The 43,709-nt window shown below is 69.3% G+C and carries 45 protein-coding genes (1 of these 45 cut by a window edge); 27 read left to right on the forward strand and 18 right to left on the reverse strand.

The features are described 5' to 3' along the window. Positions 1 to 626 carry the 3' portion of a hypothetical protein gene (locus G9C85_RS18080; RefSeq protein ID WP_166042564.1) on the forward strand. Its footprint begins 43 nt before the window's first position, so the window shows 626 of its 669 coding nt (coding positions 44-669); its start codon lies off the left edge, out of view; the stop codon is at positions 624 to 626. 282 nt (positions 627 to 908) lie between these two features. On the opposite strand, the gene G9C85_RS18085 is transcribed toward G9C85_RS18080, so the two are convergent. Further along, complete coding sequence (locus tag G9C85_RS18085) at positions 909 to 1,553, reverse strand: DUF389 domain-containing protein (RefSeq protein WP_166042567.1); 645 nt, start codon at positions 1,551 to 1,553, stop codon at positions 909 to 911. A 251-nt stretch (positions 1,554 to 1,804) separates the two neighbouring features. Here G9C85_RS18085 and G9C85_RS19340 point away from each other — a divergent pair, with 251 nt between their 5' ends. After that, positions 1,805 to 1,939, forward strand: coding sequence for a hypothetical protein (locus G9C85_RS19340; protein WP_275690792.1), 135 nt, complete (start codon positions 1,805 to 1,807; stop codon positions 1,937 to 1,939). Positions 1,940 to 2,017: 78 nt separating this feature from the next. On the opposite strand, the gene ligA is transcribed toward G9C85_RS19340, so the two are convergent. Next, entirely contained in the window at positions 2,018 to 4,114 is a 2,097-nt protein-coding gene (gene ligA, locus G9C85_RS18095) for an NAD-dependent DNA ligase LigA (protein WP_166042677.1), read from the reverse strand. A 122-nt stretch (positions 4,115 to 4,236) separates the two neighbouring features. Beyond that, positions 4,237 to 4,527, reverse strand: coding sequence for a translation initiation factor eIF-1A (gene eif1A / locus G9C85_RS18100; RefSeq protein ID WP_166042568.1), 291 nt, complete (start codon positions 4,525 to 4,527; stop codon positions 4,237 to 4,239). A 112-nt stretch (positions 4,528 to 4,639) separates the two neighbouring features. Between eif1A and G9C85_RS18105 the strand changes: the two genes are divergently transcribed. The 3 genes from G9C85_RS18105 (at position 4,640) to G9C85_RS18115 (ending at position 5,775) form a co-directional block, all read left to right on the forward strand. After that, positions 4,640 to 4,858: a hypothetical protein gene (locus tag G9C85_RS18105; protein ID WP_240148960.1), complete on the forward strand. Its 219-nt coding sequence runs from the start codon at positions 4,640 to 4,642 to the stop codon at positions 4,856 to 4,858. Between the two features lie 165 nt (positions 4,859 to 5,023). Beyond that, complete coding sequence (locus G9C85_RS18110) at positions 5,024 to 5,458, forward strand: cytidine deaminase (protein ID WP_166042570.1); 435 nt, start codon at positions 5,024 to 5,026, stop codon at positions 5,456 to 5,458. 119 nt (positions 5,459 to 5,577) lie between these two features. Further along, positions 5,578 to 5,775: a hypothetical protein gene (locus tag G9C85_RS18115; protein ID WP_166042572.1), complete on the forward strand. Its 198-nt coding sequence runs from the start codon at positions 5,578 to 5,580 to the stop codon at positions 5,773 to 5,775. A 36-nt stretch (positions 5,776 to 5,811) separates the two neighbouring features. Here the strand turns inward: G9C85_RS18115 and G9C85_RS18120 are convergent, their stop codons facing one another. Both G9C85_RS18120 and rnz read right to left on the reverse strand, forming a co-directional pair. Then, positions 5,812 to 7,824 carry a DUF460 domain-containing protein gene (locus G9C85_RS18120; RefSeq protein ID WP_166042574.1) on the reverse strand — a complete coding sequence of 671 codons (2,013 nt, stop codon included), beginning with the start codon at positions 7,822 to 7,824 and terminating at the stop codon, positions 5,812 to 5,814. Between the two features lie 59 nt (positions 7,825 to 7,883). Continuing rightward, positions 7,884 to 8,819 (reverse strand): ribonuclease Z, encoded by a 936-nt coding sequence (gene rnz / locus G9C85_RS18125; RefSeq protein ID WP_166042679.1) that lies wholly within the window; start codon positions 8,817 to 8,819, stop codon positions 7,884 to 7,886. A 199-nt stretch (positions 8,820 to 9,018) separates the two neighbouring features. Between rnz and G9C85_RS18130 the strand changes: the two genes are divergently transcribed. Together G9C85_RS18130 and hisG are read left to right on the forward strand one after the other, a co-directional pair. After that, positions 9,019 to 10,359, forward strand: coding sequence for a DUF4382 domain-containing protein (locus G9C85_RS18130; protein WP_166042576.1), 1,341 nt, complete (start codon positions 9,019 to 9,021; stop codon positions 10,357 to 10,359). A 433-nt stretch (positions 10,360 to 10,792) separates the two neighbouring features. After that, positions 10,793 to 11,641, forward strand: coding sequence for an ATP phosphoribosyltransferase (gene hisG, locus G9C85_RS18135; protein WP_166042578.1), 849 nt, complete (start codon positions 10,793 to 10,795; stop codon positions 11,639 to 11,641). Between the two features lie 96 nt (positions 11,642 to 11,737). Here the strand turns inward: hisG and G9C85_RS18140 are convergent, their stop codons facing one another. From G9C85_RS18140 to G9C85_RS18150, 3 genes are all read right to left on the reverse strand, one after another. Further along, positions 11,738 to 12,082, reverse strand: a complete 345-nt coding sequence (locus G9C85_RS18140) for a hypothetical protein (protein ID WP_166042579.1) — start codon at positions 12,080 to 12,082, stop codon at positions 11,738 to 11,740. A 75-nt stretch (positions 12,083 to 12,157) separates the two neighbouring features. Then, complete coding sequence (locus G9C85_RS18145) at positions 12,158 to 12,532, reverse strand: hypothetical protein (protein WP_166042581.1); 375 nt, start codon at positions 12,530 to 12,532, stop codon at positions 12,158 to 12,160. A gap of 57 nt (positions 12,533 to 12,589) precedes the next feature. Then, a complete protein-coding gene (locus G9C85_RS18150; protein ID WP_166042582.1) occupies positions 12,590 to 13,159 on the reverse strand; it encodes a TATA-box-binding protein in 570 nt (189 codons plus the stop codon). A 388-nt stretch (positions 13,160 to 13,547) separates the two neighbouring features. Between G9C85_RS18150 and G9C85_RS18155 the strand changes: the two genes are divergently transcribed. Beyond that, a complete protein-coding gene (locus tag G9C85_RS18155; RefSeq protein ID WP_166042584.1) occupies positions 13,548 to 14,648 on the forward strand; it encodes a THUMP domain-containing protein in 1,101 nt (366 codons plus the stop codon). 83 nt (positions 14,649 to 14,731) lie between these two features. On the opposite strand, the gene G9C85_RS18160 is transcribed toward G9C85_RS18155, so the two are convergent. Both G9C85_RS18160 and G9C85_RS18165 read right to left on the reverse strand, forming a co-directional pair. Further along, complete coding sequence (locus G9C85_RS18160; RefSeq protein WP_166042586.1) at positions 14,732 to 15,169, reverse strand: acyl-CoA thioesterase; 438 nt, start codon at positions 15,167 to 15,169, stop codon at positions 14,732 to 14,734. A 62-nt stretch (positions 15,170 to 15,231) separates the two neighbouring features. Then, positions 15,232 to 16,254 carry an AAA family ATPase gene (locus G9C85_RS18165; protein ID WP_166042588.1) on the reverse strand — a complete coding sequence of 341 codons (1,023 nt, stop codon included), beginning with the start codon at positions 16,252 to 16,254 and terminating at the stop codon, positions 15,232 to 15,234. A gap of 838 nt (positions 16,255 to 17,092) precedes the next feature. Between G9C85_RS18165 and G9C85_RS18170 the strand changes: the two genes are divergently transcribed. Together G9C85_RS18170 and G9C85_RS18175 are read left to right on the forward strand one after the other, a co-directional pair. Continuing rightward, positions 17,093 to 18,379, forward strand: coding sequence for an amidohydrolase (locus tag G9C85_RS18170; protein ID WP_166042589.1), 1,287 nt, complete (start codon positions 17,093 to 17,095; stop codon positions 18,377 to 18,379). A 211-nt stretch (positions 18,380 to 18,590) separates the two neighbouring features. Continuing rightward, on the forward strand, positions 18,591 to 19,361 hold the full coding sequence (locus G9C85_RS18175) for a hypothetical protein (protein ID WP_166042591.1): 771 nt from the start codon (positions 18,591 to 18,593) through the stop codon (positions 19,359 to 19,361). A gap of 101 nt (positions 19,362 to 19,462) precedes the next feature. On the opposite strand, the gene G9C85_RS18180 is transcribed toward G9C85_RS18175, so the two are convergent. Beyond that, positions 19,463 to 21,934 (reverse strand): PAS domain S-box protein, encoded by a 2,472-nt coding sequence (locus G9C85_RS18180; protein ID WP_166042592.1) that lies wholly within the window; start codon positions 21,932 to 21,934, stop codon positions 19,463 to 19,465. Positions 21,935 to 22,105: 171 nt separating this feature from the next. Between G9C85_RS18180 and G9C85_RS18185 the strand changes: the two genes are divergently transcribed. Next, complete coding sequence (locus tag G9C85_RS18185) at positions 22,106 to 23,389, forward strand: adenosylhomocysteinase (protein ID WP_166042593.1); 1,284 nt, start codon at positions 22,106 to 22,108, stop codon at positions 23,387 to 23,389. Here the strand turns inward: G9C85_RS18185 and G9C85_RS18190 are convergent. After that, positions 23,386 to 23,697: a hypothetical protein gene (locus tag G9C85_RS18190; RefSeq protein WP_166042594.1), complete on the reverse strand. Its 312-nt coding sequence runs from the start codon at positions 23,695 to 23,697 to the stop codon at positions 23,386 to 23,388. The genes G9C85_RS18185 and G9C85_RS18190 overlap by 4 nt on opposite strands. Before the next feature lie 51 nt (positions 23,698 to 23,748). Here G9C85_RS18190 and hjc point away from each other — a divergent pair, with 51 nt between their 5' ends. Together hjc and G9C85_RS18200 are read left to right on the forward strand one after the other, a co-directional pair. Continuing rightward, positions 23,749 to 24,177, forward strand: coding sequence for a Holliday junction resolvase Hjc (gene hjc / locus G9C85_RS18195; RefSeq protein ID WP_166042595.1), 429 nt, complete (start codon positions 23,749 to 23,751; stop codon positions 24,175 to 24,177). A 96-nt stretch (positions 24,178 to 24,273) separates the two neighbouring features. Further along, entirely contained in the window at positions 24,274 to 24,588 is a 315-nt protein-coding gene (locus G9C85_RS18200; RefSeq protein WP_166042596.1) for a thiamine-binding protein, read from the forward strand. Positions 24,589 to 24,747: 159 nt separating this feature from the next. On the opposite strand, the gene G9C85_RS18205 is transcribed toward G9C85_RS18200, so the two are convergent. Genes G9C85_RS18205 through G9C85_RS18215 form a run of 3 tightly spaced genes read right to left on the reverse strand, consistent with a single transcriptional unit; the run spans position 24,748 to position 28,386 of the window. Then, a complete protein-coding gene (locus tag G9C85_RS18205; protein ID WP_166042597.1) occupies positions 24,748 to 25,911 on the reverse strand; it encodes a thiamine ABC transporter substrate binding subunit in 1,164 nt (387 codons plus the stop codon). Between the two features lie 33 nt (positions 25,912 to 25,944). Next, the gene (locus tag G9C85_RS18210) at positions 25,945 to 27,648 is read right to left on the reverse strand and encodes an asparagine synthase-related protein (protein ID WP_166042598.1); all 1,704 of its coding nucleotides are present in this window, start codon (positions 27,646 to 27,648) and stop codon (positions 25,945 to 25,947) included. Between the two features lie 60 nt (positions 27,649 to 27,708). Continuing rightward, positions 27,709 to 28,386, reverse strand: coding sequence for an SWIM zinc finger family protein (locus G9C85_RS18215; RefSeq protein WP_166042599.1), 678 nt, complete (start codon positions 28,384 to 28,386; stop codon positions 27,709 to 27,711). A gap of 188 nt (positions 28,387 to 28,574) precedes the next feature. Between G9C85_RS18215 and G9C85_RS18220 the strand changes: the two genes are divergently transcribed. The 7 genes from G9C85_RS18220 to G9C85_RS18250 all read left to right on the forward strand — a co-directional run bounded on the left by G9C85_RS18220 (position 28,575) and on the right by G9C85_RS18250 (position 35,205). Further along, positions 28,575 to 28,907, forward strand: coding sequence for a hypothetical protein (locus G9C85_RS18220; protein ID WP_166042680.1), 333 nt, complete (start codon positions 28,575 to 28,577; stop codon positions 28,905 to 28,907). Positions 28,908 to 28,969: 62 nt separating this feature from the next. Then, positions 28,970 to 29,485, forward strand: a complete 516-nt coding sequence (locus G9C85_RS18225) for an ArsR family transcriptional regulator (RefSeq protein WP_166042600.1) — start codon at positions 28,970 to 28,972, stop codon at positions 29,483 to 29,485. A gap of 84 nt (positions 29,486 to 29,569) precedes the next feature. Continuing rightward, entirely contained in the window at positions 29,570 to 31,126 is a 1,557-nt protein-coding gene (locus tag G9C85_RS18230) for a TrkH family potassium uptake protein (protein WP_166042601.1), read from the forward strand. Positions 31,127 to 31,221: 95 nt separating this feature from the next. After that, the gene (locus G9C85_RS18235; RefSeq protein ID WP_166042602.1) at positions 31,222 to 32,040 is read left to right on the forward strand and encodes a hypothetical protein; all 819 of its coding nucleotides are present in this window, start codon (positions 31,222 to 31,224) and stop codon (positions 32,038 to 32,040) included. Positions 32,041 to 32,318: 278 nt separating this feature from the next. Then, positions 32,319 to 33,611 carry a Tat pathway signal protein gene (locus tag G9C85_RS18240; RefSeq protein ID WP_166042603.1) on the forward strand — a complete coding sequence of 431 codons (1,293 nt, stop codon included), beginning with the start codon at positions 32,319 to 32,321 and terminating at the stop codon, positions 33,609 to 33,611. Positions 33,612 to 33,797: 186 nt separating this feature from the next. Beyond that, the gene (locus G9C85_RS18245; protein ID WP_166042604.1) at positions 33,798 to 34,868 is read left to right on the forward strand and encodes a twin-arginine translocation signal domain-containing protein; all 1,071 of its coding nucleotides are present in this window, start codon (positions 33,798 to 33,800) and stop codon (positions 34,866 to 34,868) included. Positions 34,869 to 34,965: 97 nt separating this feature from the next. After that, the gene (locus G9C85_RS18250) at positions 34,966 to 35,205 is read left to right on the forward strand and encodes a hypothetical protein (protein WP_166042605.1); all 240 of its coding nucleotides are present in this window, start codon (positions 34,966 to 34,968) and stop codon (positions 35,203 to 35,205) included. A 97-nt stretch (positions 35,206 to 35,302) separates the two neighbouring features. On the opposite strand, the gene G9C85_RS18255 is transcribed toward G9C85_RS18250, so the two are convergent. Next, on the reverse strand, positions 35,303 to 36,346 hold the full coding sequence (locus G9C85_RS18255; RefSeq protein WP_166042606.1) for a DNA primase large subunit PriL: 1,044 nt from the start codon (positions 36,344 to 36,346) through the stop codon (positions 35,303 to 35,305). 301 nt (positions 36,347 to 36,647) lie between these two features. Between G9C85_RS18255 and thpR the strand changes: the two genes are divergently transcribed. Continuing rightward, a complete protein-coding gene (gene thpR, locus G9C85_RS18260; protein ID WP_166042607.1) occupies positions 36,648 to 37,202 on the forward strand; it encodes an RNA 2',3'-cyclic phosphodiesterase in 555 nt (184 codons plus the stop codon). A gap of 28 nt (positions 37,203 to 37,230) precedes the next feature. Here the strand turns inward: thpR and G9C85_RS18265 are convergent, their stop codons facing one another. Beyond that, entirely contained in the window at positions 37,231 to 37,944 is a 714-nt protein-coding gene (locus G9C85_RS18265; RefSeq protein ID WP_166042608.1) for a hypothetical protein, read from the reverse strand. A gap of 166 nt (positions 37,945 to 38,110) precedes the next feature. Here G9C85_RS18265 and G9C85_RS18270 point away from each other — a divergent pair, with 166 nt between their 5' ends. From G9C85_RS18270 to G9C85_RS18280, 3 genes are read left to right on the forward strand one after another with little or no spacing between them, the layout of a single operon-like run. Beyond that, entirely contained in the window at positions 38,111 to 38,263 is a 153-nt protein-coding gene (locus tag G9C85_RS18270; RefSeq protein ID WP_166042609.1) for a 50S ribosomal protein L39e, read from the forward strand. 2 nt (positions 38,264 to 38,265) lie between these two features. Beyond that, positions 38,266 to 38,544, forward strand: a complete 279-nt coding sequence (locus tag G9C85_RS18275; RefSeq protein ID WP_166042610.1) for a 50S ribosomal protein L31e — start codon at positions 38,266 to 38,268, stop codon at positions 38,542 to 38,544. A 2-nt stretch (positions 38,545 to 38,546) separates the two neighbouring features. Further along, complete coding sequence (locus tag G9C85_RS18280; protein ID WP_166042611.1) at positions 38,547 to 39,212, forward strand: translation initiation factor IF-6; 666 nt, start codon at positions 38,547 to 38,549, stop codon at positions 39,210 to 39,212. Between the two features lie 57 nt (positions 39,213 to 39,269). On the opposite strand, the gene G9C85_RS18285 is transcribed toward G9C85_RS18280, so the two are convergent. Beyond that, positions 39,270 to 41,333 (reverse strand): hypothetical protein, encoded by a 2,064-nt coding sequence (locus G9C85_RS18285; protein WP_166042612.1) that lies wholly within the window; start codon positions 41,331 to 41,333, stop codon positions 39,270 to 39,272. A gap of 327 nt (positions 41,334 to 41,660) precedes the next feature. Between G9C85_RS18285 and rpl18a the strand changes: the two genes are divergently transcribed. From rpl18a to ftsY, 3 genes are read left to right on the forward strand one after another with little or no spacing between them, the layout of a single operon-like run. Then, positions 41,661 to 41,837 carry a 50S ribosomal protein L18Ae gene (rpl18a, locus tag G9C85_RS18290; protein ID WP_166042613.1) on the forward strand — a complete coding sequence of 59 codons (177 nt, stop codon included), beginning with the start codon at positions 41,661 to 41,663 and terminating at the stop codon, positions 41,835 to 41,837. After that, entirely contained in the window at positions 41,834 to 42,298 is a 465-nt protein-coding gene (gene pfdA, locus G9C85_RS18295; RefSeq protein WP_166042614.1) for a prefoldin subunit alpha, read from the forward strand. Before rpl18a ends, pfdA begins: the two co-directional genes overlap by 4 nt. 9 nt (positions 42,299 to 42,307) lie before the next feature. Continuing rightward, entirely contained in the window at positions 42,308 to 43,519 is a 1,212-nt protein-coding gene (gene ftsY, locus G9C85_RS18300) for a signal recognition particle-docking protein FtsY (protein WP_166042615.1), read from the forward strand. The last annotated feature ends 190 nt before the right edge of the window (positions 43,520 to 43,709 follow it).

Genomic DNA, 43,709 nt, shown 5'->3' on the forward strand with positions numbered 1-43,709 from the left:
GCCGAGTCGCGAAGCTCCGCGCTCGCGCGTTCGTCGGCCCCGCTCCGGGCGTCGTCGCGTTCGACGGCGACGGTCGACTCGTCGTACACCTCCCCGACGGCACGGAGGCGAACGCTCGCGCACTCGCCGGGCACGTCCTCGCGCCCGGGGAACGCGCCGCTGCCATCGTCACCGGGGACGACGCGAACGCGCTCGGCTACGTCTACCAGGGTCGGGACGGCGGCGGCGTTCAGCGCCTCGCCGCAGAGCTCGGAGACGGTGGTGACGCCGGCAGCGACGCGCGCGCCGCCATCCAGCGCCAGTTCGGCCTGGACGTGCTCGCGGACGGGACCGGGCTCCGCGAACGCCTCCGCCGCGAGTACGGCGACGACCACGTCCGGTACGACGAACTCCACTTCTACGCGCAGCAACTCGCCGACGCCACCGACCCCGACACCGGCCTTCGACGCGCCGCCGTCCGGAACGACCCCGAAGCGCGCGTCCGCGAGGTCGTCGCCGAGATCGACGACGACGCGCTCACCGCCGCGCTCGACGCCGAGGACTGGGAGTGGCTCGCCGGCCTCGCCGCCGATCACACCACCAGACCACCGGTCGCGTACGAACCCGACCACCACGACGTCGTCTGATTCGTTGCGTTCGAGAAGGCTGTCATAGACGGATTCACAAGATGTTGTTTGCACCCGGAATTCGGAGGAATATCCGTTAGAACGGATGTGCTTATTGACCACGGTCACTCTGTAAGAGCGAAGTGACGTTCGGGATGCCGTGCCGAATACAGAGCACGTATCCCGCAAGATACAGCCCGAAGCGTGCTACTGGATCGTTCAATACAGCAGAAAAATCAGGATAGAAGTACGTTCGATCTGGCATGGACGAGCGAAACAGGCGATAGGTACGTTGCATGCCTATTAGCCCGTGTGTGCTTTACTATCGCCACGAGTGTGGAGCCAGAGTGTTAGCGTCCCAGTTATCACGACCATGCCTGCATTTACGACGAGTAAGAGTAAGCCGCCACTGGCCCTAGCAGGCGCTCGTGACAGTAATGTTATTCCCCCAGCAGCTGCGGCCGGGACGAGTGCGAGGGCAGCGACGACGCCGACTAGCGTGTCTGTCCGTTCTTCGTCGGTCGCTATCCCTGCCGCGATACCCGCTGCGGCAGCGGCAAGGACGCTGTACCAGCCGGCCGTAATGCGCTCCTCAAGTAGTGGTTTCTCGATGAGGTTCTCCGCAGGTGGGAGGACTCCTGTCATGTTCAGTATCACTGTCGTTACCATCGCTCCAGCAGTTGCAGCCGAAAGACCGCCGAACGCGACTACGGCCCCGAATCCAGCTCGCTTCAGCCGGTTGGAAGCAATGCCAGCGGAAACGAGTTCCAATGGCGTCAATGCAGGGGCAATGACCATCGCGCCGATGAGGATTGGAATCGAGTTGGTTAGGAGAGCCACGCCAGCGAGCACACCGGACATCGTCATCAAAACAAGATACGACGTATCAAGCCCGACCTGTTCGTAGAGGTTCTCGCACTTTTCGCTAAGTGAGACTCGGGGACACACATCGAAGAAATACGGGCGTGTCGGTTGAATCAATTGCGACTATGCGAGAGTGCCTAATAATGGAGCACCTCCCGCAAGATTCCGCTCTCGTTCGCCCCATCTATCCTCTGATCTCGTGCGCAGTTTCTGACAAAACCGAAGTGGCTACAATTCGTCGCGTTATGTCCTTCGTCTGTATCTAACGAATCGATCTATACTGTTGGTGGATGTAAGAATAGTTCTATGACACTCTATGTCGATGCCAAATCGATATGTTTCCAGACGTCCTCCTCTTGAGCATGCCGACCGAAGATGACGGTCGAGAGGGCGTCTTCGACGATTTCGATCCCGTCGACGTCGGGGAGACGAACGCCGTGGCGGCCGAACGCGACTTCGGAACCGAGTAGGGCCGAACTTCCGTCGACTGCTCGAAACGGCCCTCGGTTCCGGAATACTGAACTGTCAGTCGACGTCTCAACCGTGCGCTACTCGCCGGGCCACTCGGTGACGCCGCGTTCCTCGAAGACCTCGCGGAGTTCGTCCTCGTCGAGCATCGGCACGCCCTCGGCTTCGGCGTCGCTCCGCTTCGTCGCGCCCGGGTTGTCGCCGACGACGAGGTAGTCGGTGTTCCCGGAGACGCTCCCGGTCGCGCTCCCGCCGTGGGCTTCGACGACGTCCTCGAAGTCGCCACGGGATGCGGAGAGCGATCCCGTGAACACGAACGTGAGGTCGTCGAGTTCCTCGCCGGCGACGCCCTCGGCTTCGCGTGGGTCGACGTGCGCGAGGAGGTCGTCGAGCACCGTGCGGTTCGCGTCGCTCTGGAAGAAGTCGACGAGCTGGGTCGCGACCGCGTCGCCGACGCCGTCGACCGCGGTGAGGGCGTCGCGGTCGTCACGCTCCGCTGCAGTGCGGAGGGCGTCGAACGTCTCGAAGTGCCGCGCGAGCCGGGCGGCGAGCTCCGGACCGACCTCCTGGATGCCGAGCGCCGCGACGAAGTCCGCGAGCTTGGGCTCGCGGGTCGCGTCGAGTTCCGCGACGAGCTTCTCGGCGCTTCGCTCCCCCCAGCCCTCGAGCGCTTCCAGGTCCGCTTCGTCGATCTCGTAGAGGTCCGCGACGCCCTCGCTCACGAGGCCGGCGTCGACGAGCTGGCTGACGGTCTCCTCGCCGAGCCCCTCGACGTCCAGTCCCTTCTCGCTCCCGTAGTACTCGACCGAGCGGCGGAGCTGTGCGGGACAGCCGAGGCCGCCCGTACAGTACGCGATCGGGCCGTCGCGCTCGGCGGGACTCCCGCAGACCGGGCACGTCTCGGGGAGTTCGTAGGGACCGTCGCTGTTGTGCTCGACGACCGACTCGACGTAGGGGATGACGTCGCCTGCGCGCTGGACGCGCACCACGTCGCCGACGCCGACGCCGAGCGCCTCGACCTCGTCGAAGTTGTGGAGGCTCGCCCGAGAGACCGTCACCCCGCCGACGTCCACGGGTTCTAAGAGCGCGACCGGCGTGAGCCGGCCGGTGCGACCGACCTGGACGGTGACGTTCGCGACCGGCGTCTCCTCGTCTCTGGCGGGGAACTTGTACGCCTTCGCCCACCGCGGCGCTCGCGCCGTCGCCCCGAGGTCCTCGCGCGTCGCCGTCTCGTCGACCTTGATCACGACGCCGTCGACCTCGTAGTCCAATTCGTCACGTTCGGCCAGGAGCGCGTCGCGATAGTCGATCGCGGCCTCGGCGTCCGCGCCCGTTTCCACGCGCTCGCAGACCGGCAACCCGAGGTCGCGGAACGCCGCGAGTGCGTCGCTGTGCGTCGCCCACTCGTCGCTCGACGCGAGGACGTCGAAGAAGAAGATCGAGAGCGGGCGCTCGGCGACCACGGTCGGGTCCTGCTGGCGGATGGTGCCCGCGGTCGCGTTCCGCGGGTTCGCGAACGGCTCGTCGCCGCGCTCCACGCGCTCCGTGTTGTACTCGGTGAACGCCTCGCGGGGCATGTACACCTCGCCCCGCACGGCGAGGGACGCGGGCGGGTCCCCCCGCAATCGCTGCGGGAGTGCGGCGATCGTGCGCGCGTTCCGCGTCACGTCGTCCCCTTCCTCGCCGTCGCCCCTGGTCGTGGCGCGCACGAGTTCGCCGTCCTCGTACACCACTTCGAGGCTCACGCCGTCGAACTTCGGCTCCAGCACGTACTCGACGTCGCCGACCTCCCGGCGGACCCGGTCGTCGAACTCGCGCACGCCGTCCGCCGAGTCCGTGTGGTCGATCGAGAGCATCGGCGCGACGTGCGCGACCGTCTCGAAGCGATCGACGGGCTCCCCGCCGACGCGGTTCGACGGCGACCCCTCCACGTCGAGGTCGAACGCGTCCTCGAGGTCCAGCAACCGCTGGAACAACTCGTCGTACGTCCGGTCCGCGATCACGGGGTCGTGGTCGACGTAGTACCGGTAGTCGTGGAACTCGATCGCCGCCCGGAGCAACTCGGCTTGCTCGCGCGCCGCCGCCTCGTCGAGCTCGTCGACCGGCTCGAACTCGAACGCCGTCCCGTCAACGGGCCCGCGAACGAACTGATTGTCCGCCAGCGCGTCCCTGGCCATGCCCACGTCCCCGACACCGTCGTCGCCATCGTCCTCGTTCGCGTCGCTCGAAGTCACTACCCGCCGTTACGGCCGCATCCGCCTAAAACGCTCGCGATTCCCGCGACGCCGCCAGCACGAACTCAGTTGATGTGGCCTTCCTCGCGCAACTGCTCGGCGGCCTGCTTCTCGTACCGGTGCGTGATGTCCGCCTTCTCGTCCTGCCAGTCCCACGGGTCGACGAGCACGACGTCGTCCTCGCGGATCCACACGCGCTTCTGCATCTTCCCCGGAATCCTGGCCGTTCGCTCCACGCCGTCCGCGCACCTGACTTTCACCCGGTTCGCGCCGAGCATATCGGTCACCGTCGCGAACACCTCGTCGTCGTCGGGCATCCGGAGGTCCGTCCGTCCCCCGTCGTCGTTGTCGCTCATACCACCCGATTCTCGCGCGACGTTTTTAAGCAGTTCCCTCGCAGTCGACACCGCCGGAACTCGGTCGTCTCGGACCGGCAGGTTTAGGCCGTCCGGCCCAGCAACCCCGTCCATGAGCCAACGCAGCGGCGGACTCGGACGCATGCGGAAGATGCTCGGCATCTCGGGACTCTTCGGCCTCCTCTGCATCGTCGGCGGGATCGCACTCGTCGCCGATGCCAACCTCCAGGTCGCAGCAGGCATCGCCATCGTCCTCGCCGGCCTCGGCTTCCTCGTCCGCGCCATGATCAAGGGCGTCATGGGCATGATGGGCATGGGCGGCATGATGTGAGTCGAGGAGAGAACGCAGCGCGTCTCGAAGTTCGCTCGCCGAAGCCGATCTCGTCCGGACTCTCTCGAAACGGTCGATAGCGATGCAACGCGAACCGATGGGCGCTCGCCCGTCCGCGGGAGAACGGTTCAGAAAACCTATTACTCGACGGTGGGGCCGACGGACATGGAGACTGCTCCACTGTCGCCCGACGACGAAGCCCTCATCGAGCGAATCACGGAGACGAACGAGCGCACGTTCGACGCGGAGTTCTTCGACGGCGCACACGTCGTCGCCGCCGGGGTTCGGACGACGGACGGCTCGGTGTACGAGGGCGTGAGCTTGCCGGCGAGCGTCGGGCGAGCGTCGATGTGCGGCGAACCCGTCGCGGTCGGCTCCGCGATCGCCGACGGATACGGCCACGACGACGTCGAGACCAGCGTCGCCGTCGCATACCCGATGCCGTCCCACGACGAGGACGACGCCCGAGTCATCCCGCCGTGCGGGAGTTGCCGAGAACTGCTGGCGGACTACAACGAATCGATGCGGGTCGTCGTCCCCGTCGACGGAGAAAACCGGATCGCTCGCGCGATCGATCTGCTCCCTACGCGAACGTGGTAACTGGAGGCCCCCTACCCACCGCTCAGTTCCCCCGAACCCGCATCGGGTACACACCGAGGAACCGCCGTCGTTCCACGGCGGAGGATGGGTTTGATATCACTCCTCGCGTAGGGTGACGTATGGATACCGGCCAGTTGAAGGAACTCGTTCCGCACTACCTCGCGATGATACTCCTCGTCTTCGGCGTGCTCACCGTCGTCCGTACGGCTGTCGGCGACCTCGGCTTCTGGAGCGAACTGGTGGTCGTCGCCGCCATCGCGTTCGCGTACCGCCCCGTCGTGGTCCGACTCGGCGTCGCTCCGAGCGTCTGGGAGTAAGCAGCCGCGGGCTGGCGCTGGCCGGCGGCTGGTTGGTCAGCTCCGTCGTTGCTCTTTCTTCTGTTCGGCGCGGTGCTCGCTGATGAGCTGGTCGAGCTGTTCGGCCTTCTGCTCCTTCCGCCGCGCTGCGGCGCGGTCGTGCCAGTCGTCGACGACCGCGTCGACGTCGCTCTCGCGGGCGACCGCGAGCTCGTCGACCTCCTGCATCGCGACGTCGTCGGCGGGCCCGACCGGGATCTCGTGCTCGAACAGGACCGCGTCCGCCGCGTCCGACAGGCCGCCGTCGCCGACGAGGACCACGCGTGGCTCGAACGCGGCGAGCTTCTCCGCGGTCGACCGCCCCGCCCCCGCGGCGTCGCGGAGGAAGACCACGTCGTCGCTCGCCAGCCCGTACGCGTCGTGCGCGTCGTCGATCGCGGCCCGCGTGAACTCGTCGACGGGCTTCACCGGCACCAGGCCCTGCTTCGTCTCCTCGACGTCCGCGAAGTTCGAGTGATCGAGCTTCCAGAGCTCCTTCAGGCGGTCGAGCTTCCCCTCGAGTTCGTCGATGCGGTCCTCGCGGTCGTCGACCTCGCGCTCGAGCGCGTCGTTCCGTCGCTTCAACCGCGATACCGTCCGGCGCTCGCGGGCGTCCCGGCGTTCCTCGCGACGCGACTCCTCGAGTTCGCCCTCGAGTTCCGCGATGCGGTCGTCCTTCTCCGCGACGGTCTCCTCCAGGTCGTCGACGTGCTCCTGGAGGCGGTCGACCTGCCGTTCGAGGGTCTTGATGCGCTTTTCCTCCGCGGACAGCTCGCGCTCGACGTGCTCGGTGTCGTCGTCGCCGTCGCCGCCGTCCTCGTCCGCGGTCAGGTCCTCGACGACCGCCTCGACGGACTCGTCGCCCGCGACGACCCGAGCGGTCACCTCGCCGCTGTCGTACCGCGGTGGCGTCTTCCGCGCGACGCGCTCGAACTGGTCCTCGTGGTCGTCGAACGCGAACAACGCGGCGGCGAGCGCGTCCCGCTCGTGGTCGTTCTCGTACCCCTCCGAACGCGTCCTGTGCTGCTTCTCGTCGACCGGGAGGTCCGAGTCCGGGATCCATCCGGCGGCGTCGAAGCTCCGCCGGATCTTCTCGACCGTGTTCGGCATCGGCGTCACGTCCGCCGCCACCACGATCGGACGACCGCGTTCGACGATCCACTCGATGACCGCCGCCGTGTCCGCCGTCCTGGTCGAGAGCACGTCCAGCACGGTGCCGTCGAGGCCGACGATCGCGACCGCGGTGGTCGTGCCGGGGTCGACGCCGACGACGACGTGGTCGCGGCGCTTCGCGAGCGGCTCGAACTCGATGCCGTCCCGGCGCTCGCGCTCGATCTCCACGCGCACGTCCCCCGACCGATGCCGGCTGACCGGGATGTCCTGCGGGCGGCCCTCGACGTGAAAGAGCGCCTGCGAGAACCCGCCGTACTTCTCCGTGACCTCGCGCTCGTACTCCAGGCCGGCGTCGTCGAGTTCGGATTCGACCTCGCGGGTGCGGGCCTTCACGCTCCCGTGGATGCGTCGCGTGTACCGGTCCTCGGACCAGCCGCCCTTCCCCGTCGACCGGCCGCGCGAGACCTTCACGGTGGTCTCGTCGGTGAACGCCGACACCTCCACGCCGACGTTCGCCGCCGCGAGCCGGGCCGCGGCCTCCGCCTCCTGCATCGGTTGCTTCCCGTACGGGACGCCGTGGCGCTTCGCGACTCTGGAGAGGGGCTCGGGCTGCTCCGCGCCAGTCACCTGCACGAGCTTCGTGCCCGCCGGAAGCTCGCCGAGGAAGTGCACGAGCGCGTCCTTGTCCGCGGCGAGCTCGTACATGTTGTCGGTCGCGACGATGCCGGGCTCCTCGCTCGCGATGCGTCGCCGGAGCTTGCGCAACGTCACGACGTCCCGCTCGACGTCGTAGCCCTCGCCGTCCTCGCTCGCCTCCAGGACGACGAGCGCGTACGACGGCGCGTCCCCGCGAACGTCCCCGCTCTGGACGTCGACGCCGAACACGACGCTGTCGAGCGCGCTGGTTCTCGCACTCACTGCTCGACGATTGGGGCGAGACGCAGATAAGTGCCGCGGGGCCAGCGGTTTCGCGCGAGTCAGCCGTCGCTGTCGGGGAACGGTACGTCGAACGTCTCGCCGTCGCTCGGCACCCACGAGTGGCCCTCGAACGCCTCGGCGGCCTCGGCCTCGTGGCCGGAGACGTCGCCGGCGTACCGCGAGGAGATGTGGACGAGCGCGAGGCGCTTCGCGTTCGCCTGGCGGGCGATGCTCCCGGCTTGCGCGGCCGTGGAGTGCGCGGTCGCCTCCGCTCGATCCTCGCGCTCGCTCGTGAACGTCGCGTCGTGCACGAGCAGGTCCGCGTCCGCGGCGACGTCGACCGTGCTCCCGACCGGCGTCGTGTCGCCCGTGTACACGACCTTGCGGCCGGGGCGGGGCTCGCCGACGACCTCCTCGGGGTCGACGACGGTGCCGTCGTCGAGTTCCACGGGCTCGCCGCGGTGTAGTTGGGCGTACTTCGGGCCCGGTTCGATCCCGAGTTCGTGCTCGGCCTTCTCGCGGTCGAACCGGCCCTTCCGGTCGTCCTCGACGACGGCATAGCCGACCGCGTTCGTGCGGTGGTTCACGTCGAACGCCCGGACCTCGTACTCGTCGCCGTCGAGCGCGACGTCGCCCGCGCGAACCTCGTTCACGCGAACCGGGAACCCCGGGTCGTCGCCGGTCGCCGACAGGAGGCGCTTGGCCGTCCGGCGCTCGCCGGCGGGGACGTGCACGGCGAGCGGCCGGTCGCGCTCGTTGAAGTCCATCGTCTGCGTCAGCCCCGGAATCCCGAGGACGTGATCGCCGTGGACGTGCGTGACGAACAGGTGGTCGACGCCGAACCCCGTCCCGTACCGCATCATCTGGCGCTGCGTGCCCTCGCCGCAGTCGAACAGGAGGTCGTCGCCCTCGCGGGACACGAACAGCGCGGCCGGATTCCGCTCCGTGGTCGGGATGGCGCCACTCGTCCCGAGGAACGTCACGCGTAACGACATGCTCGCCTGCATCTCGGGCGGCCACGGGGAAACCCGTATCGAAACGGAGTCGCCGCAGCCGAACCCGCGGCCGCGACGTGCCCGGAGCGATCGCACGGCTGCGGACGGTTCGCGTCCGTTCAAACCGTTTACGACCGAGTGAACGGGAGCGAACGAACTGGTCAGGTTATGACCACGTAGTGACTACCTACGGTCGACGATGACAACGAAGAACGCTCTCGGCGCGATCGCTATGGCAGCCCTCCTCGTGCTGGCGGGCTGTTCGAGCGCCGTCCCCGGTTCGACGACGAACGCACAGGCAACGACCGACGGTGCCGTCGACGACGGCCAGTCGATGGACTCGACGAACGCGGCGGCCCTCACGTTCTACGTGAGCGACCGCCCGGGCGCCATCGACGACTTCGAGCACCTGAACGTCACCATCACGAAGATCGGCCTGCACGAGGCCGACGGCGGTGAGGACGGCGACGACGCGAACGAGACCGACACCGACGACGAGGCGTCCGAGACCGACTCCGCGAACGATACCGCGGACGCGTCGATGGACGCCGCCGACGTCGACACGACGACCGTCGACGACCCCAACGAGACCACCGTCGAGATGACGACGACCGAGGAGACGGAGACCGAGGCGGACGACTCTGAGGACACCGAAACCGAATCTGAGGAAGACGAGTCCGAGGACACCGAAACCGAGGAGGACGACTCCGAGGACACCGAATCTGAGGAAGACGACTCCGACGAGGACGAGTCCGGCGAGTCGAAGGCCGGATGGGTGACCAAGGACGTCGACAACCGAACGGTCGACTTGACGAACCTCAAGGGCGCGAACGCGACCGCGATCGGGAACCTGTCGGTGCCCGCTGGCGAGTACGACAAGGTGTTCGTGTACGTCAGCGACATCAACGCGACGCTGACGAACGGCGAGTCCGTGAACGTGAAGCTCCCGAGTTCGAAGCTCCAGATCAACAAGGAGTTCGAGCTGACCGCGAACTCCACGCCGGACTTCGTGTTCGACATCAACGTCCACAAGGCGGGGAACTCCGGGAAGTACATCCTCCGCCCGATCGTGAGCGAGTCCGGGACGGGCGACCAGGTCGAGATCCGCGAGGTCGACGAGAACGGCAAGCCCGTGGACGCCGGTGCGAACGGCAAGGCCAAGGGCAAGCAGGGTGGTGACGACGACGGCGAGGAGACCGACGGCGACGACGCGGACGAGACCGAGGACGGCGAGTCCGACGAGAGCGCGCTCGAGGCGAGCCTCGACGGACAGGTCCGCGCCGGCGAGACGGTCACGCTGTCCGTGACGGATGCGAACGGCTCGGTCGCGAACGCGACGGTCGAGGTGAACGGCGAGACAGCCGGTGAGACCGCCGCCGACGGCACGCTCGCGTTCGAGGTCCCCGACACCGAGGAGCTCGAGGTCGAGGTGACGAAAGACGACGCCGAGGTCGAACTGGAACGCGACGTGAAGGGCGGCAACGGCAACGGGAACGGCAACGACCAGCAACTCAGCGGCTACGCGCTCGCAGCCGCCTGACGCACCCGAGCACGCCCACGGTCCCCTTCCAGGCGACTTCTCTCTATTTCCACCCGCCAGCGACGGCCACCGCCACCACCAACACCTGGCCGCGCGAAGCGAGCGCAGTTCCGCGCTCGCTTCGCGCAGGGGAAGGGCAGGGCGCGGTGCGGTCGCCGTGGCGGAGTGGTCGCGGTTGCGGTGCGGTCGCCGTGGCGGAGTGGTCGCCGTGGCGGAGTGGTTGCGGTCGCGGTGCGGCGGCAGTGCTTTGGCGGTAGCGGTCGCGGCCGTCGTCCAGTACACTCACCGAGCGCGAACGGAGTGAGCGCTCGGCCTTTTTTCAGCAACGTTTTTTCAAGGAGCGGTCGCCGAAGCGGCCGAAGGCCGCGAGGCGACCCGACGCAGAAAAAAGATTGTGCGAAAGCATAAACCGCGCGCCGCTGCTACGCGAGGTATGCGCATTGCGGTTCCTAACAAGGGTCGGATTCACGACCCGTCGATCTCGCTGTTGGAGCGTGCGGGCCTGCCGGTCGTGGACGGCGCGGACCGGAAGCTCTACGCGGACACGGTCGATCCGGACGTGTCCGTGCTGTTCGCGCGAGCGGCAGACATCCCCGAGTACGTCGCCGACGGCGCCGCCGACCTCGGCATTACGGGCCTGGACCAGGCCGAGGAAGCCGGGCACGAGAACGTCGAGGCGCTCCTGGACCTCGAGTTCGGCGAGTGCCGGCTCGTGCTCGCGGCGCCCGAGGACGGCGACGTGGAGACCCCCTACGACCTCGAGGGGAAGACGGTCGCGACGGAGTTCCCGCGACTCACTCGCGAGTACTTCGCCGAGCGCTCGATCGAGGCGGAAGTCGTCGAGGTGACGGGCGCGACCGAACTCACGCCGCACGTCGACATGGCCGACGCGATCGTCGACATCACGAGCACGGGTACCACGCTCCAGGTGAATCGGCTCGCGATCATCGACGAAGTCCTCCAGTCGAGCGTGCAGTTGTTCGCGCGAAGCGACGTCGTCGACGACGAGAAGACCGCGCAGGTCCGGACCGCGCTCGCGAGCGTGCTCGCCGCCGAGGACAAGCGCTACCTCATGATGAACGCCGACGAGGACGACCTCGACGAGATCCGGGACGTCATCCCCGGGATGGGCGGGCCGACGGTGATGGACGTCGCGGGCGACGACAAGGTCGCCGTGCACGTCGTCGTGGACGACGCGGACGTCTTCGAGACGATCAATCGCGTGAAGGACGCGGGCGCGAGCGACATCCTCGTCACGGAGATCGAACGCCTCGTCGAGTGACGGCTGCGCGGGTGCGGGTTCGAGCGCTGGTGCGGGTTCGAGTGCGGGTGCGGGTTCGAGCGCGGGTGCGGGTTCGAGTGCGGGCGCGGTCGCCGGTCAGAGGTCCTTGAGGCGGCCGGCGGTGACGAGCTGGACGACGCCGAGGAGGCAGAGGACGCCGCCGACCCCGACGAGGTCGAAGTCGGCGAGGTCGGCGACGCCGACGCCGACGGCGGCGACGCCTGGCGCGAACCAGACCGCGCGAATCACGGGTTCGCTGGAGATGATGGCGGCGACGGCGAGCGCGAGCGACGCGCCGACGAGGCCCGCGTACAGCGACGGCGTGACGGCGACGTCGACGAGCGACAGTGCGACGACGACGAGACCGCCGACGAGCAGGAAGCTCCCGCCGCGCGCGAACTTCGCGCGGTCCTCGGCGTCCATGACGTCAGATGTACTCATGCCCGCTCCTACGGCGGCGGCCCTTTTAATCCACGGGCAGTCGATTGGCGCGACCGGCGAGCGGCGAGCGAGCGCTCACGTGGGCGCGGTCGAGAGGAGCGCGACGAGGTTGAAGACGGTGATGCCGGCGATGACGGCGACCGTGTAGTGGACGACGGCGACGAGCGTCGTGGACTTCCAGGAGAGGCGGTAGACCGCGGAGATGGCGAACGCGTCGAGCGCGAGCGTGGACGCGATGACGACCGCCGGTCCGTACCGCTGGAGGAGGATCGCGGCGACGGCGAGCACGGGGCCGACGACGAGCGCGCGCTTGAGTGGGACGTCGCCGAGGACGTACCTGGCGGCGACGTGGAGCGTGATCGCGTAGAACGCGGCCGCGACGAGGAACGTCCCGAGGTACGCGATTGGGCCGCCGGCGGCCGGGTCGAGCTGTGCGGGCGAGAGCACCATTGCGTTGAGAGAAGTATCGTGGGGGTTTGAGTGCCGTCCTTCGCGACGCCGGCGGCGTCAGGATTCGAGGAGGCCGAGGTCCTCGAGCCGGGAGACGATCTTGTCGACGGCGTGCCGGGCGTCGTCGGGCTTCTTCCCGCCGGTGATGACGAGCTTCCCGCTGCCGAACAGGAGCGCGACGACCTCGGGGTCGTCGAGGCGGTAGACGAGGCCGGGGAACTGCTCGGGTTCGTACTCGATGTTCTCGAGGCCGAGCCCGATCGCGATCGCGTTCAGGTTGAGGTTCCGGCCGAGGTCCGCGCTCGTGACGATGTTCTGCACGACGATCTCGGGGTCCTCCTCGACCTCGATCTTGAGGTCCCGTAGTTTGTCGAAGACGATGCGGAGGCTCTCGTGGACGTCGTCGGTGCTCTTGGCGCCCGTGCAGACGATCTTCCCGCTGCGGAAGATGAGTGCCGCGGACTTGGGGTCCTGCGTGCGGTAGACGAGGCCGGGGAACTGTTCGGGGTCGTAGTCGGCGCCTTCGAGGTCCATGGCGACGGACTGGAGGTCGAGCTCCTGGCCGATGCCGGTCGAGGCAACGACGTTCTCGATGTTGATGGTGTCCTTGGGGTCGTCGTCGGTCATCGTTCGCTCTTAAAGTCGTATTTAAGGCTTATAAAGGTTGGTGCCGCGGCGAACGTGCGACGACGGATTGACGCGGCGGTTTCGCGCGAAATCGCGGGTATGAATGGGGTGTTAAGGGGGTACTTGAGGCATTGGTCGCGCCGCAGGCGCGACCGAACACGGTCGATGGAGCAGTTTCCTCGCGGTGGTGCGGGAAGGGTCGCGCCGCAGGCGCGACCGAACACGGTCGAGGCCGACAGCTGTTGAGCGGCGGAGTCGCGCCGCAGGCGCGACCGAACACGGTCGACTTCGACGATTGCTGAGCGGTGACGGCGGGCTCGCGCCGCAGGCGCGACCGCGTACGGCCGTTGTCGAACGGCTTTTGGGTGGTGGTGGGGTACGAGTGGGCGTGTACGTGCTGGAACTCGGTGGGGAGGACGACGCGTTCGCGCGTCGCGAGGCGGCGACGGCCACGACGGGCGTGGAGCGTCTCGGCGTCGGGCTCGCGACGGCTGACGCGGTCGTCCCCGAGCGCGTCCGCGGACTGGCGTATACCCGGCGCGCGATCGAGTGCGTGGGGACGACGGACGCGTCAGTGGCGTCGGCGCGCGCGCTCCTCGACGCGGCGTCGCTCGGCGACCGGGAGGGGTCGGTCGCGGTTCGCGCGCGGGACGTCCGCGGCGGGACCGGCGTCTCGACGAGCGACGCGGAGCGCGAACTCGGGAACGTCCTCGTCGACCGCGGGTTCTCGGTGGACCTCGACGACCCCGACCACGTCCTCCACGTCGCGTTTGCACCAGACACGGACCCAGAGGCCGACGACGCGCCAGCGGACCCGCAGCGCGGCGACGCGGGCGTCTGTGCGGTCGGCTGGTTGGTCGCGTCGTCCGTGCGCGACTTCGGGGACCGGAAGCCGACGGACCGGCCGTTCTTCCAGCCGGGGAGCATGGACCCGCTGCTGGCGCGCGCGATCGCGAACCTCGCTGGCGCCAGGCCGGGCGCGACGATACTCGACCCGATGTGCGGGACCGGCGGCGTCCTCGTCGAGGCGGGGCTCGTCGGCGCGGACGTCGTCGGCGTGGATGCGCAGGCGAAGATGGCCGCTGGGGCGCGCGAGAACCTCGCCGCGTTCCTCGACTCGGGTGCAGAGCCGTCGTCGGTCGCCGACCCCGGCGACTGGGCGACGATGCGCGGGGACGCCACGCGCCTCGCGCTCCGGGACGACGCAGCGACTGGCGTCGTGTTCGACGCCCCGTACGGCCGCCAGTCGAAGATCGAGACGCACGGCCTCGACGACCTCGTCGCGGGCGCGCTCGCCGAGAGCCAGCGGGTCGCGGACCGGTGCGTGCTCGTCGCCGACCGCGACTGGCGGGACGCCGCACGCGACGCCGGCTGGACGGTCGACTCGGCGTTCCGACGGCGCGTCCACGCGTCGCTCGACCGGTTCGTGCTCGTCCTCGACGACCAAGACGGCGTCGACGACCGCGACGTGGACGCGCGAGCGGTCTGAACGGGACGCCGCGGCGCACCCCGACGCACCCCGACACCGCGGCGCCTCCCGGTCGACGCGTCCGTCACCCGTGGACGCCTCCGTTACCCGTGTACGCGTTCCGCGACCGTCAGCAGTTCCTCCTCGTTCGCCGACTCCACGTCGAGTTCGGGGACCGTCGTCGACCGGCCGTCAGCGTCGACCGCGACGTACGTGAAGCACGCCTCCGTCGTCTTCGCGCGCTCGCCCGACAGCGGGTCCTCGCGGTACGCACGCAGGAACACCCGCACGCTACTCCGCCCCGCGCCGAACACGTACGCCTCGATGACCGCGATCTCCCCGACCGGGATCGGGCGCTCGAAGCTGAACTCGTCGACGCCCGCGGTGACGCACGTCTCGCCAGCGAACCGCATCGCGCTCATCGCCCCCACCTCGTCCATCCACTTCATGAGGTTCCCGCCGTGGACGGACTCGTAGTTGTTCGCGTGATTCGGCTGCACGCGCTGTCGGTTCTCGATGTACGTCTCTGAGAGCGCCGGCATACACCGCGTGTTCGCACGGGGACGAGAAAAGCGTCGGGCGAAATCGGAGCCGTCGGGCGACCTCAGGCCTCGAGCTGCGGCCCGTGCTCGCGTCCGAGTTCCGCGAGGAAGTGCGAGAGGTGGACGCGGTCGCTCGACCCCTCCGTCATGTCGAAGTCGATCTGGCCCGCGAGCTCGTAGAGCGTCGCGAGCCGGTCGCCGTCGTACCGACTCCGTGCTTCGTCGAGCACTACGTCCAGCACCTCGCCGCCCTCGTAGCCTTCGTCGACGAGCAGGTCGTCGAGCGTCGACCGTGCGTCCGTGAACTCCCCGGCTTCCGCGGCGTCCAGCATCGCCTGGACCTGATCCTGGTGCGCGACGTCGCCGAGCACTTCGTACGCCGCCTGCATCGACACCTCGCCCTCTTGCTCGGCGGTCGTCTGCGCCGCCAGCACCGCCTGGCGGACGTCCCCGTCCGCGTACCCCGCGACGTACTCCAGGCCGTCGGCGTCGTACGTGACGCCCTCGGCCTCGCAGATGCCAGCGAGCACGTCCACGAGCGCGTCGTGGCTCGCGGCCGGCATCGCCACCGGGAAGCACCGCGAGCGGATCGGCGGAATCAGTTTCGTCGGCTGGCGGGTCGTCACCACGAACTGCGTCGCCTCGTGGTACTGTTCCATCACTCTGCGGAGCGCCTGCTGGAAGTCCACGCGCACGGCCTCCGCGTTGTCCAGGACGACGGTCTTGTAGTGTCCGCTCACGGGCTGATAGCTCGCGCTCTCCTTCAGGACGTGATTGATCATGTCGCGCTTCGCGAGGTCGGACTTCCCGCGGAGGAACGACGCGAACCGCGGGTCGTTCGTGATCTCCGTCTTCGTTCGGTCGAAGAAGTCCGCGACGTTGATCTCCACCAGGTCGTTCTCCGGGTCCTCGTGGCTCTCTCTCGCGAGCGCTCGCGCTGCGGCCGTCTTCCCCACGCCGGCCGGCCCGTGCAGCACCAGATTGATCGGGTCGTCCACGGCGTGCTCGAGGTACTCGCGAGCGTCCGCCTGCGGCAGGTCCTCGAGGTCGGGCGCGTACCGGTCAGTCCACAGCGGCGCGTCCATTACCACGCCCTATACTCGCACCCAGTACGAATCTGTCGATACGACCGTTTCTCCGTCCGCCGAGAGAGCGTCGCTCTCTCGGGATACCGAACGACGCCCTCGGCGTCTTTCGAACCACGTCGGGTGGCTCTGCGGGCCACCGCTCCTCGAAACAGCGTTGCTGGAAACGGTCGAGTGCGACCAGATGGAGCGCTCGGCGAGCGTACTGGACGACGACCGCGACGGCACTGCGACCGTGTCCGCACCGCCGCCGCCGCACCGCGACCGTACTGCGACCGCACCGCGACAGCACTGCAGCCTCGACCTCCCCAGCCGACTCCCGCGGCGACTCCCTGCGGTCGTCGCCGCGCTCGTCCAGCGTGAGAGCGAGCTCTCACTGGCTCCCGCTCGCTTCGCTTGCGGGAACCTCGCATGGTATCGACGCCGCACGGCTCACCGCCGTTCGCCGTGCCGCGACACCGCGCGCCACCCGACCGTCGAACGCTCGATTCGACCAACAGTCGGGCCGGTCGAAGCGCGCGCGAATCTGCGCGCGCTTCGAGCAGGGGGAGGGCGGGGCGCGGTGCGGTTGCGGTGCGGCGGCGGTGCGGCGGCGGTGCGGCGGCGGCGCGGCGGCAGTGCGGCGGCGGCGCGGCGGCGGTGCGGCGGCGGCGGTGCGGTCGCGGTAGCGGAGCGGTCGCTGTTGCGGTGGGTGGGATTGAGAGGGGCGAGCGTGCCGGGGCTTTCTGCATGCTCGTGGTGCCGTCGGTCGTGGTCCCACCACGGCTGTCCGTCTCGTCCGCGACGGCTGTGGATGGAACCCGGAAGCGACATGAGCGCGCCCCGGGAAGCACGAGGCATGAGTACGCTCTGCGTGTCGGGCGGTCGCGTGCTGCTGCCGAATCACGACGTCGTACGGGCCGACGTGCTGGTCGATCAGAACACTGGGTCGATCGTCGAGGTCGGCGAGGGCCTCGCGGGCGACGAGACGCTTTCCGCGGACGGCTGCCTCGTCGTGCCGGGACTCGTGAACGCGCACACCCACGCCGCGATGACGCTCCTGCGTGGGATCGCGGACGACAAGCCCCTAGACGCGTGGCTCCGGGAGGACATCTGGCCGGTCGAGGCGGCGCTCACGAGCGAGGACGTCCGCGCCGGCACGGAACTGGCCGCGGTGGAGATGATAAAGAGCGGGACGACGGCGTTCGCGGACATGTACTTCGAGGTCGACGCTGTCGTCGACGCCGTCGAGCGAGCGGGCCTCCGCGCCAGGGTCGGCCACGGCGTCGTCACCGTCGGGAAGGACGAGGACGAGGCGCGCGCGGACGCCGAAGAGTCGATCAGGGTCGCCGAGGAGTTCGACGGCGCGGCCGACGGCCGCGTCTCGACGGCGTTCATGCCGCACTCGCTGACGACCGTCGACCCGGACCTCCTCGTCGAGTACACCGAGCGAGCCCGCGACGCGGGCGTTCCGGTGCACTTGCACGCGAACGAGACGACCGACGAAGTCGACCCGATCGTGGACGAGCACGACGAGCGTCCGCTCGAGTGGGCGCGCGAACTCGGACTCCTCGAGCGCGAGGACTTCGTCGCGCACGGCGTGCACACCACCGCGAGCGAGCACGACTTGCTCGCGGAGACGGGCGCGGGCGTCGTGCACTGTCCGGCGTCGAACATGAAGCTCGCGAGCGGGATGGCGCCCGTGCAAGCGATGCGCGACGCGGGCGTCACCGTGGCGCTCGGCACGGACGGGGCGGCGTCGAACAACGACCTGGACGTGTTCGACGAGATGCGTGACGCCGCGATGCTCGGGAAGCTCGCCGCGGACGACGCGAGCGCCGTCCCCGCCGACGCCGTCGTCGAGATGGCGACCCAGGGCGGTGCGGACGTCCTCGGCATCGACGCCGGGCGCGTCGAGGCGGGCGCGAACGCCGACCTCGCCGTCCTCGACCTCGACGCCACGCACCTCACGCCCCAGCACGACCTCGTCAGTCACCTCGCGTACGCCGCCCGCGGCAGCGACGTCCGCCACACCGTCTGCGACGGCCAGGTGCTCATGCGCGACCGCGAGGTGACGACGCTCGACGCGGACGCGGTCCGCGAGCGCGCCAGCGAGCACGCCCGAGCGCTCGTCGAGCGCGCGTGACCCGGGCAGTCGGTTCCGCGCCTCTCGACCGCGGCTGACCGATCCAGCGCTCCGGCATCACCGGGCGTCCCACCGTGATACCTCCTGAGGGGATTGAACGACGAGAACGGTTATTGAACGTCCTAACGGTCTCTGATGGCGTCTCAATCTGCGGGTGAACGGAACGAACGGGGTGCCCGGTTTACGGTGGTGACCGCGTTGTTACCAGTTGATGCAAGGACGCAGCCTCATGGCGATGGTGGGTGTCGCGATCATGCTGTTCGCGGCCGTCGGGCCCGCGGCAGCAGCGAGCGCACCGTCGACGGCCGACGACGCGGCGGCCATCGACGGCGACACCACGTTCACCGTCACGCCGGAGAACGAGACCAGCAACGAGACCGACGTCGACGACAACGAGACTGACGTCGACGACAACGAGACCGACGTCGACGACAACGAGACTGACGTGAACGCGTCGAGTACCGCCGAAGCCGCGCGCGAGTTCACGCAGAAGCTCGACGCGGTCGTCGCGAACGCGACGAACGACTCGAACGTGTCCGCGCCCGGTCGCGTGATCGCGTCGTTCGTCGTCGCGAACAACCCCGGGAACGCGCCGGCGCACGCCGGCCCGCCGAACGGGACGCCCGGCGCGAACGCGACGAACGGAACGAACGCGTCCAGCGCCCCGGCCGCGAACGCGTCGAACGGTGGCGGCCCGCCGAACGGCACCGCCGGAGCGAACGCGTCGAACGGTGGCCCGCCGAACGGGACGCCCGGCGCGGGTTCGGCAGACGGGAACGAGACCGATAGCGACGGGAACGAGACCGAGACTGACGGGAACGAGACCGACGGCGGGCCTGCTACCGGCAACGACGACGGGAACGGCGCCGACAACGGAAACGGCGCCGGCAACGGGAACGGCCCGAAGCGCGTCGGTGCACCGGTGGACGTCGCGTTCGAACGTCTCGCAGCCATCCAGACCGCAGTGCCGTTCGATTACTGACTTCGCAACGCCCTTTCTTCGAGAACCCGGTCGGTAGCGACGGGTCCGTCCCGAAACGAACCGGGAGGAACGCTCCCGCTGTGAGAGTCGAGTCGCTGCTCCTACTCCGACGCCAGCCCGCCCGTCCCCGGCTCTTCCCCCGCCGTCGTCGCCGCCAGCGGCAGTCGGACGGTGAACACCGCACCACCCTCGGGGCGGTTGCGGGCGTCGACGCTGCCGTCGTAGGACTCCACGATCTCCCGGACGAGGTAGAGCCCGAACCCGGTGCCGGGCGACTCGAACCCCTTCTCGCCCTTCTCGAACAGCGCGTCCCGCATCGACTCGTCGATCCCCGGACCGTCGTCGGCGACCTCGACGACCGCCTCGTCGCCCTCGACGCGGACCGACACCTCGACCGTCGGCGACGGCGAGTCGTTGTGCTGGACCGCGTTCGACAGCAGGTTCTCGAACACCTCCGGGAGCAAGTCGTTCCCCACGACCGCCACGTCCGGGCCGCGGTCGTACGCGACCGTCACGGCTTCGTACGCCCGCCACGCCTTCTCCACCTCCGCGGCCAGCACCTCCGACAACACCACCGGCTCCGTCTGCTCGCCGGGTTCCTCGGTCAACACCTGCATGAACGACCGCATCGTCTCGATGAGATCCACCATGTCCCGGACCCGCGACTGCACCGTCTCCAGGTGATCCGCGACCTCCGGGTCCACGTGCCCGGAGAGCAACCCCGCGCGCGCCTCCACGACGTTCATCCCGTTCAGGAGGTTGTGCCGGATCATGCGGTTCATGAACTCCAGTCGCTCCCGTTCGTGCTCGAGTTGCTGCTCGCGCTCCCGGCGCTCGGTCATGTCCCGCGTCACCTTCAGGAACCCCCGCAGTTCCCCGTCGTCCTCGCGCAGCGCCGTGATCGAGACGTCCGCCCAGAACCGCGACCCGTCCTTGCGCACGCGCCAACCCTCGGTCTCCGTGCGTCCCCGCTCGCGGGCCTCCGCGAGCAACGCCTCCGGCTCGCCGTCCTCGCGCGCCGCCTCGGGGTAGAACGTCCGCACGTGCTCGCCGACGACCTCGTCGGCCTCGTACCCCTTGATCTGGCGTGCGCCGCGGTTCCAGGACGCCACCTCGCCCGCCGCGTTCAACCGGAATATCGCGTACTCCTCGACGTCGCCGACGAGCGACTCGAACTGCTCACGGGTCTCCCGGAGCGCCTGCTGGCGTTCCGCCCGCCGCTGCGCCAGCTCGAGTTCGCTCCCGACCCAGCTCCCCATCAGCTCCACGACCGTCATCTCCCACTCGCCGACCGGCGGCCGCGGCTCCGGGTCGTAGAACGCGAGCGTCCCGTACAGCTCGCCGTCCGCGTACACGGGCATCCCGACGTACGACTCCACGTCGACGTCCGCGTGCGTCAGGCAACTCGTCAAGTCCGGCGCGTCGCGAGACAGGTGCTCGAACTGCTGCGTGCGCTCGGTCTCCACCACGCGCCGACACACCGTGTCCGACAGCGGGTACGTCTCGCCCTCCGCGAGCGGCCAGTCGCGCGGACTCGCCGCCCGCACGTGGAAGTCCTCGCCGTCGACGCGCGTCAGCACCGCGAACTCCGTCCCGAGTTGCTGGCGGCCGACGTCCATGAGCGCGCCGATGCGGTTCTCGACGGACGACGACCGGTCGAGAAGGGCGTCGTGGAGTTCCCGAAGCACGCGCTCGCGGGACTCCAGTTCCGCCGTCGTCTCCGTCTGATCCGTGACGTCCGTGTAGTGCTCGATGCGGCCGCCCTCGTAGAGGCCGGACTCGATCGGGCGACGCCGGTACTCGAGCCAGCGCTCCTCGCGGTCCTCGTCGGGTAGCACGCGACACTCGAAGCGCTCCTCGGTCGCGGCGACGTCGCCATCACCGTCGACGCCGCCGACGTCGGCGACGTCGTCCATCGCCCCGACCCGTTCCCGGAACCGCTCGGGGTCGGCCACCGCCGCCGCCGTCTCCGACAGAACGTCGGCGTGCGGGCGCCCGACGACGTCCTCGCGAGCCACCCCGAAGTACGTCTCGACGGCCTCGTTCACCCAGACGACCTCGCGGTCGTCGTCGACGATGAAGATCCCGACGTCGCTCGAGTCGAGGACGTCCTCCGTGAGCGACCGATAGCGTTCCTCGCTCCGCTCCAGCTCTCGCCTGTCGCGCGAGCGCATCACGCTATAGATGCCAATGAACGACCCGAGGACGAGCCCGATCGCGGCGTTGCTCGACGCCAGCACGTGATAGTTCGTGCCGTTCTGGAAGAACAACTGGATGCCGAGCACCCACGCCTGGAGCGCGAGCGCGGCGACGCTCACGACCAGACTCCACGTCGCCACCCGGAGGACGTGCCTGCCGCGCCAGTCGTTCGTGTACAGCCAGACGACGACACCGCCGAACGCGACGAGCAACAGTCCGGGGAACGAGACCTCGACCACCGAGACGAGCGCCGACGCGCTCTCGCTGACGACGTCGTCGTAGACGCCGTACACCTGCACGGCGGTGACGGTCGCACCGAGCGCGAGGAGCACGAGGACGCCGATGCGACGCTGGTGGTCGTCGCTGATGTCCATGTACGTTCACGCCGGACGACACAGCAAAGACGCGCCCCCTAACTCTCTAGGCCCGACGCTCAACTGAGCGGTCTGGTACCCCACGATCCCTGCGTCTCGGAGCCCCAGCAGTCCGGCGTCCCGGCGTCCGCCTTCGGTAGGGTTTTGCCGTCGCTCCCGCTGAGTTCACCCATGACAGCTTATCCGTCGATCACCGCGCAACTCGACGACCCGGACGCCGCTCGCGAGGAGGGCCGTCGGAAGATGGAGTGGGCGCGCCAGCACATGCCCATCCTCGAGGCGCTCCGCGAGGAGTTCGAGGCCAACCAGCCCTTCGCCGGGCAGCGCATCGCGATGGCGATGCACGTCGAGGCGAAGACCGCGAACCTCGTCGAGCTGCTCGCCGACGGCGGCGCCGAGGTCGCGATCACGGGCTGCAACCCGCTGTCGACGCACGACGACGTGTCCGCGGCGCTCGACGCGCACGACTCGATCGCGAGCTACGCCGTCCGCGGCGTCGACGACGACGAGTACTACGAGGCCATTGAGGCCGTCATCGACGTCGACCCGACGGTCACCGTCGACGACGGCATGGACCTCGTCGCCGCCGTCCACGAGGACTACCCGGAACTCATCGACACCATCCTCGGCGGCGCGGAGGAGACGACGACGGGCGTCCACCGCCTGCGCGCGATGGACGCCGACGGCGCCCTCGAGTACCCCGTGTTCGCGGTGAACGACACCCCCATGAAGCGGTTGTTCGACAACGTCCACGGCACGGGCGAGTCCTCGCTCGCCTCCATCGCGATGACGACGAACCTCTCCTGGGCGGGGAAGAACGTCGTCGTCGCTGGCTACGGTTACTGCGGGAAGGGTGTCGCCAAGAAGGCCAGCGGACAGAACGCGAACGTCGTCGTGACCGAAGTCGAGCCCCGTCGCGCGCTCGAAGCGCACATGGAGGGCTACGACGTCATGCCAATGGGCGACGCCGCCGAGATCGGTGACGTGTTCGTCACGACCACCGGGAACCGCGACGTCGTCGTCGACGAGCACTTCGAGCGGATGAAGGACGGCGTGCTCCTCGCGAACGCCGGCCACTTCGACATCGAGATCGACCTCGACGCGCTCGACGACAAGGCCGTCGACCGCTACGAAGCACGGGACGGCGTCGAAGCGTACGAGATGGCAGACGGCCGCCGCCTGAACGTCCTCGCCGAGGGTCGCCTCGTGAACCTCGCCGCCCCCATCGCGCTCGGGCACCCCGTCGAGGTCATGGACCAGTCCTTCGGCATCCAGGCCGTCGTCGTCCGGGAACTCGTCGAGAACGCCGACGACTACGGCCCCGGCGTCCACGACGTCCCCGACGAACTCGACAAGGAAGTCGCCGAGATCAAGCTGGCGGCGGAGGGCGTCGACTTCGACTCGCTGACCGACACGCAGGAAGAGTACATGGGGTCCTGGCAGCACGGGACCTAGCGACTCCGGTAGCATACGGCGTCCGCCAGGACGCCGTTTCTGGTGGTGAACTGACTCCGGTAGCATACGGCGTCCGCCAGGACGCCGTTTCTGGTGGTGAAGCGACTCTCCGAGCATACGGCGACCGCGAGGTCGCCGTTTCTTGTGGTGAACTGACTCCGGTAGCATACGGCGACCGCGAGGACGCCGTTTCTTGTGGTGAACTGACTCCGGTAGCATACGGCGTCCGCCAGGATGCCGTTTCTGGTGGTGCGGTCGCGTTCGGTCCCGTTTCGGTGGTCGCTCGGGCTGCTACGCACTTGCTTCACTTTCACCGCGCCATCCGGTGGTTTATGCGGGTTCGCGCGTACGGTGTCGGTATGAGCGCGAGTCGGAAGGGGAATCGTCGGGAGCGCGAGCTCGTGAACGCCCTCGACGAGGCGGGGTTCGCGGTGATGCGGGCGCCGGCGTCGGGGGCGGCGACGGACCGCGAGCTGCCGGACGTGCTGGCGGGAAATGGCGACGACTTCTACGCGATCGAGGCGAAGTCGTCGTCGGGGCGCCCGATCTACCTCGAGGGCGAGGAGGTGGAGGCCCTGGTGTACTTCGCGCGGAACTTCGGCGCGAAGCCCCGGATCGCGGTGCGGTTCGACCGCGAGGACTGGTTCTTCTTCCATCCGGGCGACCTCTACACGACGGACAAGGGGAGTTATCGCGTGAAGAAGGAGACCGCGCTCGCGGACGGCGTCGACTTCGCGGAACTCGTCGGTGACACGGAGCGGACGAGCATCGGCGACTTCGACGACTGACCGGCGGCGTCGGGACGCGAAGCGGCCGCGTCCGAGTCCGTCGTCTCGATACTGGGAACCGACAGGTTCTTTCTCGCGGTGGGTGACGAGAGCGGTATGACAGTCTTCGGGATGCTCAGGATCACGCCCGTGACGGACGACGACGTGACCGAGGAGGTCGCTGCGGCGGTCGACGCGCTGGAGGAGCACGACGTCGCCTACGAGACGAACGCGATGTCGACCGTCGTCGAAGCCGACGACCTCGACGCGCTCCTCGCCGCGGTCGGCGACGCGCACCGCGCCGTCGCCGGGGATCACGTGAACACGCTCCTCCAGATCGACGACGACCGTACGAGCGACATCACGGGTGCGGACAAGGTCGAGAAGGTCGAGTCCGAACTCGGCCGGGATGCAGCGAGCGACCGCGACTGACGACCTGACAGCGTGGCGAGCGACCGCGACCGATCACTCGCTCGCGACGGCCCTTGTGCTCGCGACGGCCCTTGTGCTCGCGACCGACTACTCGCCCGCGATCGCCTTGTTGCTCGCGACCGACTACTCGCCCGCGACCGCCTTGTTGCTCGCGACCGACTACTCGCCCGCGACCGCCTTGTTGCTCGCGACCGTGCGCGCCCACTCCTCGCGCCACTCGCCGACGCGCCCGACGAGGTCGTCGTAGCTGTACAGGAGCGGTTCCGGCGGTTCCTTCGCGTACTCCTCGAACACGTCCGGGACCGCGCCGTGGTCGGTGACGGGGAACGAGACGTTCAACTCGGCGAGTTTCCCCTGCGCGTCGGGACCGAGCATGAAGTCGACGAACGCCTCCACGAGCCGATCCCGGTCGCTGTCCGCGAACTTCCCGATGCCGCTGAGGTTCGTGTACCCGTTATCGCCCGGGAACGCGACCTGGTGCTTCTTCAGATCCGCGTCGCTCCGGTTCGCGTACACCTGGTCGGTCGAGAACGACGTGACGACGTTCGTCTCGCCGGACGTGAACGCGCCGTAGGACGCGCCCCACGAGTCGAGGACTGTCACGTCGTTGTCGAGCAAGCGCTCCCAGTAGTCGAGGTAGCCGTCTTCGCCGTACTCCTTGACCGTCCACAGCAGGAAGTAGAGACCGGTGTTGTCAGACTGCGCGTTCTGTACGGTCACTTCGCCCGCGAACGCGTCCGTGGTGAGGTCGTCGAGCGTCTCGGGGGCGTCGACCTCGTAGTCGTTGTAGACGAACGCACAGTACCCCGTGAACAGCGGGAGGACGCGGCCGTCGGGGTCGAACGTGTACCCGGACTTGACGGCGTCGTAGTTCGGGATGCGGTCGGTTCGAACCGACTCGAACAGCGGCTCGTCGAGTTCCTCGTCGACGCGAACGAGCTCGGGGACCTTCATGCCGACGTAGGCGTCGGCGCCGACGCTCGCGCCGTTCTGCTTCCGGAGGATGTAGTGGTCGAGCGCCTTCTCCTTCGTCTCGAACTCCAGGGTGACGTTCGGGTGGCGTCGCTCGAACGCCTCCTTGATCCACGGGCCGGGACTGCTGGAGGGCGCGTCGACGAACGACCCGTAGGTCGCGACCGTGAGCGTCCCCTCCAGCTCCTCGTTGGTCGTCGTTGACGCGGTCGACTGCGTCGTTCCTCCGTCAGCGGTGGCGTTCGCGTCCTCGCCGGTGTCCGTCGATCCCTCGTCGTCGCTCGTGATGCACCCGGCGAGTCCGAGCGCGACGAGCGAACTGCCGCTCGCGATGACGTCTCTGCGTTCCATACCGGGTGTTATCACCCGGTGGTTTGTAGTTGACTATTCGAGCCGGTCCGTCGCTCCGGGCGACGTCGACTCCGTCGGCGGGAGCGACAGCGTCTCCGTCAGCGGACCGTCGACGACACAGCCCGGGCCGAACGAGAGCTCGTCGAGCGCCGCGAGCGTCCGCAGCGAGTAGAGGCTGCGAGCGGCGTCGAACGTCCCGGCGTCCTCGCGCGGAATCACCCCGTACCACCCCAGCGGGTAGTTCCCCCAGGACTCCACGTTCGACGGCGGCACCGCCTGCGCGCCCAGCCAGTCCTCGAGGTCGCCGTCGAGCGCGACCCACGGTCGCGTCTCGAACGTCCGCCGGACCTGGTCGACGGGCGTCCAATCCGCGTCAGTTCGGCGAGCAGTCGGTTCGTCCACGTCGGCGACCGCACGAAAGCGGCGAGCGGTGTACTCGGTCTGGAGTCGCTTCCCGAGGCGGTGCTCGGCGGGCACCGAGGCCCAGAACCTGACGTACGCGGGATCCCACAGCGGCAGCCACCAGTCGAGGCCGAACCAGTCGTAGCAGCGCGCGTCCCCGTTCGTGAACGTCGCCATCCGCGTCGTCCACTCCCACTCCTCGTACGCCGGAATCGCGTCCCCGCCGGGGGCGTCGGCGTCGGCCGCGGTGGCTGCGCCCGCGCCGAGTCCCGCGTCCGCCCGGATGCGGTCCGCGAACGTCGCGCGACGTCGCTCGTCCTCGAACGCCCACAGCGAGTAGTGCTCGTCGAGGACGTGCGAGACGAACCCGTCCGCGTCAGGCGGCTCCGCGAGCCACGACGCCGGGACGCGCTCGCTCGGCGTCGCGACCGTGTGACCGGGACAGACGAGCGCGTCGTCGAGCACGCCCCGGGATTGCAGTTCCTTCACCGCCGGCCACTCGGCGAGGAACGGGAGCGCGTCACCGCCGAACGCGTACTCGTGGTAGTCGCGGCGTGCGGCGGAGTGATACCAGTCGTGCCAGCGCTCGGGCGTGTACTCGATGAACGCCCAGTCTATGCCGAGGGCGTCGGCGACGTCGCGACTCACTTCGACGTCAGCGTGGCCGTGCACGCCGAACGCGAACCCGAGGACGTCGACGCCGCGGTCGACGAGCGTCGCCGCGACGAGCCGCGAATCGACGCCGCCGCTCAGCGGAACGGCCACGCGGCGGCCGTCGGCGACGTCGACGACCCTGTCGAACACGCCCGCGAGGACGTCGTCCATCGCGTCCAGGAGCGTCGCTTCGTCGCCCTCGACGGCCGTCGTCGGCCGGTAGCGCGCGTAGCGCCGACGCTCGAACGACCCTGGGTCGGCTCGTGGGACCGCGACGACTTCGCCGGCACGAACCGCGGCGACGTTCGCGTAGACGGTCTCGCCGCGCGTCACGTACCGCGTCAGCGCGAACTCGCTCGCCGCGAGCGGGTCCAACTCGCGGTCGTCGCCCACGAGTTCGCGCGTGCTGTCGCCGACGACGATCGACTCCGACGTGTCGAAATACAGCGGTACGCTCCGCGCGTGGTCGCAGACGAGGAACACTGCGTCGTCGGTGTCGACGACGACCGCGTAGAACCCGTCGAGTCGCCGCGCCGTGGCGGCGACGGACGTGAGCGTTCGCGCGCTCGCGAACGCCGACGCGAGGTCCGCCCGGCGGCCGTCCGGCGTCCACGCTCGACCGCGGGCGGCTACGCCGTCGTCCGTCGACCAGCCCGGACCGAGCAGTCGCGTCGTCTCCATACCGGAGCGTTCGCTCCGGGTACGGAGAATCCTTCGGTCGACGGCCTTCGCGTGCGCTCGTCACCGACGAGCGCCGTCGCGCTCGCGGACGCGCTCCAGGCGCGACAGCGGGAACGAGTACGCGCGCAGGGACTCCGGGCGCGCCCCCTCGCGGGTTACGCGCACCGACGGGTAGACCGCCGCGACCACCGGGTCGCTCGCCGGATACGCCGCGTTCGTCTCGTAGCCCGCCACCGTCACGTTCCGGCCCGGGATCGTCACCTCGTCCGCGCGCCGCGGCGACACCGCGACCACCACGATCACGTCGCCCGTCTCCCGGTCCCGAACGCGGTCCCCGACCGCGAGCCGATGGCGCTCGCAGAGATGGGGCTCGCTCGCGCCCGGCGGCACCAGCGCGAAGTCGCCGCAGGACGCGCACGTCGAGGCGACGTAACTCGGCGGCGCGACCGAACCCGCGGTGATCTCCATCGCGACCCGCCGCAGGTGCTTGCAGCGCACCCCGCGGATGGCGTGGTCGGGGCACGTGCACCGGCGGTCGTTCACGTCGACGAGGTAATCGTTCCCGCTCTCGCTGTGCACCCGGTACTGGCCGCTCCCGATGCCCATCACGTCCATCGCCTCCGTGCGCGCCCGGAGCGACCGCTGGTCGAGGTCGCGCTCGCTCGGTGGCCCCGGCGGCGCGGTCCGGTCGTCGAACTCGTCGGCTCCTGACGCGGGTGTGTTTCGAGTGTGCGTCATATCTATTCCGGCGACGGCCGCTCGCAGCGGTCGTTCGCCGTCGACTAGAAACAGGGGTCGCAGTCGTTTGAATCCCTCGCACGCGCGAGCACGCACGAGAGCGGAACGCGTCCGGAACCAGGACAGCGGCGGCGTGCCGTCGCAAGAGACCGACGTCTTCAGGAATCTCCAGCCCGTACCCGGTCGTGATGGAGACCGTGGTCGAGGGAGTCGTCCTGCACGCCGGCCCGACGATCGGGCCGGCGGACGCCGCCGTGCTCGTGCTCGCGAGCGTCGCCAGCGCCGGCCTTGGCGGGCTCGCGCTCGCCGCGTTCGCTCGCCGCCGCACCAGCCCGTACCTCTTCGTCGCGCTCGCCGTCGCCGCACTCGCCACTCGGAGCGCGCTCGGCTGGCTCGGGATGGTCGGCGAGCTCTCGCCGACCACGCACCACACCGCCGAACACGGCCTCGACGTCGTCATGGTGGCGCTCGTCGTCGCCGCCGTCTGGTACGCCCGCAGCGTCCGCCCCACCACGTCCTGACCGCACGCGACCGCCGCCAGAACAACGACCGCCAACGAAACGCCTGCCGACAACATGATCGCATGACCGACACCAGAACGAGCATCGAACGCGCGATCGCGACCGCTCCCGGCGTCCACTTCAACGAACTCGTCCGCGACACCGAGTACGCGCCCGGCCAGGTCCAGTATCACGTCCGCGATCTCGTCGACGCCGGCGTCCTGGCCCGCGAGGAACTGTTCGGCCGCACGCACTACTATCCGCCCGAGTACGACGCGTTCGAACGCCGCGTCCTCGCGCTCGTCCGCCGCGAGACGACGCGCGACGTCCTGCTCGCGTGCCTCGACGACGACCCGAACCGCCCCGCGGCCGTCGCCGAGCGCGTCGGCATCGCCCGAAGCACCCTCGAACACCACGTCGGCAACCTCCAGACCGCCGGCGTCCTCGAGAAGCACCGCGACAGCCGCGGCCGCGTCACCCTCGCACTCGCCCGCCCACAGCGCACCCGCGACCTCCTCGAAACCGTCGAACCGAGCGTCCCCGCCCGTCTCGTCGATCGCTTCACGCGCCTCGTCGACGACCTCCTCGCCGCCGAGTGACGCGAGCGCGGTAGTCGACGCCGGCGACCGCGACCTGTAAGCACAACTGACTACACCCCCTGGCTCGCTCGTATAGGCAAGTAGATGACTCGCGCGTTGCGGACGTACGTCGACTACCGGGTCAGTGTCGCCTTCGTCGGGTCGGTCCTGAAGTACCTCGCCGTCGCGCCACTGTTCCCGCTCGCGGTGGCGCTCTACTACGGCGAGGACCCGCTCCCGTTCGTCGCGACGATCGCGGTGATGTTCGCGAGCGGCGCGGTCCTCGAGCGCGTCGACGGCGCAGGCACCGACGACGACCTCGGCAACAGGGAGGCGTTCCTCCTCGTGGGTCTCGCCTGGCTCGTCGTCCCGATCGTGGGGACGACCCCGTACCTCGTCGCCGGCAATGGGACCGTCGCGATGCCCGTCAACGCGCTGTTCGAGAGCATGAGCGGGTTCACGACGACGGGCGCGACGGTCCTCGGCGAGATCTCCGTCGACCGCCACGGCCACGGGATGCTCATGTGGCGCCAGCTCACGCAGTGGATCGGCGGCATGGGGATCCTCGTCCTGATGGTCGCGATCCTCCCCGAGCTCTCCGTCGGTGGCGCGCAAGTCATCAATCAGGAGGCACCCGGGCTCTCGCTCGACAAACTCACGCCACGCATCCAGAAGACGGCGCGCGCGCTCTGGGTGATCTACGCCGGCTTCACGCTCCTCGCCGCCGCCGTCTACTTCGCGCTCCACCTGGCCGGCGTCGCCCCGAACATGGACCTCTACAACGCCGTCGCGCACGCACTCACGACGCTCCCGACCGGCGGGTTCTCGCCGCAAGCCCGGAGCGTGGAGGCGTTCACGCCCGCCGTCCAGTGGGCGGTGATGCCGTTCATGCTCGTCGCCGGCACGAACTTCGCGCTGTTCTGGTACGTCCTCAAGGACGGCCCCCGCCGACTGATGGAGAACGCCGAGTTCCGGTCGTACCTGCTCGCCATCGTCGGCTTCGGCGCAGTCGTCTCGGCGCTGCTGTTCGCGGGCGTCGGACTCAACGAGGTCCCGGCGAACGTCGACGCCATCCCCGGGAACGCCGAGAACGCTCTCCGACAGGGATTGTTCCAGGTGCTCGCGATCGTGACGACCACGGGCTACGCGAGCATGGACTTCAACACCTGGGACCCGTCCGCGCAGACGATTCTCCTGTTCGCATACTTCCTCGGCGGGTCCGCGGGCTCGGCCGCCGGATCCATCAAGATCGTTCGCTGGGTGCTCGTGAAGAAGGCCGTCCTCCGGTCGCTGTTCACGTCCATCCACCCGGACGCCGTCAGACCCGTCCGATTCCAGGGCGACGCCGTCGACGAGGAGACGATCCTCGACGTCCTCGTGTTCGTCCTCCTGTTCCTCTCGCTGTTCGCGCTCTCGACGATCCTCCTCTACCTCGACAGCCTCCGCACCGTCGACGTCTCGCTGACCGGACTCGAAGCGATGAGCGTCGCCATCGCCACCCTCGGGAACGTCGGCCCCGGCTTCGGCCCCGTCGGCCCCATGGACAGCTTCCTGCCGTTCTCGAACGCCTCGAAGCTCTACATGGTGTTCCTCATGTGGATCGGCCGCCTCGAAGTCGTCTCCGTCCTCGTCATCCTCACCCCGTCGTTCTGGCGGTCCTGACCCCGCCGACCCAGCCAGACCACCCCTCGCCTCGCACGCACCCGGCCGAGGTCCCGGACCAAACGCCCAAGCCCGTCCCCGACGACGTAGCGCCCGTGACCGCGACCCTCCCGCGGCGAATCGCCGTCGGTGACCGACCGAGAGCGGCCGGCTTCGGCCTCCTCGCCGCCCTCCTGGCCGCGGCCGCCGCGGCGAGTCTCCGGGTCCTCGACCCGACGGCACTGCTCGGCGTGACACCATCGTTCCTCGCGGCCGCCGTCGGCGGCAGCATCGCCGCCGCAGTCGGCCGCTACCGCGGCGGCGTCCTCGCGGGGATCCTCGCCGCCGCACTCCCCGTGTTCGCCGTCGACGCCGCGACGGTCGCCGTCCGCGACCCCGTCACGCTCCAGCTCGTCGCTCGCGCCGCCGCGAGCGCCGCGTGGTATACCACGGGCGTCGCCGTCCTCCTCGCCGGCCCACTCGGATACGCGCTCGGCGCGCTCTCGCGACCGGACCGCGACCGCACCGTCTCGTGGCGGTCGCTCCGACCGCACTGCCGAGTCGCACCCGAGCAAGCGACGCCACTCGCCGCCTGGATCGCCGTCGCGCTCGGGACGACCACAGTCGCGACCGCATTCTCGCTCCCGCTTCCCACCTCGCCGACTGCAGCGTCCCCCGTCCCCGCCGCAGCCGCCCTCGCGGTCGCCGCCGACCTCGGCCGGCGCGCTCCCCGCGCACTCGCGTCCGCCGTCGCCGGCTGTGTCGGCGTCACCGTCGCCCTCCACCTCTACGCGCAGAACTTCGTCGTCCTCGGCCCGAACGCCCTCGACGTCCCAACGCTCGACGCCCTCGCACTCTTCCTGACACTCGGCTTCCTCGCCGGCGCCCCCCTCGGCCTCGTCGGCTACATCATCGGCCGCACGCTCGCCCACTGACCGCTCCCGATCCTCGAACCGCACCGCACCGTCCCGCACCGCGGCCTCGCGGCCGTTGGCCGCTCGGCACCGAGGCAGTTTGCCGCTCGCCAGAGGCGAGCGTTCGTCCGAGGGCGGAACCGCACGGCACCGTCCCGCACCGCGGCCTCGCGGCCGTTGGCCGCTCGGCATCGAGGCAGTTTGCCGCTCGCCAGAGGCGAGCGTTTTCCTGCCTCGCTTTCCTCGCTTTCGACACGCGTACCACGCAGTACAAGAAAGCCGAGTCCCTACCGGCGCGCATGGATCCACGAGACGGTCGCGGACTCGATCGGCGCGAGTTCGCGAAGGCCGCCGTCGCCATCGGTGGGGCGAGCGCGCTCTCGGCGTGCCTCGACCGACTTCCGGGCGGCCGCGAGATACCGACGGGTGGCGACCCGAGCTCGCTCCCCGACCGACAGCACGCCTGGAGCGAGCGCATCCCGAACGACGACCACGGCAACGACGTCATGCCGCGGCATCACGTCCTTCTCTACCTCGACTACGCCGGCGACGGCACGCCAACCGCGAACGAGCGCGAGACCGTCGAGACCGCGCTCCAGAGCCTCGAACGCGCCTACGAGCACTCGAACGACGGCCTCCTGTTCACGGTCGGGTACTCGCCGTCGTACTTCGACCGATTCGAGGACTCGCTCCCCGAAGCCGTCGACCTGCCGGCGCCAGAGCCGCTGTCGTCGTTCGAGGACCCCGCGTTCGACGAACAGGACGTGCTCGTCCACCTCGCGAGCGACCACGGCGACGTCGTCCTCGAAGCCGAATCGGCGTTGCTCGGCGAGCGCGACGCCGCGAACGACCGCGAGATGGACGCCGACCTCGTCGGCGTTCTCGAGAAGGCCGACCGCCGAACGGGCTTCATCGGGAACGGCCTCCCGACCGAGCACCACGCCGACGAGGACGTCGACGGCATCCCCGACGATGCCGACATCGACGAGGAATCGCCGCTGTTCATGGGGTTCAAGTCCGGGTTCACGAAGAACCAGGCGACCGAGGACCGCGTCACCATCCAGACCGGTCCCTTCGAGGGGGCGACCACCCAGCACGTCTCGAAGATCCGCCTCCGGCTGGACGACTGGTACGGCGAACAGGACCGCGACGACCGCGTCGCCGAGATGTTCTGTCCCGCGCACGCCGAGAACGACGTCGTCGAGGGCGTCGGCGAGAACCTCGGCGACGGCACGAATGTCAACGAGTGCCCCGCGGACCTCGACGAGACTGCCCAGGAGTACGGGCGCGTCGGCCACAACCAGAAGACAGCCAACGCTCGCGACGACGACGACAATCCCATCATCCTCCGCCGTGACTTCGACTCCACCGACGGCGGCGAAGCCGGTCTCCACTTCCTCGCCGTCCAGCGCGAGATCGGCGACTTCGTCGAGACGCGCGAAGCGATGAACGGCACCGACGCCACCGAGAACCCCGCCATCCGCCAGCGCGTCAACAACGGCATCCTCGAGTACACGTTCGTCCGCCGCCGCGGCAACTTCCTCCTCCCACCACGCCGGCACCGAGCACTCCCGACGCCCCGGCCCGAGTAGCGACGTCCCGCACCGACGAGTGGCGAAGTCGGACGCGACCTCCAGCCCGGACCCGCACCGCAGCCTCGCGGCCGTTGGCCGCTCGGCATCGAGGCAGTTTGCCGCTCGCCGGAGGCGAGCGTTTGCCTGCCTCGCTTTCGACCGATAAACCACAATCCGCTTTTGAGTGAGTCCCCGAGTCCCCGTATGGACAGACGCACGTTCCTCCGCGCCGGTGGCGTCGCGAGCGCTGCCGGCCTCGCCGGCTGTTTCGGGCTGCTGGAGACGCGGTCGGCGCGCTCCCCGCCGGTCCTCTCGGACCGCCCGGACGCGGTGTACTTCCCGACGCACGTCGAGGGCATGCAGATGGGCGGCATGGGGAAGTCCGGGGACTACGCGGCGATGGCGATGTACTCGTACCCGCATCGGTTCTGGAACGTGAACGGGACGACCGTCGAGCAGACGCCGATCGAGGAGGGCGACGACGCGCACATAATGGTGAACGTGTTCGACCCCGAGACGAAGCGGGTGCTCCCGGACGCGGGCGTCAGCATCGAGATCACGAGCGACGGCGAGAGCGTCTCCCAGGAGACGATCTACCCGATGCTCTCCCAGCCGATGGCGTTCCACTACGGCGCGAACTTCGACCTCGGCGACGTCGACGCGGCGACGCTCACCGTCGACGTCTCCATCGGTGGCGTCACGGGCAGCGGCGTCACCACGACCGGCGACTACGACGGCCGATTCGAGGAGGGCGCGACGATCCCCCTGGAACTCACCTATAGCCAGGCCGAGAAGCAGGGGATCTCCTTCCGCGAGACCCCCGAAAAGGCCGGGGAGCGCACGGCCCGGAAGCCCATGGAGATGGACGCTCCGCTCGGCGTCGCACCGGCACCCGGCGACCTCCCGGGGCGCGTGCTCGGCGACCCCGCGAACGGCGAGCCCAGGAGCGGCGACGCCGTGTTCGCGGCGACGGTCGTCGACGCCGACCGCTTCGACGGCCGGTACCTCGCGGTCAGCCCGCGCACGCCGTACAACGGCTTCGTCATCCCGCGCATGGGGATCGCCGCGACCGTCGACCGCGACGGCGAGACCGTCTACGACGACAGCCTCGGCCGCACGCTCGACCCCGAAATCGGCTATCACTACGGCGCACCCGTCGACGTCCAGTCCGGCGACGAGGTCACGCTCTCCGTGACCACGCCCGCGCAGGTCGCACGTCACGAGGGCTACGAGACCGCGTTCCTCGACTTCGAGGACGTCACGCTCACCGCCTGACGCCAGGCACGCACCAGCCGACTGCCACCTCGGCGGTTCGCCCAACGCCGAGAGCGAGTTAGACACCCTTTTGTTCCCACCGCGGTTGAAGCCGAGTATGGACCGTCAGGACTGGATCGAACTCGTCGTCTCCATCGGAGCCGTACTCGTCATGCTCGCCGTCATGGTCGTCATCGGCACGACGTACGGCGACGCGCAGGGCATCCTCACCGCCGAGGGCGGGTTCGTGCTCGCCGGTGCCGTCATGTTCTTCGTCTTCTTCATGGTCGGCGTCGGCTACGCCCTCGCGTACTTCGGGAAGCCCGACGACGAGGACGAGAACGGCAACGCAGTCTAAACACCGACTCCAGTCCGGTATCGATCCGTCTCGCGGCGTTTCGTTCGCGACCGATTCCTCCCGATCCGTTTCGTTCCGCCACTCTCGAGTCCCCGGGTCAGTCGCCGCTGGCGTCGACGCGCGCCTCGTAGTACCCCGTCGGGTGCGCGACCTCAGCGCAGAGGTCGTCCTTGTTCACGCAGTCGCCGTACGCGTCCATCGTCTCGCAGGACGGCAGCGGATACTCGACGCCGCGTTCGCCGGCGACCCGCTCCATCCCGTACCGTACGCGCTGCGCGAGCACCGGGTCCGTCTCCGCGGTCACGTCCAGTAACTCGAGGACAGCGGGAGCGTCCATCCCGATCGTCGCGCAGAACGAGCACAGCGAGAACCACGAGTGCGCGGGCAGTTCCTCGCCGTCGCGAGCGCGCTCCAGGAGCGCCTGCACGCACGGCGGGAACAGCTCCGGGAGGACGCGGTCGATGTCCACGGCGACGTCGATGTCCGCCAGCACCTCCTCGACCTGAGCGATGGCGGGAGCGAGCGCGTCCGCGATGGCGTCGGGCACCCCCAGCGGGAGCCCCTCCGCGACGCGGTCCTCGACGGCCTGCCGGAGGAGGACGAGCAGTTCGTCGCGGTCGACGGGCACGTCGCCGTCGGCGAGCGCCCGCCGGTTCAGTCGCCACGCGTCGCCGTCCAGCCCCGACGACAACCGGAGGTACGCGGTGACGTCCACGCGGAACGTCGTCGCGTCCTCCTCGACCGCCCGTACCGCGTCCGTGAGGTCGAACTCGTCGAGCAACCCGGGGAGCGTCACCTCGCCGGCGGACCCGTAGGACAGGTCGGCGTCCTCGGTGACGTCCGCGCGAACGCGCTCGATCGCCGTCGCCGCCTCCGCCTGCGCGTACGTCCGCGTCACCACGGGCTCGTCGACGAGCGACACCAACACGCGCGCGACCGGGTACGAGAGCAGTTCCGTGCGCGTCCGCCGACGCGGCGCCCCGACGTCGCCGTCGGTGAGCGCCGTCGTCACGCGCTCGACGGCGCGCTCGACCGCCGGCGCGTCCTCCCGAACGACGAGTTCTCCGAGGTCCACGGCGGCGGCGTCGACCGCCTCCCGCGCGCTCTCGAAGAACGGGTACCGCGCGTGTAACGCCTCCATGGAACCTCTTTACCGAACGCGGTGGAATAAGCGCGACGGTCCGTTCGTCGGTCTGGAAACCGACCGCTACCGGCGGCGCACCGTCGCTCGAAACCGGGCGTTTCCGTCGGTGATCCACTGCCTGCCAGCGGTAACGAGGACTTTACCGTGGGTGCTTCGCGAAAACCGGACACCTGCTGGAGGATCGGACGCGAACCGAGGATTCGTGCGCGGCAGTCTCGCCGTTCCTCGCTGGATTCCGCCGCCGGCTCGCGGTTGAACGGGCGACGGGGTTTACGGCACCACGCCCGCGACAGGGGGTATGCGACTGTTCGTGAGCGTCGACCTCCCCGACGCACTCGCGCCCGCCGTCGCCGACGTCCAGTCACTCGTCGCGGACGCCGCCGGCGTCGACCCCACCGACCCCGAACAGACACACGTCACGCTGCAGTTCCTCGGCGAGACGCCAGAGCACCGGCTCGACGCCGTCGCCGACGCCGTCCAGGCCGCGGTCGACGACGCGGACGTCGACCCGTTCGAGGTCGAGTACGGCGACCTCGGCGTGTTCCCGAGCCTCGACTACGTCAGCGTCGTCTGGCTCGGCGTCCGCGAGGGCGACCTCGAACTCGCCCGGCTCCACGAGGCCGTCGAGCGCGAGACGACCGCGCTCGGCTACGACCCCGAGGATCACGAGTTCACGCCGCACGCCACCATCGCTCGCGTCCGCCACGGCGGCGGCAAGGACCGCGTCCAGTCGGTCGTCGTCGAGGAGGAGCCGACCGTCGGCACCGCGACCGTCGACGAAGTCCGACTCACCGAGAGCGTCCTCACCGACGACGGCCCGCGCTACGAGACCGTTCGCTCGTTCGAACTCTGAGCCACGCCCGCACCGTTCGCACCGGCGTTCACCGCTCGGCGCCGTCGTCGTCCGAGGCGACGCGTCGCGCCGCGCCGGCGCCCAGGAGCGCCGCGACCCCGGCCAGTGCCCCGCCGACCGTGAATCCCGGGATCGACCCGCCAGCGTCACCGCCCGCGCCGTCGCCGGTACCCGTTCCGACGGCCTCCTTGCCGGCGAGGGAGAGCGGGCCGACGCCCTCCACGCCGAGCGCGACGTAGTCCCCGCACTCGGTCACGTCGCTGACGACGAACGTCTGCCCGGGCCTGAACTCGCGGTCCTCCGCCGCGATGTGGATCGTCGTCTGGAACCCCTCCGGGCTCTGGGACACTCGATCGATGATCGCGCCGTCGTGGGACTTCGTGTTCTGGATGTTCCAGTCGACGCCCGAGCAGTCCTCCAGTCCGGGCGTTCGCTCCGGCGAGTACTCCGTGGACTGGATGACGACGAACTGGCTCCCGTACGGCCCATCGAACTCGGGAACGTCCTCGATCGCCATCGTCGTCGTGATCCTCGCCCCCGTGTCGTCGTCGGTCGTCGTCTCCTCCTGCGCGCTCGCCGCGCTCGCGAGCGTCGTCGCTCCCACGACCGCGCTCCCGGTCGCGGCGAGCACGTGCCGTCGCGTCGTCGACCCCGCGCGGGACGGCCCCCGCGACGCGTCCCGCGGCCGACCGTCCGAACGCGTCCGACTCGACCGCATCGAGCGCTCGTCTCGTCGTTCCATGATAGCGACGACGCACTCGACACGGCTAACCGACGCACCTGCATCTGCGGGGTGTACGGACGACCGTCTCTCGATGGTTCGAAGGCCGTCTCTCGCCCCGACGCCCCCCGGCGTGCCGGCGCGAAAGGACAGCCCTATAAGGTCCGGTGCGGTAGTCCCGGCCACTATGAGCAAGAAGTCGAAGGCGAAGAAGAAGCGCCTCGCCAAGCTCGACCGACAGAACAGTCGGGTGCCGGCGTGGGTCATGCTCAAGACCGACATGGAGACCCAGCGGAACTACAAGCGCCGGAACTGGCGGCGTAACGACACGGACGAGTAACGATGAGCGCAGGAGACTTCGAGGAGCGCGTCGTCACCGTCCCGCTCCGAGACGCAAACGCCGAAGCGAAGCACAAGCGCGCCGACAAGGCGATGACGCTCATCCGCGAGCACCTCGCACAGCACTTCTCGGTCGACGACGACCAGGTCCGCCTCGACCCCTCGATCAACGAGAAGATCTGGGAGCGCGGCCGGAAGAAGCCGCCGAGCAAGATTCGCGTTCGCGCCGCGCCCTTCGACGTCGAGGGCGAGCGCGTCGTCGAAGCGGAATACGCAGAGTAACGGTGCTACGCACCGCGTTCGTCGGGTCGCCGTACGTCGGCGTGTTCGCTCGCGCGACCGACAGCGTGCTCGTCGTCCGGCAGGACGCCGACGACGAGCTCGTCGACGCGCTCGCCGAAGAGCTCGAGGTACCGGCAGTCGCGACCAACGTCGGTGGATCCGCGACCGTCGGGTCGCTCGTCGCGGGGAACTCGACGGGCGTCGTCGTCACGGGCCGCATCCGCGACCGCGAACGCAAGCGCCTGGAGGACGCGACCGACGTCTCGGTCGGCGTGCTCCCGGGGCGGCGCAACGCCGCGGGGAACGTCGTGCTGGCGAACGACACCGGCGCGTACGTCCACCCCGAACTCACCGACGAGGGGGTCGCGATCGTCGAGGACACGCTCGACGTCCCCGTCGAGCGCGGCGAGATCGGTGGCGTGCGGACGGTCGGGACGGCGGGCGTCGCGACGAACGACGGCGTGCTCTGTCACCCGAAGGCGACCGAAGCGGAGCTCGCGGCGCTCGACGACCACCTGGGCGTACACGCGGACGTCGGTACCGTGAACTTCGGCGCGCCGCTCGTCGGCTCCGGGCTGCTCGCGAACGACCACGGGTACGTGGTCGGCGAGGACACGAGCGGTCCCGAACTGACGCGCATCGAGCAGACGCTCGGGTTCGTCGACTGACCGCGAGGCGGTTCTTCTTCCCGCGCGACGCCGACCGGTGAGCGTCGCGGCTCGCGGTCACTCGCCATCGCCGACGCGGACCGCGGGACGCTCTCGTGCGGTCGCGAACGACTGGAACGCAGCGACGCGTGGCCGTGGGCCGTCGCCGGCTGCGGAGCCGATAGCGTCGCTGGCCGCGAGTCGGGGAGTGTCGCTGCTGACGTTGACGTCCCTGGTCGTGACGGAGACGACGTAGCCGTTCTGGACGCCGGGGTCGACGTGGGTGAGGGCGCCGGTGGCCTCGGCGTCGGGTGCGCCGTCGCCGTCGCTGTCCGCGACGTGATTCTGGAGGCTCCGGTCGAAGTGGAACTCGGCCTGCTGTTCGAACGTGACGGAGCCGGCGACGAGCGCGCCCCAGACGTCGACGCGCTTCCCGAGGCTGACGGTGCCGTCGTCGCTCTCGTCGCCCGGCCCGTAGAGGACGCCCGTGAACGTCGTCGGGTTCGACGAGGGGGCGTCCGCGAACGTCGCGCTACAGCCGGCCTTGCACGCGATCACGAACCCGTTCGACCGGTACGTTCGCACGCCCCCGTCGACGACTTCCACGGTCGCGCCCTCGCCGACAGTGAGCTGGTCGTCCGCGCCCGTGGAGTCGGCGACGAACGTCTGCACGCGGCCGTCGCCCGTCACGGTCACCGTCGCGTCGCTCTCGATACTCACGTCGTCTTCGACGGCGAGGACGACGTCGCCGTCGGTCGTGTCGAGCTCGAGCGTCTTCCCGGCGGGAACCGTGAGGTCGCTCAGGTGGTAGACGCCGCTCTCGAGGGTCGCGCTCCCGCCCGCGTACTGGATCCCGTCGCCGCTGACGGCCGCGGCGTCGTCGTTCGTATTGTACTCGTCCGCGGCCGCGACAGTCCGGTCGATGGTCGCGTCCAGCTTCGGGACCGACGGCAGGCTCGTACCGTTGTCCCACGTGCCGCCGATGCGTTCCGCGCGCTCGTCGTCGTCCCCCGGCTGGAGGCTCGTGGTCGGGCCGCTCGGCGTCGAGTTGTTCACGACCACGTCGCCGATGACGCAGTACTCGCCGCCGGTCCCGCAGGACTCCGAGAGCGACACCGTGCCCTCCGCGTACACGTCGCCAGCGACGCTCGCGCCGCTGGCCTGCACGGCGACGCTCCCGCGCGTGAACACCTCGCCGTCGTCGCCGTACGTCGGCTCGCCGGTCGCCCACGGCCCGTTCGTCGCGTCGTAGCTGTCGATGGACGCGTGCTTGGTCTGCAGGAGGAGGTCGCCGGAGGCCGCCGTCGAGAAGATCCCGCCGTAGATGCGGACGTCCTCGATCGCGAACTGGTTCGGGCGGACGCCCGCACCGAGGGGCGCGGTGACAGACGCGGTCTGCGTGCCGTGGTCGACGCTGTAGTCCGCGACGGTCCCGAACTCCTCCTGGAAGTAGCGATGCCACGCCTCGTAGTATTCGCTGCCCTCGACGGTGATCGTCACCTCGCGGACGTACTCGAGGTCGCCGGCGCCGGCGTCGGTCAGGCAGAGGTCGTCCTGGATGCCGTCGCCGGGCGGCCCTTCGGCGGTCGCGACGGCGTCTCCGCTCCCGTCGACGTCCCCGGTGACGTTCGTGACCGGGAACGAGACGGTGCGGATCGGGTGGCCGTTCATCGACTCGGTCCGGTAGTCGAGCGCGGGCGTCTGCACGACGGTCGTCCCGGACGGCGACTGCTTGAATACCGCGCCCGCCTGGTACGCGACGGTGGTGCCGGAGTCGTGCTCGGCGACGACCGTCCCGAGTTCCGTCTCCGCGGTACAGGCCGGCTTCCCGTTGAGCTGGACGCGCAGGGTGCCGTCGTTCACGACCGCGACGTCCCGCTCGCGGCCGTCCGCGAGAGTCACGCTGGCACTCGACCCGCTGCCGGTGTGCGAGAGCGACTGGAACGTCGCACCGGCCGACTGGAGCGACGTCTCGGCGTCCTCGATCGCGGACGCGTCCTGCATCGACCGCTTCGCGTCCATCCCCGCGACGAACAGGATTCCGGAGCCGGCGACGACCAGACCGACGAGGAGCACGAGGCCGACGACGGGCGCCACTCCCCGCGCCTGCGACCGCCCGCGAGCGGCTCCGACTGGAGACATGATAGTTACCAGTTGGCACAGCGATGGGGTTAGTTAGAAGCCGGCTAGTCGAACGCCGGCAGACCGGAATCGCGGCCATCGCCGAACGCAATCGTGGTCCTTCGCGAACGCATTCGAGCCCATCCGGGAACGCAATCGTGGTCCTTCGCGAACGCAATCGCGCCAATCGACGCCCGTCCGGCCGCGTCGTCGACCGCAGCCGCGGCCTACCCCCGCCAGACGCCCGTCTCTGCAGGACACCATCGCCGCGTCGCCCCCGGAAGCGCGCCGACCGGCCGGGACGGTGAAGTGAGAAGATTCTTCCCCCTCGGCGACCGATTCGGCTACATGAGTGAGTTTACTATCCGCGGTACGTTCCAGACCCACCGTGGGGAGCGAGCGTTCGAGACGACAATCGACGCGACGAACGAGAACGTCGCTCGCGAGCACACGTTCGCGAACTTCGGCGGCCGGCACGGCCTGAACCGTCAGCAGGTCGAGATCGAGGAGGTCGAAGCACAATGATGGGCGGTGGTGGCGGCGGCGGCGAACTCCAGCAGCTCTCCCAGGAACTACAGGCGCTCGAAGAGGAGATCGAGGAACTCGAGACGGACGTCTCGGACCTCCAGGCGGAGAAGACCGAGATCGACGAGGCCATCGAGGCGCTCGAGACGCTCGAGACCGGTTCGACGGTGCAGGTGCCGCTGGGCGGCGACGCGTACGTCCGCGCGGAAGTCCAGGACCTCGACGAGGTCGTCGTCGGCCTCGGCGGCGGGTACGCGGCCGAGCAGTCCGAGGGCGACGCGATCGAGACGCTCGAGAACAAGAAGGACGCGGTCGACGACCGCATCGAGGACGTCAACGACGAGATAGACGACCTCGAGAGCGAGTCCAGCCAGCTCGAGCAGAAGGCCCAGCAGATGCAGCAACAGCAGATGCAGCAGCAGATGCAGCAGATGCAGCAGCAGGAAGGCGACGACGAGTAAGCGACGAGGATGTTCGATAGCCTGAAGGAGAAACTCGGGAGTTTCCGCGAGGACGCGGAGGAGGCCGCCGAGGAGAACGCGGAACCGGTCGACGACGAAGACGTCGAGGCGGATGACGTCGAGGCGGATGACGTCGAAGCGGCCGACGTCGAAGCGGCCGACGACGAGGCCGGTGTTCCCGAGACGTCGACGGACGCGTCGGACGCGGACGCGGTCGGCGCGGGCGACGCAGAGGCGTCTGTCGACGCGGACGCGGTCGGCGCGGGCGATGCGGACGCCGACACCGACGCCGACGCGGATGGCTCCGACGACGAGGACGACGAGTCGAAGTCGACGGGGTTCGCGCGGAAGGCGAAGTCGCTGGCGACCGGGAAGTTCGTCATCGAGGAGGAGGACCTCGAGGGCCCGCTCCAGGAGCTGGAGATCGCCCTGTTGTCCTCTGACGTCGAGATGAACGTCGCCCAGCAGATCCTCGACAACATCCGCGAGGACCTCGTCGGGGAGACCCGGAAGTTCACGGAGTCCACGGGAAGCGTCGTCGAGGAGGCGCTCCGGAACGCGCTGTACGATGTCATCAGCGTCGGCCAGTTCGACTTCGAGGCGCGCGTCGAGGACGCCGACAAACCCCTCGTCGTGATCTTCACGGGCGTGAACGGCGTCGGGAAGACGACGACGATCGCGAAGATGGCGCGCTACTTCGAAGAGCGCGGGCTGTCGTCGGTGATGGCGAACGGCGACACGTACCGTGCGGGTGCGAACGAGCAGATCCAGTCGCACGCGGACGCGCTCGACACGAAGCTCATCAGTCACGAGCAGGGCGGCGACCCGGCGGCGGTCATCTACGACGCCGTCGAGTACGCGGAAGCGAACGACGTCGACGTCGTGCTCGGCGACACCGCGGGCCGCCTCCACACGAACGAGGGACTGATGGACCAGCTGGAGAAGATCGGTCGCGTCGTCGGCCCGGACATGACGCTGTTCGTGGACGAGGCGGTCGCGGGCCAGGACGCGGTCCAGCGCGCGAAGCAGTTCGACGACGCCGCGGAGATCGACGGCGCGATCCTGACGAAGGCGGACGCGGACTCGAACGGGGGCGCCGCCATCTCGGTCGCGCACGTCACCGGGAAGCCCATCCTGTTCCTCGGCGTCGGCCAGGGGTACGACGACCTGGAGCGGTTCGACCCCGACCGGATGGTCGACCGGTTGCTCGACGTCGCGTAGTCGACTGCCGGCTCGACGCCGCGTAATCGACTGCCCGTTCGACGTCGCGTAGTCGACTGCCCGTTCGACGTCGCGTAGTCGACTGCCCGTTCGACGTCGCGTAGTCGACTGCCCGTTCGACGTCGCGTAGTCGACTGCCCGTTCGACGTCGCGTAGTCGACTGCCCGTTCGACGTCGCGTAGTCGACTGC

The sequence above is a fragment of the Halorubellus sp. JP-L1 genome (assembly GCF_011440375.1).
In the GTDB taxonomy this organism is placed as follows: Archaea; Halobacteriota; Halobacteria; order Halobacteriales; family Natrialbaceae; genus Halorubellus.

What these genes read in the sequence shown, in the direction of transcription:
- G9C85_RS18230 (WP_166042601.1), top strand. Translation starts at nt 29,570, where the DNA reads ATGACTCGCGCGTTGCGGACGTACGTCGACTACCGGGTCAGTGTCGCC.
- G9C85_RS18215 (WP_166042599.1), bottom strand. Translation starts at nt 28,386, where the DNA reads ATGACGCACACTCGAAACACACCCGCGTCAGGAGCCGACGAGTTCGAC.
- G9C85_RS19340 (WP_275690792.1), top strand. Translation starts at nt 1,805, where the DNA reads ATGTTTCCAGACGTCCTCCTCTTGAGCATGCCGACCGAAGATGACGGT.
- G9C85_RS18145 (WP_166042581.1), bottom strand. Translation starts at nt 12,532, where the DNA reads ATGGTGCTCTCGCCCGCACAGCTCGACCCGGCCGCCGGCGGCCCAATC.
- G9C85_RS18180 (WP_166042592.1), bottom strand. Translation starts at nt 21,934, where the DNA reads ATGGACATCAGCGACGACCACCAGCGTCGCATCGGCGTCCTCGTGCTC.
- G9C85_RS18160 (WP_166042586.1), bottom strand. Translation starts at nt 15,169, where the DNA reads ATGCCGGCGCTCTCAGAGACGTACATCGAGAACCGACAGCGCGTGCAG.
- G9C85_RS18130 (WP_166042576.1), top strand. Translation starts at nt 9,019, where the DNA reads ATGACAACGAAGAACGCTCTCGGCGCGATCGCTATGGCAGCCCTCCTC.
- G9C85_RS18270 (WP_166042609.1), top strand. Translation starts at nt 38,111, where the DNA reads ATGAGCAAGAAGTCGAAGGCGAAGAAGAAGCGCCTCGCCAAGCTCGAC.
- rpl18a (WP_166042613.1), top strand. Translation starts at nt 41,661, where the DNA reads ATGAGTGAGTTTACTATCCGCGGTACGTTCCAGACCCACCGTGGGGAG.
- G9C85_RS18170 (WP_166042589.1), top strand. Translation starts at nt 17,093, where the DNA reads ATGAGTACGCTCTGCGTGTCGGGCGGTCGCGTGCTGCTGCCGAATCAC.
- G9C85_RS18250 (WP_166042605.1), top strand. Translation starts at nt 34,966, where the DNA reads ATGGACCGTCAGGACTGGATCGAACTCGTCGTCTCCATCGGAGCCGTA.
- G9C85_RS18150 (WP_166042582.1), bottom strand. Translation starts at nt 13,159, where the DNA reads ATGACCGACGACGACCCCAAGGACACCATCAACATCGAGAACGTCGTT.
- G9C85_RS18210 (WP_166042598.1), bottom strand. Translation starts at nt 27,648, where the DNA reads ATGGAGACGACGCGACTGCTCGGTCCGGGCTGGTCGACGGACGACGGC.
- G9C85_RS18220 (WP_166042680.1), top strand. Translation starts at nt 28,575, where the DNA reads ATGGAGACCGTGGTCGAGGGAGTCGTCCTGCACGCCGGCCCGACGATC.
- pfdA (WP_166042614.1), top strand. Translation starts at nt 41,834, where the DNA reads ATGATGGGCGGTGGTGGCGGCGGCGGCGAACTCCAGCAGCTCTCCCAG.
- G9C85_RS18140 (WP_166042579.1), bottom strand. Translation starts at nt 12,082, where the DNA reads ATGAGTACATCTGACGTCATGGACGCCGAGGACCGCGCGAAGTTCGCG.
- hisG (WP_166042578.1), top strand. Translation starts at nt 10,793, where the DNA reads ATGCGCATTGCGGTTCCTAACAAGGGTCGGATTCACGACCCGTCGATC.
- G9C85_RS18285 (WP_166042612.1), bottom strand. Translation starts at nt 41,333, where the DNA reads ATGTCTCCAGTCGGAGCCGCTCGCGGGCGGTCGCAGGCGCGGGGAGTG.
- G9C85_RS18175 (WP_166042591.1), top strand. Translation starts at nt 18,591, where the DNA reads ATGCAAGGACGCAGCCTCATGGCGATGGTGGGTGTCGCGATCATGCTG.
- G9C85_RS18200 (WP_166042596.1), top strand. Translation starts at nt 24,274, where the DNA reads ATGACAGTCTTCGGGATGCTCAGGATCACGCCCGTGACGGACGACGAC.
- G9C85_RS18205 (WP_166042597.1), bottom strand. Translation starts at nt 25,911, where the DNA reads ATGGAACGCAGAGACGTCATCGCGAGCGGCAGTTCGCTCGTCGCGCTC.
- G9C85_RS18115 (WP_166042572.1), top strand. Translation starts at nt 5,578, where the DNA reads ATGGATACCGGCCAGTTGAAGGAACTCGTTCCGCACTACCTCGCGATG.
- G9C85_RS18265 (WP_166042608.1), bottom strand. Translation starts at nt 37,944, where the DNA reads ATGGAACGACGAGACGAGCGCTCGATGCGGTCGAGTCGGACGCGTTCG.
- G9C85_RS18255 (WP_166042606.1), bottom strand. Translation starts at nt 36,346, where the DNA reads ATGGAGGCGTTACACGCGCGGTACCCGTTCTTCGAGAGCGCGCGGGAG.
- G9C85_RS18185 (WP_166042593.1), top strand. Translation starts at nt 22,106, where the DNA reads ATGACAGCTTATCCGTCGATCACCGCGCAACTCGACGACCCGGACGCC.
- G9C85_RS18245 (WP_166042604.1), top strand. Translation starts at nt 33,798, where the DNA reads ATGGACAGACGCACGTTCCTCCGCGCCGGTGGCGTCGCGAGCGCTGCC.
- G9C85_RS18240 (WP_166042603.1), top strand. Translation starts at nt 32,319, where the DNA reads ATGGATCCACGAGACGGTCGCGGACTCGATCGGCGCGAGTTCGCGAAG.
- eif1A (WP_166042568.1), bottom strand. Translation starts at nt 4,527, where the DNA reads ATGAGCGACAACGACGACGGGGGACGGACGGACCTCCGGATGCCCGAC.
- ftsY (WP_166042615.1), top strand. Translation starts at nt 42,308, where the DNA reads ATGTTCGATAGCCTGAAGGAGAAACTCGGGAGTTTCCGCGAGGACGCG.
- thpR (WP_166042607.1), top strand. Translation starts at nt 36,648, where the DNA reads ATGCGACTGTTCGTGAGCGTCGACCTCCCCGACGCACTCGCGCCCGCC.
- G9C85_RS18110 (WP_166042570.1), top strand. Translation starts at nt 5,024, where the DNA reads ATGGAGACTGCTCCACTGTCGCCCGACGACGAAGCCCTCATCGAGCGA.
- G9C85_RS18165 (WP_166042588.1), bottom strand. Translation starts at nt 16,254, where the DNA reads ATGGACGCGCCGCTGTGGACTGACCGGTACGCGCCCGACCTCGAGGAC.
- G9C85_RS18105 (WP_240148960.1), top strand. Translation starts at nt 4,640, where the DNA reads ATGAGCCAACGCAGCGGCGGACTCGGACGCATGCGGAAGATGCTCGGC.
- G9C85_RS18225 (WP_166042600.1), top strand. Translation starts at nt 28,970, where the DNA reads ATGACCGACACCAGAACGAGCATCGAACGCGCGATCGCGACCGCTCCC.
- G9C85_RS18275 (WP_166042610.1), top strand. Translation starts at nt 38,266, where the DNA reads ATGAGCGCAGGAGACTTCGAGGAGCGCGTCGTCACCGTCCCGCTCCGA.
- hjc (WP_166042595.1), top strand. Translation starts at nt 23,749, where the DNA reads ATGAGCGCGAGTCGGAAGGGGAATCGTCGGGAGCGCGAGCTCGTGAAC.
- rnz (WP_166042679.1), bottom strand. Translation starts at nt 8,819, where the DNA reads ATGTCGTTACGCGTGACGTTCCTCGGGACGAGTGGCGCCATCCCGACC.
- ligA (WP_166042677.1), bottom strand. Translation starts at nt 4,114, where the DNA reads ATGGCCAGGGACGCGCTGGCGGACAATCAGTTCGTTCGCGGGCCCGTT.